The 57,671-nt window shown below is 38.5% G+C and carries 50 protein-coding genes, 3 pseudogenes and 1 riboswitch (2 of these 54 cut by a window edge); of the genes and pseudogenes, 15 read left to right on the top strand and 38 right to left on the bottom strand.

The features are described from left to right. Positions 1–83 carry the 3' end of a DUF5658 family protein gene (locus C9J31_RS08090; RefSeq protein ID WP_153062546.1) on the top strand. 298 nt of this gene lie to the left of the window's left edge, so only the last 83 of its 381 coding nucleotides appear in the window; its start codon lies off the left edge, out of view; it ends in the stop codon at positions 81–83. A gap of 95 nt (positions 84–178) precedes the next feature. On the opposite strand, the gene C9J31_RS08085 is transcribed toward C9J31_RS08090, so the two are convergent. The 11 genes from C9J31_RS08085 to C9J31_RS08035 all read right to left on the bottom strand — a co-directional run bounded on the left by C9J31_RS08085 (position 179) and on the right by C9J31_RS08035 (position 16,439). Next, on the bottom strand, positions 179–1,291 hold the full coding sequence (locus C9J31_RS08085) for a Ger(x)C family spore germination protein (RefSeq protein ID WP_107951444.1): 1,113 nt from the start codon (positions 1,289–1,291) through the stop codon (positions 179–181). After that, positions 1,288–2,370: a GerAB/ArcD/ProY family transporter gene (locus C9J31_RS08080; RefSeq protein WP_107925149.1), complete on the bottom strand. Its 1,083-nt coding sequence runs from the start codon at positions 2,368–2,370 to the stop codon at positions 1,288–1,290. The genes C9J31_RS08085 and C9J31_RS08080 overlap by 4 nt, the downstream gene beginning before the upstream one ends. Positions 2,371–2,400: 30 nt before the next feature. Further along, positions 2,401–3,795: a spore germination protein gene (locus C9J31_RS08075; RefSeq protein WP_107951445.1), complete on the bottom strand. Its 1,395-nt coding sequence runs from the start codon at positions 3,793–3,795 to the stop codon at positions 2,401–2,403. A 653-nt stretch (positions 3,796–4,448) separates the two neighbouring features. Beyond that, the gene (locus C9J31_RS08070; RefSeq protein WP_107951446.1) at positions 4,449–5,825 is read right to left on the bottom strand and encodes an amino acid permease; all 1,377 of its coding nucleotides are present in this window, start codon (positions 5,823–5,825) and stop codon (positions 4,449–4,451) included. 340 nt (positions 5,826–6,165) lie between these two features. Continuing rightward, positions 6,166–7,524 (bottom strand): magnesium transporter, encoded by a 1,359-nt coding sequence (mgtE, locus tag C9J31_RS08065; protein ID WP_107951464.1) that lies wholly within the window; start codon positions 7,522–7,524, stop codon positions 6,166–6,168. A 259-nt stretch (positions 7,525–7,783) separates the two neighbouring features. After that, positions 7,784–7,949: riboswitch (M-box (ykoK) riboswitch) on the bottom strand. Positions 7,950–8,171: 222 nt separating this feature from the next. Beyond that, positions 8,172–8,381, bottom strand: coding sequence for a hypothetical protein (locus C9J31_RS08060; RefSeq protein ID WP_107925145.1), 210 nt, complete (start codon positions 8,379–8,381; stop codon positions 8,172–8,174). Positions 8,382–8,451: 70 nt separating this feature from the next. Next, positions 8,452–9,972, bottom strand: coding sequence for an NCS1 family transporter (locus C9J31_RS08055; RefSeq protein ID WP_107925144.1), 1,521 nt, complete (start codon positions 9,970–9,972; stop codon positions 8,452–8,454). A 414-nt stretch (positions 9,973–10,386) separates the two neighbouring features. Further along, positions 10,387–11,649: an NAD-dependent dihydropyrimidine dehydrogenase subunit PreA gene (preA, locus tag C9J31_RS08050; protein WP_107951447.1), complete on the bottom strand. Its 1,263-nt coding sequence runs from the start codon at positions 11,647–11,649 to the stop codon at positions 10,387–10,389. A gap of 196 nt (positions 11,650–11,845) precedes the next feature. Further along, the gene (locus C9J31_RS08045; protein ID WP_107951448.1) at positions 11,846–13,198 is read right to left on the bottom strand and encodes an NAD(P)-dependent oxidoreductase; all 1,353 of its coding nucleotides are present in this window, start codon (positions 13,196–13,198) and stop codon (positions 11,846–11,848) included. 150 nt (positions 13,199–13,348) lie between these two features. Next, positions 13,349–14,752, bottom strand: coding sequence for a dihydropyrimidinase (hydA, locus tag C9J31_RS08040; RefSeq protein ID WP_107951449.1), 1,404 nt, complete (start codon positions 14,750–14,752; stop codon positions 13,349–13,351). A gap of 442 nt (positions 14,753–15,194) precedes the next feature. Then, complete coding sequence (locus tag C9J31_RS08035) at positions 15,195–16,439, bottom strand: Zn-dependent hydrolase (protein ID WP_107951450.1); 1,245 nt, start codon at positions 16,437–16,439, stop codon at positions 15,195–15,197. A 153-nt stretch (positions 16,440–16,592) separates the two neighbouring features. On the opposite strand from C9J31_RS08035, the gene C9J31_RS08030 reads away from it, so the two are divergent. The 3 genes from C9J31_RS08030 to C9J31_RS08020 all read left to right on the top strand — a co-directional run bounded on the left by C9J31_RS08030 (position 16,593) and on the right by C9J31_RS08020 (position 20,928). Further along, positions 16,593–17,762, top strand: coding sequence for a PucR family transcriptional regulator (locus C9J31_RS08030; protein WP_107951451.1), 1,170 nt, complete (start codon positions 16,593–16,595; stop codon positions 17,760–17,762). 245 nt (positions 17,763–18,007) lie between these two features. Continuing rightward, positions 18,008–19,369 (top strand): aspartate aminotransferase family protein, encoded by a 1,362-nt coding sequence (locus C9J31_RS08025; RefSeq protein ID WP_107951452.1) that lies wholly within the window; start codon positions 18,008–18,010, stop codon positions 19,367–19,369. 38 nt (positions 19,370–19,407) lie between these two features. Continuing rightward, on the top strand, positions 19,408–20,928 hold the full coding sequence (locus tag C9J31_RS08020) for a CoA-acylating methylmalonate-semialdehyde dehydrogenase (RefSeq protein WP_107951453.1): 1,521 nt from the start codon (positions 19,408–19,410) through the stop codon (positions 20,926–20,928). Between the two features lie 141 nt (positions 20,929–21,069). Here C9J31_RS08020 and C9J31_RS08015 read toward each other — a convergent pair whose 3' ends face one another. The 7 genes and pseudogenes from C9J31_RS08015 to C9J31_RS07985 all read right to left on the bottom strand — a co-directional run bounded on the left by C9J31_RS08015 (position 21,070) and on the right by C9J31_RS07985 (position 28,422). Continuing rightward, positions 21,070–21,402 carry a DUF378 domain-containing protein gene (locus C9J31_RS08015; protein WP_107951454.1) on the bottom strand — a complete coding sequence of 111 codons (333 nt, stop codon included), beginning with the start codon at positions 21,400–21,402 and terminating at the stop codon, positions 21,070–21,072. Positions 21,403–22,369: 967 nt separating this feature from the next. Beyond that, positions 22,370–22,531, bottom strand: a complete 162-nt coding sequence (locus tag C9J31_RS08010; protein ID WP_193767235.1) for a hypothetical protein — start codon at positions 22,529–22,531, stop codon at positions 22,370–22,372. A gap of 130 nt (positions 22,532–22,661) precedes the next feature. After that, positions 22,662–23,153, bottom strand: coding sequence for a methylated-DNA--[protein]-cysteine S-methyltransferase (locus C9J31_RS08005; RefSeq protein WP_107951455.1), 492 nt, complete (start codon positions 23,151–23,153; stop codon positions 22,662–22,664). Further along, positions 23,146–23,634: pseudogene (locus C9J31_RS08000) on the bottom strand (DNA-3-methyladenine glycosylase family protein); the annotation flags it as partial. The pseudogene C9J31_RS08000 and the gene C9J31_RS08005, both read right to left, overlap by 8 nt. A gap of 148 nt (positions 23,635–23,782) precedes the next feature. Next, the gene (locus tag C9J31_RS07995) at positions 23,783–24,445 is read right to left on the bottom strand and encodes a peptidylprolyl isomerase (protein ID WP_107951457.1); all 663 of its coding nucleotides are present in this window, start codon (positions 24,443–24,445) and stop codon (positions 23,783–23,785) included. A 156-nt stretch (positions 24,446–24,601) separates the two neighbouring features. After that, positions 24,602–27,373: an ATP-dependent DNA helicase DinG gene (dinG, locus tag C9J31_RS07990; protein ID WP_107951458.1), complete on the bottom strand. Its 2,772-nt coding sequence runs from the start codon at positions 27,371–27,373 to the stop codon at positions 24,602–24,604. Between the two features lie 563 nt (positions 27,374–27,936). Next, positions 27,937–28,422, bottom strand: coding sequence for a hypothetical protein (locus tag C9J31_RS07985; protein WP_107951459.1), 486 nt, complete (start codon positions 28,420–28,422; stop codon positions 27,937–27,939). Between the two features lie 275 nt (positions 28,423–28,697). On the opposite strand from C9J31_RS07985, the gene C9J31_RS07980 reads away from it, so the two are divergent. Further along, positions 28,698–29,972 carry a cation:dicarboxylate symporter family transporter gene (locus tag C9J31_RS07980; protein ID WP_107951460.1) on the top strand — a complete coding sequence of 425 codons (1,275 nt, stop codon included), beginning with the start codon at positions 28,698–28,700 and terminating at the stop codon, positions 29,970–29,972. Positions 29,973–30,163: 191 nt separating this feature from the next. Here the strand turns inward: C9J31_RS07980 and C9J31_RS07975 are convergent, their stop codons facing one another. Continuing rightward, entirely contained in the window at positions 30,164–31,696 is a 1,533-nt protein-coding gene (locus C9J31_RS07975) for a thiol-activated cytolysin family protein (protein WP_054768049.1), read from the bottom strand. A gap of 468 nt (positions 31,697–32,164) precedes the next feature. Here C9J31_RS07975 and C9J31_RS07970 point away from each other — a divergent pair, with 468 nt between their 5' ends. Together C9J31_RS07970 and C9J31_RS07965 are read left to right on the top strand one after the other, a co-directional pair. Continuing rightward, positions 32,165–32,611, top strand: a complete 447-nt coding sequence (locus tag C9J31_RS07970) for a helix-turn-helix domain-containing protein (protein WP_107925132.1) — start codon at positions 32,165–32,167, stop codon at positions 32,609–32,611. Positions 32,612–33,436: 825 nt separating this feature from the next. Then, the gene (locus tag C9J31_RS07965) at positions 33,437–34,066 is read left to right on the top strand and encodes a hypothetical protein (protein WP_244854891.1); all 630 of its coding nucleotides are present in this window, start codon (positions 33,437–33,439) and stop codon (positions 34,064–34,066) included. A 385-nt stretch (positions 34,067–34,451) separates the two neighbouring features. Here C9J31_RS07965 and C9J31_RS07960 read toward each other — a convergent pair whose 3' ends face one another. Next, the gene (locus tag C9J31_RS07960) at positions 34,452–34,676 is read right to left on the bottom strand and encodes a PepSY domain-containing protein (protein WP_167395976.1); all 225 of its coding nucleotides are present in this window, start codon (positions 34,674–34,676) and stop codon (positions 34,452–34,454) included. A gap of 431 nt (positions 34,677–35,107) precedes the next feature. On the opposite strand from C9J31_RS07960, the gene C9J31_RS07955 reads away from it, so the two are divergent. Continuing rightward, a protein-coding gene (locus C9J31_RS07955) for an IS3 family transposase (RefSeq protein ID WP_211634924.1) occupies positions 35,108–36,258 on the top strand; the annotation gives its coding sequence in 2 pieces (ribosomal slippage) (positions 35,108–35,381 and positions 35,381–36,258; 1,152 coding nt in all). A 152-nt stretch (positions 36,259–36,410) separates the two neighbouring features. On the opposite strand, the gene C9J31_RS07950 is transcribed toward C9J31_RS07955, so the two are convergent. After that, positions 36,411–36,986: a dihydrofolate reductase family protein gene (locus C9J31_RS07950; protein ID WP_107925130.1), complete on the bottom strand. Its 576-nt coding sequence runs from the start codon at positions 36,984–36,986 to the stop codon at positions 36,411–36,413. Between the two features lie 277 nt (positions 36,987–37,263). Here C9J31_RS07950 and C9J31_RS07945 point away from each other — a divergent pair, with 277 nt between their 5' ends. Beyond that, a complete protein-coding gene (locus C9J31_RS07945) occupies positions 37,264–37,527 on the top strand; it encodes a hypothetical protein (protein WP_107951166.1) in 264 nt (87 codons plus the stop codon). Here C9J31_RS07945 and C9J31_RS24125 read toward each other — a convergent pair. Together C9J31_RS24125 and C9J31_RS07940 are read right to left on the bottom strand one after the other, a co-directional pair. Continuing rightward, positions 37,517–37,715, bottom strand: a pseudogene (locus tag C9J31_RS24125) (GrpB family protein); the annotation flags it as partial. The gene C9J31_RS07945 and the pseudogene C9J31_RS24125 overlap by 11 nt on opposite strands. A 218-nt stretch (positions 37,716–37,933) precedes the next feature. Then, a complete protein-coding gene (locus C9J31_RS07940; protein WP_107951167.1) occupies positions 37,934–38,419 on the bottom strand; it encodes an Lrp/AsnC family transcriptional regulator in 486 nt (161 codons plus the stop codon). A gap of 233 nt (positions 38,420–38,652) precedes the next feature. Between C9J31_RS07940 and C9J31_RS07935 the strand changes: the two genes are divergently transcribed. Next, complete coding sequence (locus C9J31_RS07935) at positions 38,653–39,555, top strand: DMT family transporter (RefSeq protein ID WP_107951168.1); 903 nt, start codon at positions 38,653–38,655, stop codon at positions 39,553–39,555. A gap of 586 nt (positions 39,556–40,141) precedes the next feature. After that, positions 40,142–41,917 carry an oleate hydratase gene (locus C9J31_RS07930; protein WP_107951169.1) on the top strand — a complete coding sequence of 592 codons (1,776 nt, stop codon included), beginning with the start codon at positions 40,142–40,144 and terminating at the stop codon, positions 41,915–41,917. A 390-nt stretch (positions 41,918–42,307) separates the two neighbouring features. Here C9J31_RS07930 and panD read toward each other — a convergent pair whose 3' ends face one another. From panD to C9J31_RS23570, 5 genes and pseudogenes are all read right to left on the bottom strand, one after another. After that, complete coding sequence (gene panD / locus C9J31_RS07925) at positions 42,308–42,691, bottom strand: aspartate 1-decarboxylase (RefSeq protein ID WP_107925125.1); 384 nt, start codon at positions 42,689–42,691, stop codon at positions 42,308–42,310. A 1-nt stretch (position 42,692) separates the two neighbouring features. Beyond that, positions 42,693–43,547, bottom strand: a complete 855-nt coding sequence (gene panC, locus C9J31_RS07920) for a pantoate--beta-alanine ligase (RefSeq protein WP_107951170.1) — start codon at positions 43,545–43,547, stop codon at positions 42,693–42,695. After that, positions 43,548–44,384 (bottom strand): 3-methyl-2-oxobutanoate hydroxymethyltransferase, encoded by an 837-nt coding sequence (panB, locus tag C9J31_RS07915; RefSeq protein WP_107951171.1) that lies wholly within the window; start codon positions 44,382–44,384, stop codon positions 43,548–43,550. 838 nt (positions 44,385–45,222) lie between these two features. Beyond that, on the bottom strand, positions 45,223–45,981 hold the full coding sequence (locus C9J31_RS07910) for an ABC transporter ATP-binding protein (protein ID WP_107951172.1): 759 nt from the start codon (positions 45,979–45,981) through the stop codon (positions 45,223–45,225). A gap of 4 nt (positions 45,982–45,985) precedes the next feature. Then, positions 45,986–46,207 (bottom strand): annotated as a pseudogene (locus tag C9J31_RS23570) (hypothetical protein); the annotation flags it as partial. Between the two features lie 372 nt (positions 46,208–46,579). Here C9J31_RS23570 and C9J31_RS07905 point away from each other — a divergent pair. Genes C9J31_RS07905 through C9J31_RS07895 form a run of 3 tightly spaced genes read left to right on the top strand, consistent with a single transcriptional unit; the run spans position 46,580 to position 48,326 of the window. After that, positions 46,580–46,900: a PadR family transcriptional regulator gene (locus C9J31_RS07905; protein WP_054768040.1), complete on the top strand. Its 321-nt coding sequence runs from the start codon at positions 46,580–46,582 to the stop codon at positions 46,898–46,900. Further along, a complete protein-coding gene (locus C9J31_RS07900) occupies positions 46,893–47,492 on the top strand; it encodes a DUF1700 domain-containing protein (RefSeq protein ID WP_107951173.1) in 600 nt (199 codons plus the stop codon). The genes C9J31_RS07905 and C9J31_RS07900 overlap by 8 nt, the downstream gene beginning before the upstream one ends. Then, positions 47,493–48,326, top strand: a complete 834-nt coding sequence (locus tag C9J31_RS07895; RefSeq protein WP_107951174.1) for a DUF4097 family beta strand repeat-containing protein — start codon at positions 47,493–47,495, stop codon at positions 48,324–48,326. 179 nt (positions 48,327–48,505) lie between these two features. On the opposite strand, the gene C9J31_RS07890 is transcribed toward C9J31_RS07895, so the two are convergent. The 6 genes from C9J31_RS07890 to C9J31_RS07865 form a co-directional block, all read right to left on the bottom strand. Continuing rightward, positions 48,506–49,492: a biotin--[acetyl-CoA-carboxylase] ligase gene (locus tag C9J31_RS07890; RefSeq protein ID WP_107925120.1), complete on the bottom strand. Its 987-nt coding sequence runs from the start codon at positions 49,490–49,492 to the stop codon at positions 48,506–48,508. Between the two features lie 251 nt (positions 49,493–49,743). Continuing rightward, positions 49,744–50,937 (bottom strand): CCA tRNA nucleotidyltransferase, encoded by a 1,194-nt coding sequence (locus C9J31_RS07885; protein WP_107951175.1) that lies wholly within the window; start codon positions 50,935–50,937, stop codon positions 49,744–49,746. Continuing rightward, the gene (bshA, locus tag C9J31_RS07880; protein WP_107925118.1) at positions 50,924–52,069 is read right to left on the bottom strand and encodes an N-acetyl-alpha-D-glucosaminyl L-malate synthase BshA; all 1,146 of its coding nucleotides are present in this window, start codon (positions 52,067–52,069) and stop codon (positions 50,924–50,926) included. Before bshA ends, C9J31_RS07885 begins: the two co-directional genes overlap by 14 nt. A gap of 30 nt (positions 52,070–52,099) precedes the next feature. Further along, entirely contained in the window at positions 52,100–52,504 is a 405-nt protein-coding gene (gene mgsA / locus C9J31_RS07875; RefSeq protein WP_054768039.1) for a methylglyoxal synthase, read from the bottom strand. An 18-nt stretch (positions 52,505–52,522) separates the two neighbouring features. Next, on the bottom strand, positions 52,523–53,320 hold the full coding sequence (gene dapB, locus C9J31_RS07870; protein ID WP_107951176.1) for a 4-hydroxy-tetrahydrodipicolinate reductase: 798 nt from the start codon (positions 53,318–53,320) through the stop codon (positions 52,523–52,525). Then, positions 53,320–53,655 (bottom strand): nucleotide pyrophosphohydrolase, encoded by a 336-nt coding sequence (locus C9J31_RS07865; protein ID WP_054768037.1) that lies wholly within the window; start codon positions 53,653–53,655, stop codon positions 53,320–53,322. Before C9J31_RS07865 ends, dapB begins: the two co-directional genes overlap by 1 nt. Before the next feature lie 114 nt (positions 53,656–53,769). Here C9J31_RS07865 and C9J31_RS07860 point away from each other — a divergent pair, with 114 nt between their 5' ends. Continuing rightward, positions 53,770–54,639 (top strand): YitT family protein, encoded by an 870-nt coding sequence (locus tag C9J31_RS07860; RefSeq protein ID WP_107951177.1) that lies wholly within the window; start codon positions 53,770–53,772, stop codon positions 54,637–54,639. 131 nt (positions 54,640–54,770) lie between these two features. On the opposite strand, the gene C9J31_RS07855 is transcribed toward C9J31_RS07860, so the two are convergent. From C9J31_RS07855 to qcrB, 4 genes are all read right to left on the bottom strand, one after another. Next, the gene (locus C9J31_RS07855; RefSeq protein WP_107951215.1) at positions 54,771–55,445 is read right to left on the bottom strand and encodes a zinc metallopeptidase; all 675 of its coding nucleotides are present in this window, start codon (positions 55,443–55,445) and stop codon (positions 54,771–54,773) included. Between the two features lie 61 nt (positions 55,446–55,506). Then, entirely contained in the window at positions 55,507–56,103 is a 597-nt protein-coding gene (lhaT, locus tag C9J31_RS07850) for a lipoprotein heptaprenylglyceryl N-acetyltransferase LhaT (protein ID WP_107951178.1), read from the bottom strand. A gap of 247 nt (positions 56,104–56,350) precedes the next feature. Continuing rightward, positions 56,351–57,148, bottom strand: coding sequence for a menaquinol-cytochrome c reductase cytochrome b/c subunit (locus tag C9J31_RS07845; protein ID WP_107925116.1), 798 nt, complete (start codon positions 57,146–57,148; stop codon positions 56,351–56,353). A gap of 43 nt (positions 57,149–57,191) precedes the next feature. After that, positions 57,192–57,671: the 3' portion of a menaquinol-cytochrome c reductase cytochrome b subunit gene (gene qcrB / locus C9J31_RS07840; protein WP_010858822.1), read on the bottom strand. 195 nt of this gene lie beyond the right edge of the window; only the last 480 of its 675 coding nucleotides appear in the window; its start codon lies beyond the right edge, outside the window; the stop codon is at positions 57,192–57,194.

The following is a 57,671-nucleotide window of genomic DNA, read 5'->3' as shown; positions in this document are numbered from 1 at the left end:
TCTTCTCCATGTGTTTAACTGGGTTATTAATCATTTACTTAGGCGTATTCGGTCTCCATATATATTGGTTAACCTTGCTTTAACGATAAGACAATGTGAAAAGGACATGTAAAAGGCCTGCGTTCTTATCCCTATCGAACTCAGACCAAACAGTCGCCTGGACACTTTGTTAATTGCCTTATCGTAACGTTCCTGTACTAATAATGGACGTATTCACTTCCACATCTACCTCTAATTTGCTTATAATTTCTCTAGTCATTTCTTTCTTCCATTTTCCATGGTGATACATTCTGAAATATTCACTTAACCCACTAGGGTCCACTTTCATGTCATTCAGCTTAGCAAAAAACTTTTTAATGTCCTCTTCAAGCTCTTTATTTACATCATCCTCTAAAACCGCTAAGCTATCCGTGGTATTTAATTTATTTTCTCGTTCTCCTTTGTACTCGCTCAGCGTCCCTTTAATCTTTAGCTTAATCGTGAGCTTAGGCGTATCTATATTCTTATTGCTTTTAATTTTTACACTGTTTTCTATTAAGTCCATCATCAATCTTTCTTTGCCATGCCCTTGATTCATATTGATATCCAACGGAGCTAAGTTTTTTCTACCTTTAATGGCCTGAATCAACAACGCCTCTTCTGGCTTTATCGTATCAAACATATTATTTCCTTTGAACACAGCTACCCCTTTAATCTCAATTTTATCATTATTTTTATCAATAAACGGGAGAATTGCATCCAAGACCGGATTTGTAATTTCATACATAAAATCATGAATATTCGTATTTGGGTTAAACGCCGTGTTAATGCTTGGTTCCAACAAGTCATTTAAGTAAAAATTGATATTCGGTTTATCCGGATATTTATATCTTAACATCTCTTCTCCTCGTTCTTTCACGACCGCAATAAGCACCTTGTTACCGACCTCAGCATTTCTGTATAAGTGCTGAATGATTTTTAGAACATCCCCGTTTCGTGCTAGCTCCTCATTCACAAGAACCACGCGCAATTGGTTGAAAACAATTTTTTTATCTGACAGTTTTTCGATTTCAACAATCCCATTGGAAACAAGATCTGTCGCAACAGAGAAAATTTGTGTATTTTGCTCTGCTTGCGGAGAATACTGTGGAATTGCCACAGTTAATTGCGTTTTATCTTCATCAATATAGTCAAAAGCCATAATACCCACCATACCTACATCTTCCAATGGCACTTTTAGTTCTTTGTCGGCACAACCTGCCAAAAGAAAAAGGACAACAAAAGAAGTTAGGCAAAGAAATTTTCTACTCATGACTGCACCTGCTTCTTTTTTCGAAGTACATAAAGAATAACTAATAATAACGGCCAAATAATAAACATATAACCAACATAATTACTTGCGGTAAATAATTTATCTTGAAAATTACGTGATAACGGCATCTTCACAACAAAAAAAATGATAATAGCTAGTATATATAAATAAGCATTACTATTCTTTACTACGAGAGAATCTACACCCTTTTTCGCACACCATAGATAGGCAGCGACCGAGGATAATATTAAAAATACCCAGAGTGTGATACCGATAATATCGATTCTTTCAACAAATGAAAATTCGCCAGCTTTAAATAGGTTGAGTACTGAAAATTCTATATTTTTTAATTGCCATTCTGAGTAATACATCACACTAATAGCCGTGGTAATAAAACAAACAAAAATGCTAATCCAAATGCCGATTAATGTATGCTTATAGGCTTTTTTTTGCTGCACTATATATGGATAGTAAAACATGATTAATTCATATCCTAGAATCGATAAATACCCTTTCTTCATGGCTTCATAAAATTCCCCACCAGTAAAATTGAATAAAGGGAGAAAGTGGCTCATCTCCCCCTTTTGAAATGCCCAACTAGTGAAAAACATCATACCTATCGTAATAAAAAAGGTCATCATACAAAATCTAGCAATGGATTTAATGCCACCACTTACAATGTAAATAAGTAATAATAGAAAACAAATCACAGGTAAGGTAATAGTCTGCTCTGGCAGGGCTGTACTCTGAATAAGATGCATGTAATTACTAATAATTCCAGCACTAAAAACAAGAAATTGAAGGATGAAAAAAAAGTTGATGGTTTTTCCTAGCCATTTACCTAACAAAATTTCATTGATTCGATATAAATTTGCATCAGGATATTTCGAACCAATCCAAATCATTGGCCAAAGTGTCACACTTGCGATAACGCCAAATAGAAGTGGCATAAACGTCTGATTATAACCTAAAGAACTAAGTTTTTGAGGGAGTGATAGAATACCTGTACCAATCATTATACTTTGTGTTAAAAAAACAACATGATATGCATTTAAAAGCTTTTTATTGTTTGTACTCAACGTTAACCACCTCTATTTCCATAAAACCATCTATTTTTTTTGTGCTCTTGAAATCCCCTTCTTTGCCATTAAATATTTAGTTGGAAATCTGATGACACCGTCCAATAAATCTGTCGCTTTCCGAGGAATAAATGGTGTCATATAAGGCGTACCTAAAGATTTTAAATTTTGTAAATGGTTGATTAACCATGCGAATGCTAACATTTGCCCGAACAATCCAAAAAAACCAGCAGATAAGATAAAAATATAGCGCACAAACCGACTCGTATTACTCATTAAAAAAATGGGTGGCAGGAAAGAAAGTAATGCTGAAGTTGCTACTAACACAATGAGTATATTACTCAAAAGTCCTGCTTCTACAGCCGCTGTTCCTATTACAATACCACCTACGATACCAATCGTTTGCCCGACTTTTGCAGGCATTCGAGAACCGGCTTCCCGCAATACTTCAATGATGAGCTCGATAAACAGCACTTCGATGATTGGTGGAAACGGCACTTTACTTCTTGACTCTTGAAGATTTAATAACAATTCATATGGCAAAATTTCCGGATGAAATGTTAAGGCAGATATATACATTGGTGTAATCATTATCGTCAGGAAAAATCCAAAAAATCGAAGCATCCGAAGCAAAGAGGCAGTGGACCAACGGTTATAATAATCTTCAATTGATATGAACATTTCAAAAAACGATGTTGGGCAAACAACAGCCGCTTGACTATTGTCCATAAATAGGGCAATTCGTCCGTCAATAAGATACTGACTGACACTATCTGGTCTTACACTCATATAATACTGAGGAAATGGCGATAATGGATTATCTTCAATCAATTGCTTCAACTCAGATATATCTGTAAAATAAGGATAATCTATGTTATCTATACGCTCTCGAAGGTTTTCCAGATTTTCCTTATTGACAATATTATCCATATACATGATGGAAATTTTAATATTTGTCTCTGTACCTACTGTGCGAATTTCGGTCTTCAACAATGGATTTTGGATACGCCTTTTCACTAAAGAAATATTGGTCTCTAATGATTCTGTAAAAGCGTCCTGTGGGCCAATAACCGTAGACTCTGTTTCAGTATTTGTTATCGAGCGTGTGGGAGCACTATATGTGTCAATTGTTCGTAGTTGATTTAATTGATGAAAGAATAACAGCGTGTGACCAGCATTCAATTTTTGTAAAACAATCTCTATATTCTTAATATCCACGGATTCAGCTACACGAAGAATTTGACGAATATGATTAGCGAGTGGTATGAATATCATCGATTGTATTGTCATTTTCTCTACCAGAGAAGATATATATATAACGGTAACATTGCCTTCTTCTGTGTAAACTTTTTTTATGACGACATCATCTATTCCATGAATTTCTTTTTTTAGCAATTCAATGACTTGTTGTGTTGTCTCACTCATTTCATTTCAACCCCTTTATAGCGTCTAGCTGCCAGGTATTTACTACATTTTCAATCCATAGACATTTCATATTTTTTATGTAGTTTGTCCTTTTCTTAATCGATTATGTAATCAACATTTTCTGTAAAAATGCAAACAACCAAAGTATTGATTTTACATCAAAACAAAAAAGAGGTATCTCCTAAATTTGCAGTAGATACACTGTTCCATCCACAGGCACAGCACCAACTAATTTTTCGAGCGGCCCCACAAAAATGGAATTTCCGCACGAGCTGTTTCTACAGGAATGTTGCGCCATCCACGCCAATCAATACTGACCCACCTATGCTGCTAACATACTTGAGATAATCATAAACATGATGTCCTACAATTAAACAATGCACGTAAACAGCTTGAAGTGCATTCAAAAACTCAAAAGGTATTCGGGTTGTGATCACTCCGAATACCTTTTGAATTTTTATCAGCAATACATCTAAGCAGAAGGCCCCGCAGTAGTGTAGCAACGAGGACACTGAAACCATGCATGCGACAAGCGTCCACCATAATGTCATTCAACGAGTTTAAATAAAGAAAAAGACCGTCGACAAACTCAATTTTTTGAGTTTGTCGACAGTCTGAAATGATGACTCTCATACATCATAGTAATATCGCGTTTAGTTGTTATCATCCATTTCTACTGGACGTCTCTTTCCAATACCAAAAGCATAGAAGCTAATTGTAACAAGCACAAGGAAAACAATTCCCACGATTAACGATACACGTGTATCCTCATTAAACCACATACCGATCAGTACCATTATTAAAAAAGCAATAGTTATATAGTTTGTAACTGGAGCAAATGGCATTTTAAACGGATGTTTTGCCAGTTGTCCATCTTTTACTTTTCTAAATCGAATTTGACTGATTAAAATAATAAACCAAGGAACCATCCCAGGAAGTACACTTGCACTATATACATAGACAAATAAATTTTCAGGAGCAATATAACTCAGTACAACGCCAATGACTAATCCAACAAGCACACCCGCTGTCCCGAATATCGGAACACCATTCGTAGAAAGCTTTGCAAAGAATTTTGGTGCTTGGCCATTCATCGCTAGTGTATAAAGCATACGTCCTGCGCTATAAATACCACTATTACAACCTGACATTGCCGCCGTGATGACAACGAAGTTAATAATCCCTGCTGCTGCAGTAATCCCTACCTTTGCAAAAGTTGCCACAAATGGGCTACCAATTGTTCCTAATTCATCCCACGGGTAAACCGTAATAATGACAAAAATCGCACCGATATAGAATATTAAAATACGCCAAATAATGCTTTGAATCGCATTGGTAATTGTTTTTTGCGGGTTTTTTGCTTCTCCCGCAGTTATCCCGATAAGCTCAACCCCTTGGTAAGCTGCTACAACCAATGATAACGCAAAGAAGAAGCCAGTCCAGCCACCAGTAAAGAAGCCGCCATGTTCCCAAAGATTTGATAACCCAATCGCAATGCCTCCATTACCAATACCAAAGAAAATCAGGCCAAAGCCTGCGATAATCATCAGAATTATCGTGACAATTTTAATCATTGCAAACCAGAATTCAAATTCACCAAACGATTTAACCGAGATAAAATTCGCTAAACCTAGAATCACCATCGCGATAAAACCTGGAATCCACGCTGGTAAATCTGGATACCAATACTGCATGTATGTTCCTACGGCAATGATTTCGGACATCCCAACGATAATCCACTGAAACCAGTTACTCCACGCCGTTAAATAGCCTGCTAATGGATGGATATATTTATAACCGAATGTTGCAAATGAGCCTGTGCTTGGTTCCATATAAAGCATCTCACCCATTGCACGCATGATGAAAAATATAAAAATCCCTGATATAGCATAAGCAAGTAGCACAGACGGTCCTGTCCACTGAATGGCACTGGCAGAACCCATAAATAGCCCTACACCAATCGTACCGCCAAGAGCAATCATTTGAATATGACGCGCCTCTAAGCCTCTTGTTAATTCTTTATTTGCCACTTGAATGAGCCTCTTTCCTTCATGTTGTTTCACATTTAAATTACTTTACTAATAATAATAAATTCTTTCTAAAAACACAATTGTATTTTTAGGAAAAACAGCATTTAAGTAATATTTAACCGGTAAAAAAGTATGAGAGCACTCGCTAAAATATTATTTCTAAATATTTTTAATATGTAGAATATTATCATTTATAATTAAAAAGAATCCATTTTGACAGATCAAAGTGGATTCTTTTTCAGCACATTCGGTTAGGATTTTAATATTATTTGATGATTTTCATGTTGTTCCACAAACGTGCCCGATTGTGGAACAGTTTAATCTACAGGAACTTAAATCTCTACATCAATTTTGAAATAAACATTGTTGCAATTCCAAAGTAAATAAGTAAGGATAGGATATCATTTAGTGTTGTAATTAAGGGACCAGACGCCACTGCCGGATCGATTTTAAATTTATATAAGATTAAAGGAATAATAGTCCCAGCCAAAGTCCCGATAATCAGAGTCACAACTAATGAACTTCCAACAACTAAACCTAGAACCGCATTCCCTTGCCAAATATAGGCTATAATCGAGATTAATATGCCACAGGTAATACCTATAATCAACCCTACTTGCAGTTCTCTAATAATAAGTTTAATAACTACGCCTTTATTAGTATCAGTAGTAATTAGACCTCTTACCACAACAGCTAATGATTGAGTACCTGTATTTCCAGTCATCCCAGCAATCATAGGCATAAAGAAGGCCAGTGCGACGACTTTGGATAATGTTTCTTCAAAACCACTAATAATGGTTCCCGAAACTAATCCGATAAATAACAGTAAAATTAGCCAAGGCAGTCGGCGATATGCAGCCACATGTGCCTTCGTGTCAAAATCAATGGCTTTACCAGATGCCGAAAGTTTCTCAATATCTTCGTTTGCTTCCTTGATAACGACGTCAATAATATCATCGACTGTTACAATTCCTACCAATTCATTATTTTTTTCAACAACAGGAACTGATAAAAAATCATAACGCTCTATTACACGAGCTACTTCTTCTTGATCCGTTTCAGCAGAAACGGAGATTACTCTGCTATACATAATATCCTGAATCTTTTCAAGTTCATCACTTATTATTAAATCTCGATAGGATACAACACCTACTAATTTTTTATCATCATCAATTACATATAAATAGTTTATCGTTTCTGAGAATTCTGCAAATATTTTAAGTTTATCAACTGATTCTCGAATAGTATAGTGTTGAGGAATCCACACAAAACGGTTTGTCATGATTCTTCCTGCCGTTTCAGGAGGATAGTTCATAATATTTTTAACAATTTTCGATTCTTCTTGCTTCATGCCTGAAAGCAGTTCTTCAATTTTATCAGGTGATAGGTTTTCTAACAATGAAGCTAAATCATCATTATCCATTAAATCCATTACCTGACCTGATTCTTCGATCCCTAATTTATTCAGAACTATTAATTGATGTACTTTTTCAAGCTCTTGAATGAGTTCAGCGATTTGTTCAGGAGTAAGAAACAATAAGAAACGTGTATGATATTTTTCTGGTACCCCCTCAAAAATCCGTGCAATATCATACGGTTGGAGTTCCTTCAATATTGCTTGGAATTCTTGTTGTTTTCCTTCTTTTAATGCCTTAATAATCTGAATTGTTATTTGGTTTTCTGGCATGTTTTTAATCATTTTAACAACCTCTCCTTCATTGAGGAACAAAAAATATTCCCCCAACGATAAAACAATCGTTAAGAAAGATAAATTAAAATTCCTCATGGATATTCTGTGTATTTAATTCATTTTTATAATACTTCGAGTCTGGTTCTGAATAGTCATAGTTATCCATTTTCCTCACCTCACATAAAAATAAAACACCTTCATAACGAATGAAGGTGTTTAGACGGTACTATAAACGTACATGATTGCACAACAAAAAAATTGTAGCAAATCTGCTCCTCCATTCGTAGAGCTTTAGCACTGTGTGGCATAGGACAAAGCCAGCTACATTAAAAACCACCTTATGTCGATGGTTTCTGTTGACCCATTGGCGTCTTTCGACATTTCTGGGCAGTAGCATATCTCCTACACAGGAGCCTCACCTAACGAGGATATTTAATTACAAGTTCACTCTAAAAGAATATCTTTTAGAAGTCAATGGTTTTTTTAAAACTTTATATGGATACCCTAGATTTTTTTCTTAAAGTTACCTGCTAATGAATGGCATTTTGATTAACATTTTTTTATAAACCATCAGGCTTTATGATGGTCAAAACCCTATTCCATTATCTAAAAAGAGTCATGGAATAGATTTTTTATCGCTACATATAAAATTTGCCTTATTGCAATAATGTTTGTTCTTGAAGTTTTGCTGCGAAATACTTACGTGCATCTGCTGTGAGGATCTGTAAATGTACAACTTCATCCTGTCGTCCAAACTCTACAAACATCCCACTTAAGTTTTCATAGACATATTGAATCTTATAGCCACTGTCCAAAAAATGATCCACTTTATTTATTTCATCCATACTTTGTAAGTAATCTGACATGCAATCACCTCGCTTTGTTCAACATTACTGGCCTTAATTCGCTACCGTGGAATATCCACTTGCTTTTATTTTATTCAGCACCTTTTATTTCAAGTACTGGATCAATTGACTCTACTGCATCCCCTTCATCTGTGTTGACAGGTGGCATGGGTACTGGTTCTTGACCGAAGATTTCATCCAAATTATGACCAGCAGTAATTCCTAAATACTTGGCATCACTTGGATCATCTAGTTCTGCTTGTGGGTACTTTTTGAACCACCAATATTTCGCTAATAGATAATAAAGAATGGCCCCAACGAAGAAACCGATTAATGATGAATAAGTTGGAAACATATTTGCGATGGACCCACCGATAATCCAAGCAATTAGCCCCGCTAAGTTGAAGCCTTTCATATACTTAAATTGGCCATCTAACTCGTAAAGATCTTTTACATTTACGCGTCGTTTACGAATTAAGTAATAATCAGCAAATAAAATGCCTACAATGGCTGTTAAAATACCACCTATAATTAATAGGGCATTGACCAAAACATCAAATAGGCTCCACGGCTGTGCTAGTATTCCAATAATCCCTGCAATGACAACCCCTACCCAAAACGGAACTTTAGGCCCGCCAATATTCGAAAAAATCGTGGCTGCCGGAATAACATTGGCAGAGGTATTTGTAGACCATTGTGCTAATACAATCATTAGCAGAAGAATACCTAAGACAATCCCACTAGCACTTTGTTGTAATGCGTTTATAGGATCCGCTGATGACACTGCCATATAACATACCGCACCAATTACAATCATAAAAGTATTGGTAATAGGCATCACAATCAACGAACCAATTAACTGTGTTTTATTGCGTTTGAACCAATTACGTTCATTTTTTGGTGCTTTAAAAAAACGTGATAGTGTAGGCATATCGGCTGCTAATGTTGCCCAGAAGCCCATATTTGCCATGATAACAACCATAAACGCAGTAAAGGCTGCCATACCCGTTGTTGGTGCTTCCACCCAAGTCCAGACATCTTTGCCTTGGGAAGTCGCATTATCTGCCAGCGTAATATACATCCAGCACGAAATTAAAATAATAATCGGTGCTGCTAAATCTGCAAATCGCTCAATCGATTTAATGCCGAGCGATGTATTGAATAACTGTAACGCCGCAAAGACAAGGAAACATATAAACCAATTGTCATAGCCAAAAAGCAAATTCAAAATACCATTAATCGCCATTGCACCAAAATATGTGTTGATACCAAACCAACATGCTGCTGTCACGCCACGAACAAGTGACGGTATATGCGTGCCAAATGTACCGAATGGCGCGCGCATATATACGGGAAATGATAAGCCATGTTCGATACCAATATCACCAATTAACGTCATAAATACGCCAATTAAACACGAACCTATTAATGTCGCTAAAATAACCATTGGCATTGGTAAACTCATAATAGCCGATCCACCAATCGCAAAGGCCGCTAAGACTATCGCCATCCCTACCCAAATTACCGCAAAACCAAATGCGCCAATATTTCTTTGTTGATGTGTCACTGGAAGTAAATCTGGGGATTTCAAATAATGCCCGTCATTCTCCATACATTTCGCTCCTTTTTAATCAATTACGTCTCGGCGTAATTGAGTCCGAATTTTGATTGAGCTAGAGTCTACATGCGGGCCGATTTTGCAGTCGGTCATTTTTTATAGCCACAGAAACATGGCGTTTTTCGATGTAGAATCTAGTTAGCCGCTAAGGCATGGCTACGCCGAAGTTACGCTAACATCCTCAATTGATTTCCTTCAAAATCCGTGACATCCGCCGGAGGCATGTTCTTTATTCAGGCGTCGGCTGATTATCCACTGCCTTGTAACTGTTACAAAAAGAGGACGCTTCTACCGAATAAAGATATTTTTCGTGACAGCTACATGCGGTATTTCTTTCTTTTAGCTAATGTTAAGCCATTGGCAAAATGAAAGTGGCCTTTCAGTACATACCTAAACAACGGGATTTCTTTATCGAGAGAGACTACCGATAAGCGACTGGCGTTCATTCCAAGTCATTGGCGCAATAGCAGATTTTCTTTCCACCATTGTAATGGCGCCATCTACAGGGCACACAATGGAGCATAAATTACAGCCAACACAATCCTCTTCACGCACCTTTAGCATCGGACGACCACTCTCTGAATACAAGTCAATACATTGATGCGACGTATCTTCACAAGCGATATGGCACTTATTACAGTTAATGCATACATCATTATTAATTTCAGCAACGATTTTGTAATTTAAGTCTAAGTTGCCCCAGTCAGAATAACGCAGGACAGAGCGACCCACTAGATCCATCGCCGCGGCAATCCCTTTATCATCTAAATAATTATTGAGACCATCAATCATGTCCTCTACAATACTAAATCCGTGGTGCATCGCCGCTGTACACACTTGAACTCCAGTTGCACCCATCAGCATAAACTCTGCAGCATCTTGCCAGTTGGAAATACCCCCGATGCCAGATATAGGCACATCGATTAATGGATTTCTAGCACATTCGGCCACCATGTTGAGCGCAATCGGTTTAACAGCAGGGCCGCAATAACCGCCATGTGCTCCCTTTCCGGCAACATGAGGCACTGTGTTCCACGTATCTAAATCAACGCCGGCTAAGCTATTAATTGTATTAATCATACTGATAGCATCGGCTCCGCCTCTAGTCGCCGCTTCAGCTGTGACCGTAATATCTGTGATATTCGGTGTTAGCTTTACAATGACTGGCGTACGTGCAACCTCTTTCACCCAATGCGTTTGCTTTTCAACCAATTCAGGGACTTGACCAGAGGCAGAGCCCATTCCTCGTTCTGCCATCCCATGTGGACAACCAAAGTTAAGCTCAAGACCATCAACCCCCACATCTTCTACTCGTTTTACGATTTCATGCCACTTTTCTTGCTTTGGCTCTACCATTAATGACGCAATAATCGCATGATTAGGAAACCTTTTTTTCGTGTCATAAATTTCTTTTAAATTAACTTCTAACGGCCGATCTGTAATCAGTTCAATATTATTAAAACCCGCTACTCTTTGTCCGTTATAGCTAACTGCGGCAAAACGTGATGAAACATTCAAAATCGGTTCACCCAATGTCTTCCATACAGCGCCGCCCCATCCCGCTTCAAATGCACGTTGCACTTGATAGCCTGAATTCGTTGGCGGTGCTGAAGCGAGCCAAAATGGGTTTGGTGATTTTATGCCCGCTAAGTCAATGCGCAAATCTGCCATGTCGCTTCCCCCCTATCAAAATCGCCCCAGCGAATTTGGCATCCAGACTTTGGATCGAGTGAACACGCTACACTCTTGACCAAAATCCGCCGGACACTATCACTACATTCAGCGAACATTCTACATCCGCTGTGCAAAACTCGAAACGATTGTTCTCTTATCACGTATAGAAGTGTAAACCTTCTGCTACATGCAGTTATGCAATCTCGCTAGGTTTTCGCAAACGCTCATGTATCCTGTAGGCTGCATCTTTTCCTTGCTGAACAGCTGTAACAACCATCGCCTCGCCTTGTCCATTTCCGAAGACGACATCTCCACATGCAAACACTTTGCTATGGGATGTTTGCATTGTCGTTTCATCAATATCGACTACACCATTGGTATGCTTTAACTTAAAGGCTTCAATCAATGATACAAAGCGGGTCTGACCAATAGCTTTAATGACCGCATCCACTTCAATTATAAAATTGGAACCTTCAATTTCTTCTGGTCTTTGACGACCATCAGCACCTGCCTCACCTAATTTCATCTTGATGCATTCAATCGCTACTACTTCACCAGCATCATTACCAATAATTTTTTTGGGTGCTGTCAGCCACTTAAACTCCACACCATCCTGTTTGGCAAATTCAAATTCGAAGTGGTAAGCTGTCATTTCATTTCGTGTTCTTCTGTAAAGAATTTTCACATTATCCGCACCTAAACGAACAGCACATGTCGCGCCATCAATTGCCGTATTTCCCGCGCCAATGACCGCTACTCGTTTGCCTACAAAATCGGTTGAAAGCGGGCCGATTTTTGTTTGCCTTACAAACTCAATGGCATCATGGACACCCACTAAATCTTCACCTTCAATACCAACTTTCGGCACAGCGCCCATACCAATCGCCAAAATAACACTGTCATATTGTTGTAAAATTTCATCCGCCGAGATATCTACACCTACTGTTGTATTCGTTTTAATGTCCACGCCAAGCTTAACAATTTGCTCGACTTCCCAATCTACAACCTCGTTTGGCAGGCGGAACGACACGATGCCATAATTCCCTAAACCACCCGCTTTCGACTCGGCTTCATAAACTGTGACATCATAACCAAATCGGCTAAGCTCGCGCGCAGCAGTTAACCCAGCAGGCCCCGCGCCAATAATGGCTACCTTTTGTCCATTGCTTTGTCCTTTTGTAAATAGCTCAACATTCGACTCCATCGCCCAGTCGGTTGCATAGCGCTGTAAGTGGCCGATTTTTATTGGTTTTGTCGAGGAATTTAACACACATGCCCCTTCACATAACTCTTCTGTCGGACATACTCGCGCACAGCTTGCACCAATCGGATTTGCCTCAAGAATCGTTGTGGCCGAACCTTTCATATTGCCTGAAGCAATTTTCTTAATGAAATTTGGGATTTGAATGCTAGTCGGGCAAGCTGTAATACATGGTGCATCGTAGCAATATAAGCAGCGGTTTGCCTCTTCTATCGCTTCATTTTTTGTCATCCTGCTTGTCAATTCAACAAAATTTCGGTCAAGCTGTGAAGTCATTGAAACCATTTCCACATCCCCCTCATGTGTTCACTTTTCCTAACACGATTGTTTGTGCTCTCCAGACAGAAACAATCGGACATCCACGAATAAAAGATGAATGATGCCTCGGTATAATTGCGTCACGCTTTTGGTACAATTAATATTTGCTGAAAGAAGTTAAATTTTTATCGTTTCTGCAGTAGCCGGTTTTAAACCCCGTTTTAAATATTGGCCACTACCTAATACCCCTACGAATTCTTTATCCTTAATGACATACTCCCCGCGTACAAGTACACTGATAGGTTCTCCAGTAACTTCCCAGCCTTCATACGGGTTATAGTCCACATTCATATGATGTGTCTTAGCTGAAATTTCACGTTTTACCTGTGGATCAAAAATAACAATATCGGCGTCAGAATCGATGGCAATCGTGCCTTTTTGTGGGTATAAGCCGAAAATTTTTGCAGCACTTGTAGAAACCATATCGACAAATTCATTGATTGAAATTTTTCCAGTCGTCACGCCTTCTGAATATAAAATGCTGAATCGATCTTCGATAAACGGACCGCCATTTGGAATTTTAGAGAAATCATTTAAGCCCAATTGTTTCTTGCCATTGAAACTAAATGAACACTGATCCGAACCAATTGTTTGTAATTGTTTTGCTTTTAGTGCGTTCCATAAATGCTCTTGGTGGTATTTCGGACGAAGTGGTGGTGACCAAACATATTTTGCCCCTTCAAAACCTGGCTGTGCTAACGCAGATTGATCTAGTGTTAAATAAGGCGGACATGTTTCGCCATACACGTCATATCCTTTTTCACGTGCTGCAATAATTTCATCTACTGCCTCTTTACAAGTAACATGCACTACGTACAGCTTGGCACCTGCGATATGAGCTAGTTCAATTGCCCGTTTCGTCGCTTCGCCTTCCAATTCCACTGGGCGGGTAAGTGCATGATAGATTGGCTCTGTATGACCTGCTCGTTTCGCTTCTTCGACAAGTTCATCGATGACAGAGCCATTTTCACAGTGCACCATCACGACAGCACCTACATCTTTAGCGATTTTAAATGCTTTAAATAGCGTACGATCAGTCGCTTGGAATTCTTTTGCATAGGCCATGAACACCTTCACAGACGTAATGCCTTGCTGTTCTAGTAATACCGGTAATTCTGCTTCTGTCTCAGGTGTTAAATCCCCAATCATTAAATGGAAACCATAGTCGATTGCCGATTTGCCCTTTGCTTTTGCATGCCACTTTTCTACAGCTGTCGAAAGCTTTTCTTCACCGGCAGTTAAACAAAAATCCAAAATAGTTGTGGTGCCGCCGAATGCGGCGGCAATCGTACCAGACTTCCAATCATCATCCGTCACTGTATTGTTAAATGGCATATCTAAATGTGTATGGGGATCAATACCTCCAGGCATTACATACTTGCCAGTAGCATCCACTATCTCTGCATCTAAAACCGTTAAATCTTTACCAATTTGCACAATTTTCCCGTTCTCAATGAAAATATCTGCCTCATATACATCTGTAGCAGTTGCAATTAGTCCACCTTTAATAATTTTTTTCATACTCCCCCACACCCTTCATCTCAAATTAATAGCTATATGAATCCATTTTATAAGTCCCTTCATGTCAATAAACGCGAATATTATTAAAGAAAATCAAGTAATTATTCCTCTCACACAGTTATAGTGCGCTACAGCTGGAGGCTTTCTGTGGGCAAGCACCGAGCTACTTTCTTAAATTACGTTCGGTCCAGCGTCTCGGTTTGCTTGCTTTCCCGCTCGAGTCGCAGTCTTACACGCCTATCAAGAATGTTCGTGTTTCTTTAAATGCCAACGTGAAAAAGCGTCGCATTGTCATGAAACCTTTACTGCTAGAAGTGTGAATTGCGTTGATTGCACGGCTACTTCCACCGATAATCGGAAAGCACTGATAGAGCATCTATCAACGCTCATGGCCCGTTGGTGTTGCGCTATCATGAATGGGCTTTCCATAACTAACGGCATATTAATGTAATGTGTAAGTCTCATCCATGCTGAACTTTGTTTGCAGTGTCAAAACTGTCTCCAATAAGACATCAGCACCCTTCGCACAGTCCTCAAATGGCGTCTCTTCTTCTTCACAATGGCTTTTCCCATTAATACTCGGTACGAAAATCATTGCTGAAGGAATGATACTAGCCATATACTGGGCATCATGGCCAGCCCCACTAAACATTCGCTGAGAACTATAGCCGAAGCCCTGACATGATTTTTCCACTTCAGCGCAAATCAATGCATCAAAAAACACAGTATCTCTCCCCCATCGTTTAGCTGGCTGAACATGGCAACCTTGTTGTTCGCTCGGGAGACCCTTTAGTACTTGTTCTACTTTCTGCATCACCTCTGGACTCTGATGACGTGAATCTATCGTAAACGTTACTTTATTCGGTATAACGGTATGAATATTAGGTGATACATGCATTCGCCCAAACGTGTACACCAGTGTTTCATCGATTTTACCAAGCTGTTCATGTAAATAGGTAATGATTGTGGATGCTACAATCATGGGATCTTTACGCATCGACATCGGTGTTGTCCCAGCATGATTTGATTCTCCAGTAATTGTTATTTCATAACAAACCATGCCTAAAACGCCTTCCACCACACCAATCTCCAGTTGCTGTGCAGCTAATACGGGCCCTTGCTCAATATGCAGTTCTATATAAGCAAGTGCTTCATGCAAACGGTTTTCTTTTTCCCCCTCATAACCACTTTCTTGCAGTGCCTGTTTAAACGTCATGCCGTTTTTATCGACAGACTGTAGCATTGTGTCCTTGTCAAATTTGCTAGCAATCACACCTGAACTCATCATCGCTGGGTCAAATCTTGCGCCTTCTTCATTCGTAAAATTAACAATCATTAATGGCACATCTAGTTCTATATCATTTTCCTTCAACGTTCTAATTGCTTCTAATGCTGTTAAAACACCTAAAACACCATCAAATTTTCCGCCTTTTTCAACCGAATCTAAATGGGATCCCATAACAATTGGCGGAACATCCTTTTTCCCTGGTAGAATGGCATAGATATTTGCCATATCATCTATCGTAATTTCCATACCCAATTCCTCGCAACACTTACAAAAATAGTCTCTCGCTAAAAGGTCCTCGTTTGAAAGAGACAAACGCGTAACGCCCCCATTTGGCGTTGCTCCAAATTGACTAAATTGTTCAATTGACTCTTGCAATCGTCTACTATTACATTTATACATATGCAAGTCCTCTCTTTCACATTAGTAATTGAAGGTTCATTTATGTAAATTCTAAGATAGAAAAAAACGGTGAGCTATAGCTATAAACCTAAAAAAATATGTGCATCTGCACATTATATATGGTAAGTTATGTTCATATTAAGGGGGGGTAATATGGGGACGATTCGCAAAATTGTGGAGGGAGTTCAATTCCCTATGCTAACATTAGTAGCTGGTCATAGTGGTTTGTATCGTAGAGTTACAGGTATTAACGTAGTAGAGAGCATTGATTTAATCATGTTTTGCCGACCAAATGAATTAGTCGTAACGACAGGTATCAACCTATCACAACAGGACGACGCCTTGGAACAACTTGTTAAACTCGCCTTCGCTAAAAAAGTAGCGGGCTTTATTGTGAACACAGGTCCTTATATTCCGGACATTCCTGCATCGGTTATTACTTTTGCTAACGAGCATGATTTCCCACTTTTTCAAATGCCATGGAATTGTCGTGTAGCCGATCTATTAAAAACAACCTTTCAATTTATCGCCACGCATCAGCAAGAGCATTCTGTTGAAGAAAAAATTCTTTATAACTTACTTTTTCACTACAAACAGCACTCAAATGCTATGAAAGAAAATCTACTCCAACTCGGATTTCTACAAGGTCGAGAGCTAGCCATCATTACTTGTACAACCGTTGGCGGACAATCTAGCATTGACCGATATGAGGTCATGATACAGTTCGCATTTCAACATAGATATAAGCGTTTCTTGAAACTGAAGTATAAAAATCACCTCATTTTTTTAATCGATCGAGCACAAATCAATACACCAATTATCCCCTTCTCAAAAATTGTTGAAGAAATATACGACAAAATTTCACAGAAAAATGGTGATTTAGATATCATCATTGGCAAAGGAAATTATTATAAAGAACTTGAAAATGTTCGTAAAAGCTATGAAGAATCTTTAACGGTTATCCAATTAGCACAGCTGCACAACAATCGCTTCTTATACAAATATAAAGAAATTGGCGCCTATAAAATTATTATGGCTGTACAAAATCAGACGTTAATCAAATCATTTAGCCAAGATATACTTGGGCAACTTTACCAATACGATGATCTACACAATACAGATTATGTACCGTTTCTACGCATTTTCCTTGAGGAAAATGGCAGCACGAGTAAAATTAGTGAACGACAATTTATTCATCGCAACACAGTTCTTTATAAAATTAAAAAAATTGAAACGCTGTTAGATATGGATTTAAGTAATCCATTTACAAAAACAAATCTCTATATTGCCTTTTTAATAGAAGATGTTTTAGCGCATAAATAACTGAAACTTGTCGATATGTGCATTTGCACAATTTAATATATCAGAATCTTCGGTCAATAGATATCTCTTCTAAAGCTCCTCCTGTATTCATATAAAGTACCAATGGAGTTGTCTTTAGAAGTAATATTTGAGATACCTCTATCTATACCAAAAGTAAAGCAGCCTACTCAGGACAATCTAGTACTCAACAGTCGTAATAGATTGCTTGCCTAAGTTGCTTCAGTTAAAAGGAGAGATGATCGACAATGACGAATTTAACAAGTCAAAATTGGCAAGTAAAAGATGAACAGTATGTTTGGCACTCGATGAAACCCTACAATCCCAATGCAACTATGATTGTCCAAAAATCAAAGGGTGCTTGGATTACGGACACAACAGGCAAGCGATACCTAGACGCGATGTCTGGATTATGGTGTGTCAATGTTGGCTATGGACGAGAGGAAATCGCCAAGGTTGCTTACGAGCAATTACTTGAGAATACCTATACACCATTATCTGTCGGTCACATCCCTGCCGTCCAATTAAGCGAAAAAATTAGCGAGCTTTTAGGGGATGATTATGTCGTATTTTTTTCCAATAGTGGCTCCGAAGCAAATGAGGCTGCATTTAAGATTGCCCGTCAATATCACCAACAACAAGGCAATGTAAATCGCACAAAATTTATATCTCGCTATCGTGCCTATCATGGTAGCTCAATGGGCGCATTAGCCGCAACGGGACAAGCACAGCGTAAATACAAATACGAACCATTGGCACCTGGGTTCATCCATGTCACACCGCCGGATACCTATCGTGCCAATGAAGATCATATTGAAGATCCTGTGGCTCTGCCATCTGTACAGGCCATCGATCATGTAATGACCTGGGAAATGTCCGATACCATTGCAGCGGTTATTATGGAACCAATTATTACTGGTGGCGGTGTGATTATGCCACATGAAAATTACTTACAAGGAGTTAAAACTGTATGTGAAAAACATGGGGCTCTTCTAATCGTTGATGAAGTAATTTGTGGCTTTGGTCGTACAGGCAAAGCATTTGGTTTCCAAAACTATGGCATACAGCCCGATATTGTCACAATGGCAAAAGGTTTAACGAGTGCCTATATGCCACTCTCTGCAACAGCTGTGCGCCGAGAAATTTACGAGGCATTTGCGGGTAGCGAAGAATATGATTTCTTCCGCCACGTCAACACATTTGGTGGTTCGCCAGCAGCCTGTGCGGTTGCCTTAAAAAATATCGAAATTATGGAGCGGGAAAATTTATTTGCTCGCTCTGAAGAGCTCGGTACTGTGCTACTCTCTGAATTGCAAGAGCACTTAAAAAATCACCCAAATGTTGGTGATATTCGTGGAAAAGGTCTACTTATTGGCGTAGAGCTTGTAAGCGACAAAAACACTAAGGCCCCACTCGACATAGCTGAGGTTAATAAAGTGATTGGCTTATGTAAAGACCAAGGATTACTTATCGGAAAAAATGGCGTTACCGTAGCCGGTTTTAATAATATTTTGACACTGTCGCCACCGCTGATCATCAAATTGGATGAGAAAGATTTCATTATAGAAAAATTCACAAATGCCTTAAAAGCCCTTCAACAACAGTCCTAATATTTTTGAAAATAGTAGAAATAAGGAGGAATAAATTTATGGTAACGAATACAGAAGTAAAAGAATTGGGTCATTTTATTAATGGCAAGGTCGTTCCAGGAAAGAGTGGCAAATTCTCAGATGTCTTTAATCCAAGTGCAGGCTCCGTCATTGCCCGTGTACCACTTGCTACAAAACAAGAGGTACAGCTTGCCATCGAAACGGCGAAAAAAGCATTTCCAGCTTGGCGTGCACTGTCTGTTGGCAAACGAGCTGAAATTGTCTTGAAATTCCGTCAACTACTTACCGAACGTATGGATGAATTGATTGAACTGATATGTACAGAAAGTGGTAAAACCAAGGAGGATGCTAAGGGCGAAATCACACGAGGCTTAGAATCTGTGGACTTGGCAATCAATGCCCCACATCTATTAAAAGGAGAATATTCGGTAAACGTTGGCGGCCATATCAATGCTTACTCTACGAAAGTACCACTTGGCGTTGTAGCAGCGATTTCGCCATTCAACTTCCCTGTTATGGTGCCACTTGCTATTACAAGTATGGCGGTTGCGGTCGGAAATGCTGTTATTTTAAAACCATCTGAACGCGTTCCTTGTTCCGCTCTATTTTTATCAGAACTTTGGCAAGAAGCTGGTTTACCAGATGGCATTTGGACTGTGATTAATGGCGATAAAGACACAGTCAATGAGCTGTTAACAAACCCTTCCATTGAAGCGATTTCGTTTGTCGGCTCAACACCAGTGGCAGACCATATCTATGCAACTGGTTCAAAGTACGGCAAACGGGTCACGGCATTAGGTGGTGGTAAAAACAATATGATTGTGATGCCTGACGCTGATTTAGAACAAGCAGCAAACGCATTTTTAGGCGCAGCCTATGGAGCAGCTTCTCAACGTTGTATGGCTATTTCAACGGTTATACCGGTTGGCGAAGACACAGCGAACCAGCTTGTGAAAATATTAGCCACTAAAATCGCCAAATTAAAAGTCGGACCCTACACAGATGCCGAGGTTGATTTTGGACCAGTTATCACACAACAATCTAAGGACGCCATTATTGGTTTTATCGACCGTAGCCTAGACGAAGGGGCTACATTAGTTTGCGATGGTCGACATCCAGAGATCGCGGAAAATTCAAAAGGTTTCTATTTAGGGCCTACCTTATTAGACAACGTGAAACCAGGTATGGAAATTTACGAACAAGAGGTCTTTGGTCCAGCTCGCAATGTGGTGCGTGTAGAAACATTAGAAGAAGCCATTCAATTAATCAACGAACATGAATTAGGAAATGGTGTCACGATTTTCACGAATAACGGTGCTGCAGCACGTAAATTCACAACCGAAATCGAGGTCGGGATGGTCGGTGTAAATGTGCCGATTCCGATTCCAGTCGGTTATCATAACTTTGGTGGTTGGAAGCGTTCAAAATTTGGCGAAGGCCATATGTTTGGTCCTGACCAAGTCCGCTTCTTCACGAAAACCAAAACAATCTCAGAGAAATGGTTTGAAGAACATAGTACCTCCACATCCTCATTTGCTTTTCCAAGTAATCAAGACTAAGCACACAATACACTAACAAGCATTAAAGCCGTCTCAGTTACGCGAGACGGCTACTTTTGTATAAAGTAAAACGGATGAACTTAGAGCACTGTCGAAATGGCGGATAGAGCCGCCGAAGATTGGGGCTTCTATTTAGCTCAATTATTTCTTCTTAGAAGCACCATTTTTTTTCTCCGTTTTTGGCACATCCGTGAAATCCGCTTCTTCTCCAGCTTCCATGCTGTAATTTGGATTACTGTAATTACGCGTATTTGTATCTGTAATCACGTCATCCTCTTCATCTAATCGTTTCATAAGAATCGGTATAGAGATCAGTCCGGCTATCCCAACAAGAGCATAAATCCATCTCGACAATACCGCAGTTTGCCCACCAAATAAATAAGCGACTAAATCAAATCTGAAAAATCCGATAAGTCCCCAGTTTATCGCACCTATAATTACTAAAACTAAGGCAATCCTATATAAAACGCCCATCGTGTAACACCTCCTTCATCTTTTTAAATACGTCGCTCATGAAAAGCCACGCCGCCCTTACTCGCAACAAAGTAAGATTAAAACACGTCAGTTCAAGTAAGTCATTTTCAACGCTTGTCATCCTTACAGCTCATAAAGACCTGAATTATTGACAAACATCACAAAAGAACACTTGTTATGACGCATTCGTATTTTTTGCAGTAACCGTTTTTTTATACGAGTCCAATCGGCGATAAAATATGAACGGCACATGCATACGGAGCAAGGAAATATGCCAAAAAGACTGACCATCATGACGGTATTAAAAAGTAAGCGCCAAAAATACACAACTATTCCCAGTGTGTATTATTTGGCGCTAATGTAGAAATATCGAATTAACAACAATAACTGTATTTTAACGGTCTTTTTTAAAGAGTATCAAACGTCTGAAAGATTTTTTCCAGGACATTACTAGCCGTAATATCTGCTAAGACTAGTTTTTTACTTTTTACGGATTTTATGCCCCAATAATCTTTGTCGGCTATCGCTTTGTTTCACTGTCGCCGTTAATCATGTTCGTCTATTGTAATATTCATGACGTCCTTATTACGGATTGGATAATAAAATCTCCAGTGATGAGTTGGAGAGCACCCTTCCGACCAGGCTTCTATGTCCTCATAATCAAATTTCGATAAATGAATACACGGTAAATGCTGACATTGTTCTAACGATAAATCCTTATTATATAATTCGATTTCCATCACTTAGATTGGACTGTTATACCAACCATTATCAAAGGACTCATGTTCCTGGTGTTGAAATAAATTGATATACCAACCTGAATAAGCATTATCTGATTTATAACGTAAAAACTTGTTAACGACACTTACATAGTTTGTTTTTTCTGCTGCAATTATTCGACAATATTCATTAATTTATGGATGTTTTCATATGTACGGTGGACGACATGGAACGCATTATTATATTACTATTTAAATTCATAATACGCCTCCTTAATTGGGATACTATATTGAAAACTAAAATCTGTTTTACTTTGTTGTGTGAACACAAAAGGCTGGCATACATCAATTTCTTGCGCATCAGAAATCATCATATTCTTAAAGTCATCAAATCCTTTTTTTACAAGCAATTGAATCATATCCTGCACAATAATTTGTTAGTATGCCATAAATCTCTGCCTGCATTCGGTAATCCTCCATCTTTCTTAGTCCGTACCTTTTAACGCAAATTAGTGCCTTTATGTGGAGGATATTTGCCCATCATTTTAGTTCATGGCTAAAGTTAGCTTTTTCATGTTGAAGCAGCCACTCTTTTCGCCACAAACCACCTTCATAGCCGGTTAATGTACCATTTGAACCGATAATTCGATGACAAGGGATGACGATACTTAATTGATTTTTACCGTTGGCACTTCCTACGGCTCTGACTGCTTTGTCTTTTCCAATGGCTATTGCAATCTGTTTATAAGTCCCTGTTTCAGCGTAAGCAATAGTTGTTAACGCATGCCAAACCGCTTTTTGAAAGTCGGTGCCCTCAAAATTATAAGGAATAGCAAATGAAAAGCGCTCACCCTGAAAATATTCATGAAGCTGCTCCATACAATCCACTAGCACTTGGGGAGTATCAACTTGCTTAACATGCACAATTTTGTCTTGTGCTGAAAACATAATGGAACGAATGCCTTCAGCTGAACCAACTATTTCTACTATTCCAATCGGGGATTCGTAATCTAATTTGTATCGTTTAGTCATATAAGGACCTCCATAAATAAAAGGTAGCATATGCTTGCCAACCCTTCCACTGTGTTGCAATTTGTGTAATTTCCGCTATTGTTGGTTTATGCTCAAGGCCTAATTGAATTTTTACCGCATTATGTAGACCCACATCCGCCATCGGTAAAGCAGTTGGACACCGCAAGGATTTCATCATGACATAATCTGCGGTCCATGCACCAACACCTCTAATAGACATTAATGCTTTTTTGATGTCTTGATCGTTTTCTTTCTGAAGTAATTTTTCTGTTGTTAAGGCACCACCAGCCATGAGTTTTGCAATATCAATGATGTATTCACACTTTCTTACAGTAAATTGTAAGTCCCTTAATGTAGCGACCGAAATGGTCGCTACTTTTTCACATGAAGGAAACAGCCAATACGTCTCGCCTTCAAAAGTTAAACTCTCACCAAAATGTTCCACCAATCTCTTTTTTAATGTATAGGCAAATGTTAAGTTTTACCAGCTGAGGGATTGCCAATTCAAGCTATGATTTTATACCACATTTCATCAAAAGTAAGATTGAAGTTTTTTGCAGCACTATTACTTACAATTTTATCAAATGATACTACGTTAAATACACCAAGTTTCGGATCGTCATACGACCCTATTTTTGTACTACTGGAGCTGGGTAGTCAAAACCCTTCGTATCCACTTCGACCTTTTTCATTTGCTGATCTTCTAACGGCTTATTTGCACTATCTCGGTCAGCAGCAACAATAGCATCAACTGTTTCCATTCCCTCGATTACTTTCCCAAAAGAAGCATATTTACCGTCAAGTTGTGGTGATTCTTCTACCATTATAAAAAATTGAGAACCTGCAGTATTCAGATCCTCCATCCGCGCCATTGAAATCACACCGCGTTCGTGTTTTAGATTATTTTCAAAACCATTTGAAGAAAATTCACCTTCAATGGTATAGCCTGGTCCACCTGTCCCATTGCCTGAAGGATCTCCACCTTGAATCATAAAACCAGGGATAACTCGATGGAAAATCAGACCATCATAGTACCCTTCTTCAACTAAAGAAATAAAATTAGCAACCGAATTGGGAGCTGTAGAAGGCTCTAATTCAATGACAATTTTTTCATCATTGCTCATGGTAATCGTCACAATCGGATTTTCTTTCACAGCTGATGAATAATCTGTTTTTTCGCCTGATTCCTTCGCTGTGTTCTCTTTTTCTGCCGATGTTCCACAACCCGTTAATACAAAAGCGACTGCCATCAGACTAAAGACAAAACTAAATAGTTTATTTCGCATGGACATATTCTTGTCAACTCCTCTATATAATCAGTTACAAATATTTACCTAAAAGACAAATGTGCATTCTATGAAAATATAACACTACATTATATGTGTACTCATGTTGAACACGAAAGTTTGGCAAAAATCCCCTAGGTGTTAATTTAGGGGGATTTTCATTTATTTTTGCCAATTGCTTAATTCCTTCAGCAACTCTGGTAACTGCAATTTCTTGACATCAATTGGTGGCAAGGCCTTAATAAATTCCTTACCGTATGACTTTGTGCTAATGCGGCGATCCAAGACAATAAATGCTCCTTTATCTTGAGACGAACGAATCAAGCGACCAAAGCCTTGCTTAAAGCGCATGATGGCTTCTGGTAATGATAGTTCATTGAAAGAGTTGTGCCCTTGTGCTACGAGATGTTTTGCTCGTGCTTTAAAGACGGGTTCTTCTGGTGACGAGAATGGTAGGCGCACGACAATAACAGAGGCAAGTGCGTCGCCTGGTACGTCTACACCTTCCCAGAAGCTATTTGTCCCAAATAGCACGGCATGACTAAATTTTTGGAATGATTTTAGGATACGCATACGACTCCCACCCGTGACTCCTTGTGCAAAGAGCATATAGTCGTCGAGTAGTTCACTGTCTTGGATGAGCTCAACCGTTTTTCGCAGCATGTCCTGCGCTGTAAATAGCACGAAACAGCGCCCTTCTGTCATACGCACCGTGCGTGTGATGGCATGTGCCACCGCTTCAATATATTCATCCTGTGTAACATGTTGAATATCAGGCATATCTGTCACAATATAGGCCTTGGCACCCGCATAATACGCTGATGGTGCCTGTAGCTGTACCACTTGCACACTATCGGAAATGCCTAGCTGACGTGTAACAAAGCGTTCATTCCCTGGCACAGTTAACGTACCTGAGGTCCACACGATACTTGCTTGTCGTCGAAGTGGTGCAAGTACTTTTTCAATAATAGGTGTCACATTAATGGGCTTTTTATAGACGCATAGACTGCCTGGTACACTGCGTAAATCAAACTCAAGCCATACAGAATTATCCTCCTGTGGAGACAGGAAAATTTCTTCCCATTCAACGATTTTCAGCTTCATTTCGCGAATCCAATAATGCCACTCTGATAGAATGAAAATTTCATTGTTGTCGAGCTGTTCGATATCGTTGTCAAAAGCTTGACCCGCTTCCGTTGCTAGATCTAGCCACTGCTGTAGAAGCTTGCTCACGTGCAAAAGCGGCTCTTTCGCTAAAGCGACATCCTCTAAAAACAATGTACACTTGCTGCCTATTTGCTTGCCCTTTACTTGTTGCTGCATTCTTTGTACCGCACGAGAAATGGTTTCATCAAAGACGCGCTGTAGGCGGATAAATTGTTTATCGAGTTGCTGTAAGTTCTGCATAGGCACACGTTGTTTCTTCTTGGCAGCTTGACTAAACTGCTGAAAGAGCGCTGTGTCCTCCATTGTGCCAATTTGTCCAAACACGTATTTCCACTGTGTATAGGATAAAACTGTTTCATCTTGTTGCATAGCAGATTGAATAAATTGATGGGCCTCATCGATAATCCAGCCATCAATTTGTGTAAAAATAGGCGTTTGACGCACTAAATCACTGAGTACCATTGAATGATTGGTCACAATACAATCCGCTGTCTCACTATTTTTTAACGCCTGTTCATAGAAATCGAAGCCCTTTGATGGTTTTTCATCAGGCATTTTCCGAATTTTTTCTAAAAATAGCTGTCCTCCACCTGAAACATTGAGCTCACTTAATACACCGGTTTCAGTTTTCGTAAGCCACACAAGTAGCTGTAAAATGGTAAAAGTATCATCATAGGATTCGTCCGCATAAGCCATGTACTGCTCAAAGCGTGTGAGGTCGATATAATGTTGCATGCCTTTGAGTACAGCAATATTCACCTTTGTGCCGAGGATTCTTTCGATTTTCGGTAGCTCCTCTTCAACAAGTTGTTCCTGTAAGTGTGCTGTATACGTACTGATGGCAATTTTTTTATCATGTGTACGGGCATATAAAATGGCAGGTAACAAATATCCGACCGTTTTGCCGATGCCTGTCGATGCCTCAATGACACATTCTTCTTTATCGTTAAGTGCCTGCCAAATTGTGTCCATCATCGTAAATTGTGCTGGGCGTTGCTCAAAATTCGGCATAGTCTTCGCCATAATGTTTTCTTTGTCCGTTGCTGTTTGTGGGTAAGATGGTAGCTCCAACTTGTTGGTATGTGTTTTTCGTCCATCACAAATAGCAAAATTGCGGTAATAGGATACATTATCATGATTTGCGAGGTGTTGGCGTTTAATTTGCAGTGCCTCAAAGAACAACTGTGCTAAATTTGATTTTAAGCGGAACGAACGCTTATGCATTTGTTCGAGTGTTAGTTGAGGTAGGCTGAGGAGCTCGTTCCAACATTGTTTGAAAAGTTCAGCTGTCGCACGAGCATCATCGTCCGCCCGATGTGCATTGGCTAACTCGATATTTAAATCTGCTGCTAAATCACCGAGCTTAAAGCTTAATGACATAGGGAAGACAATTTTTGCTAGTTCAACCGTATCCATCTTCTTGCCATGCCATTTTGGTAAACCCGCTCGTTTAAATTCTGCTTGTAAAAAGGATAAGTCAAAATCCGTATTATGCGCGACAAACACACAATCGGTAATTAGTTCATATATGTAGTCCGCATGCGCTTCAAACGGCAAGGCATCCTTTACATCCTCATCCGTAATTTGCGTTAAATCTTGAATAAAGGACGGAATGGCTTTTCCTGGATGAATAAACTTCGTATACGTACGCTCAATTTTCCAATCCTTCATAATCACAATGGCAATTTGAATCATTCGGTCACCATTTGCTGGCGAATGACCAGTTGTCTCCAAATCTACAATTGCATACTTTTGACTTTCCATCATACATCTCAACTCACAGTTCACATTTGATAGATGAATTTTATCATAAAACCATGTATCGGGTCATGCTTCTGTCGTTTTCATTTGCTTCGGCTGAGTGGATAGAGCGTTTAGTCAGAAAAGTTGGGCGGTTTTCATACAAAACTGGGCTACTTTAATTCTTCCTGTTGAGCTGTTTAATCCTTTTATTCACTTCTCCCCCTGTGAAATTAATGGTTTCAATTTGTTTTATTGATAGAATGAAGCGCTTGAAGCATTTTCTATACAGAAAAGGACAGGGTTGTCGCAAAAGTTTTTCGTTCCTTCCAAACGGAATTGGAAAACAGTAATGTATTGCAATGTATATAACGAAGCATCTAGCCCATCGTTTACAAACGGGATAGTCAAAATTATAAAAAAATGAAAGATGGAAAGACAATTCAATTTCTCACCATCTCTTTAAATTTGTGAATTATTTCTATGATGGTGATTTCAAACTCGAAAATTACTGAACGAAAAAGACAGCAAAACGCTGTCTTTGTAAGAAGATACTATTCACGATGTTTTCGATACGAATATTGATCTAGTTATTGAAGTAACTCAACCTTTATCTTTAATTTTATATCTATAGGAGGCTCTTCCTCTTCTACAACAGCATATATGACATAATTTCCTTTGGGTAATCCGTCAAATACTTGTTCAAAACTTTCTTTCCTTTTTAAGACACCATTTGCTACATATGTTTCTGTATCTACATTTCGAATTTTGTATAAAAAGCTTTCAGTACCAGTATTTAATAAGGATATTTTAAAGGGCACACGACCCGCATAAGTAAAATAAGATATATTTTCACCTATAGGTGATATTATCTCTGCATCAATCTCAAGAGGATGAAAGCCTTCCAGTGTTTCTTCGTTTTCCTCCTTATGAGTAGTATCTAAGACAACAGGTTCATTTTTTATAACTTCTGACGCTACTTTTGTAGATGGTTCTTCTGTTTTTGATGAAAATGCATTACACCCTGATAGGAGTACAATCAAAGTACATATACAAGCTAATTTATAAATTTTCATATTTCCCCCTACTTAAATTAGTAAATATTTGTAATTATACCACGAAGCATAAATAGTTCTAAATTATAAATAGAAGAAGAACAGGCGCCCTTTGTCATTTCCTCCTACTTTGTGGTTCAGCAAAGTTATCTATTAAGAAATTTAGATCAAAATATTATATTCAGATATTTCTCAAAAATAAATTAATTTTCATCGGATTTTGTCGGATTTCGTAAGTCCTTCGTATTATAAATGGCAGACATGTCTGATAAATTTAATATTCGGAGGTACGAGGTTTGAAAAAGAAATTTAAAATCAGTTTAGCCACTCAAATCTTAGTTGGTTTGATTTTAGGTATTATCGTTGGCGGCATCTTTTATGGAAACCCCAAAATTGAAACATATTTACAACCACTAGGGGATATTTTTCTTCATCTAATTAAGATGATTGTGGTACCGATTATTATTTCGACATTAATCGTAGGTGTTGCTGGAACTGGCGACATGAAACAGCTAGGACGATTAGGCGGAAAATCAATTATTTACTTTGAAATTATTACAACGGTCGCAATTGTGGTCGGTTTACTTTCGGCGAATCTTTTCCAGCCAGGTGCTGGTGTGAATATGAACGAGCTTTCTCAAGGCGATATTTCGAAATACGTTTCGACAACAGAGGCAGTACAACATGAAGGTCCGTTCGAGATTATTGTAGGTATTGTACCAACAAATATTATCCAATCTATGGCTGAAGGCGATATGCTTGCGATCATCTTTTTCTCTGTTATTTTTGGTTTAGGGGTTGCTGCCATTGGTGAACGAGGTAAACCAGTGTTAGACTTCTTCCAAGGGGTCGCTGATGCTATGTTCTGGGTAACGAACCTTGTTATGAAATTCGCGCCACTAGGGGTATTTGGTTTAATCGGTGTAACCGTTTCCAAATATGGATTCGCTTCATTAATACCGCTTGCGAAACTCGCTATTCTTGTATATGCAACCATGCTATTCTTTATCTTTGTCATTCTAGCGCTTGTGGCAAAATTCGCAGGAGTCAGCATCTTCTTCTTAATTAAAGTATTAAAAGATGAGCTGATTTTAGCGTTCTCAACAGCAAGTTCTGAGGCTGTATTACCTCGGATTATGTTAAAAATGGAGAAATTAGGTGCTCCAAAGGATATCGTATCCTTTGTTATTCCAACTGGTTACTCCTTTAACTTAGATGGTTCCACACTGTACCAAGCGATTGCTGCCTTATTTATTGCTCAAATGTACGGCATTCACCTAAGCATTGGTGAACAAATTACGTTAATGCTTGTATTAATGGTTACATCTAAAGGGATTGCAGGTGTCCCAGGCGTATCATTCGTTGTCCTTTTAGCAACGTTAGGTACTGTCGGCATTCCACTTGAAGGCTTAGCATTTATTGCGGGTATTGACCGTATTCTTGATATGGGACGTACAGTCGTTAACGTAATTGGTAACTCTCTTGCGTCATTAGTAATGGCGAAATGGGAAGGCCGTTTCGATACAGATAAAATGAAAAATTACTTTAAAGATAATGAAAACTTAGCATAAAAATCAGCACATTATAGGGCATCGCACTGCCTAAAAATGAGACAAATAAAAACACCTTACGTTGAAATTGAATACCAGATCAGCGTAAGGTGTTTATTCTATGTTTTATTCATTTCTAACTCAAAGAATGAAGTACTTTTTGTATAGCTCAAGTTTGGATGGACGTTACAAGTACCGCTCATGACGAATACCTAATTAATCGTACCTGTTGGGTATAATGTTGTTCCCCCAATTGAAACTTTTATTTCATTAGATAATGGAACATTGTATTCATCAATAATTGTTCTCCACCAATCCCATGCAAGACCTGTACATTCTCTTGCATAAATTCTTATATTTTTCGAATTAGGCGGAAGTGGTATTACTGTAGAGAAATGAGCTGTTTTGTCTTTCCAGTTTCCTTCCCAAGTTTTATGGGTTAGTACTTCTACCCCGTTTTCATCATATGAAAATTCATCCCAGGCTACTTCAAATTGCGCAACATATGCGCCATAATGATCAAGGATGATGCTACCTTTCGAATATTCTGTAGTTGTCGTCTCGATATAATCTGTACTGTTATGAACAGCAGCAATTGAATTATCCTTTAAGAAAACACTACTATATGAAATTGGGTATGCTGGATTTTTAAGACTAAATTCTGCATTATCTTTAATTATTTTTCTAATATCATTAAAGTCTTTTGAGACAACCTGATTATGTGCTTGTGAATCTCCGCCTAATACTACAGCAGTAAAGGAACTTTCTTCAAAAATATCTTTGTACTGTGCACTAGACTCTACATTGGTATTGACATCATTTAGTAAGGCTTTAAAAGCTGCTTGTACATCCTTACTCTTAGAGCTTGTTTCTAATTTCACATAAATGGTTCTGCCATAAGCTACATTTGACACCATAACTGGAGGAGCTTCATTACTTACCCCTTTACGGGTTAACTCTTCAAAAAGAACACTATCATCAAAAAGGTCTGATGGATTGTTCGGTAGTTCTGCACTTACGGTATAAAATATTTGTTTATATGCCGCAACCATCACTTTTTTCTCTCCATTTTCAATCGCATTAAAATCAATTCCCAGTGAATTGTCAAGAACTTTGGCGTTAACATTCAGAGTGCTTGCTATTTGAGATTTACTATAAACCATAGATTCTGAATATTGTAGTCTTGCAGGTAAAGTATGGCTTGTTGAATATTTTTCACTCCAAGTAGATATTAACTCATCTACTGCCCCAGACACATTACCATATGTTGGATTATCCACAGTCAGAGTATTTTCTCTTTTCATGCCAGGTAAATCTATGCTAATATTTAGCGGTTTTCTTTTAGCCACCAATAAACTAGGTTGATTGTCTGCAAAAGCTTTGTTTGCCAGTTGTAATGCTCCTGGATAGGCACGATTCGCAATAGAATCGATAATAGAAATATCCACCGGTGAAGTTGTAAGTGATCTTTTGTTACGTTCAACCACTATAAATTTATTATTTGAGTTTATTCCTTCTTTTGGAACAAAACTATCAATTTTATCACCATTCACTGCTAAAACTTCGCTACTATTGTAGTTCAAGTTTGCTATACCAGTATCAATGTCATTAGATTTGCTTGTTTCACTAGGCAAATTAGTATCAAGTGGTTCAGCAAAGGAAATAATCGGATAAGTTATAATGCATAAACTAACAGATAAACATACTAGAAATTTTATTACTTTAAAATAATTTGGATTCCTCAAAAAAACCACTCCTTTTTTAGGAAATTATACCATAGAAATATCCGGTTTAAATATAGCAGTTTAGTTGCATATTTGATTCGCTATAGAGCAATTCATTAGTAAATATGACACATTAGACCATACTCCCCTACCAACACTTACAGTGTACTTTTGTTGAACTATTGTGCCCCGATTAGTTGAATTACAAGAAAAACGGTGTCCTAGCAGCCCTTTTCTTAAATGAAAAAACATTTATAAGGAAATAATGAACAAGGAACCCCATAAAAGACACTGACTAAACTGCTACTTTAACAATTTACAGAAATTCTGTTAAATCCTATTTTTTGTACAAATAAACAGGTAAATGAAGGGCTACAAACAAAAATAAATGCTGTTTCCAAGGGGAAACTAATAGTTTACACCCTCGCAACTATACGGTTCTTTATTTTTTTAGTGCAAATAAATATACTGTGGATAGGAGTTGATCAAATGTATTTTTCTTCAAAAATAAAGGAAGAACGTCAAAAGCATAATATGTCACAACAACAGCTTGGAGAAAAACTTAATATTAGTAGACAATCTATTTCCAAATGGGAACGTGGAGAAAGTTATCCTAGTATTGAATTGTTAATTAAGTTAAGTGACATATTTGATATTACTCTTGATGAATTAGTAAATGAGGATAATTCTTTGAAAGAGAAACTCATAAAAGATAGCCAAAAATTAGTCTATCCAAGGTGGAAATTGTTTTTTGATATTCTTCTAATAATTGGATTTTTAATCATACTAGCTAAGATATTCATTGTAATAGGTAATAAGTTATTTGATTTAAATATTGTGTTCTTACAAGATTCACTGTTATTTCAAATTGGACCGTTTTTTATGACTATCATTGGAGCAATTGGTAGCGAATCTCTAGCCAAAAAATACAAATAATCATTTTGGATTTAGAGTTATACACTAATTATATCGGAAAGTCCCTTCAAACTATCTGAAGGGACTTTTTTCAGTATATATCTTCTTAACAAAACTGCGTCATTAGCACAAGAAGCGACTTGTCTTATTGAACAATCGCGTCCGATAACAAAGGAGTCTAAAACAATAACTTGTATTTAAACTAACGAGTTAGTTTAAATACAAGTTTTCACAAACCTCATTGACCGATGTCTTGTTATTCAATAAGCATTGTCATTTTTCTACTATCGTTCCATCCAAAAATCTAGAGTGGCTTTTTGATTTAACTTCCAAACTTTTCAATCTGACGATGTATCGTTTTTACTTTAAGAATAGCCTGCCGCTCGTAGTGCTATATGCCCTTTTTGTATAAAATTTTGTAATTTTTCACTAACTCCATCTACATAACTGCTATCGGGGACATTTTGAATGGATTGTTTGAAGGCATATTCATTATTTATGAGTAAGAAAGCAAAGTGAAATAACGACACTTTATATTATTTCTCTCATATAATCTCTCAATGGTTCTTGTAATTCGCTTTCGCTACAAAAGAAATCTTCAGACTTAAAGAACCAAGAGTTTTATTGTATTCAGGCAAAAGTCTATCTATCCTTTCCATTTAAAATTATTATTCACTAGCTTTCTTTTAATCTAGGTATTCATTTATTTTTCAACATTTCTAGAAATAAATTATTTTTACTCTTTTATAGGGTCAAATTACCACGTCCCCTTCATTTAAATTCATAGATTAGAAGTGTAAGGCTTAGCGCTAGCATTACAAAAAAACTTACAAAAAGGGAGATTAAATGATGCAAGACAATAGATACGTAAAACATATGAATTGGAATTATAACAAAAAGATGGATAAAGATGAAAAATTCAAATGTTGGTGTGAATGTGAAAAACACGAAGAGAAACATGATAAATGTAAGTGTGACCACAAGAAACACGAAGAGAAACATGATAAATGCAAGTGTGACCACAAGAAACACGAAGAGAAAAAATGCCATCATCGCAAACATGAAAAAGTATTTATTGATGTAGATGTAGAAGTAGAAGTAGATGTTGACGTGGAAGTTAAAAAACGTTGTAAGAAAAAAGAGAAAGATTATGGCCACAAAGACGATTACTACTATGAAGACGATTCTTACTATGAAGATGAAAAGTACTCTTATAAAGAAGAGAAATCTGACAAACACCGCTGCAAAGGTTGCGCTTGTGACTTCTTAAAACGCTTAGAACCAGGTACTTTAGTAGACGTTTTCCTATCAGGTGGAGGCAGTTTCTTAAATCTTACTTTCATCAACTTGGATCCAAAAAGTTGTTGTGCATACTTCCTTGATCTAGATTGTACAGGTGGAAGTGCTGCTGCAGCTGCAGCTACACCAGTTGTCATTGATTGCCAAAAAATTGACGCTATTAGACGCGCTGAATAATTCAAGCAGCCATTATAAAGGAATAAATATTGCATTAATTTATTACTAATAAACCTATATAATTTGCCAGGCTAACACTTCTATGTAGCCTGGCAATTTTATTATAAATTTGAATCGCCGTGAACTAATGGTATTCTATATTAACTTAAAAACAGGAATTTCAAACCAAATTATTAGAGGTACTGCAAGTGCAGGAATTAATATTGTTTAAAATAAATATCCCTTTCCTCTAACCAATTATAGAAAATTATAGGCACATAAATAAGAAAATGAAGAAGCCCCCCATCACAGGACTGAACCCCGAATAGTAGACACTTTAAAAAGTGACGCTATTCGGGGTTCAGTTCATTAATTGAATCCTGGGCTTTTTGTTAATAAAGATGATTTAATCAAAATCATTTTCTTCTTCAATTTTTCGAATTACACCTGTCTTTGCGTTTACTTCTACTTCATAAATCTTATTTTGAGAAGTCATAATGAATATTTCATACACTAATGTACCATTTTCCATATCCATGCCATAATGTATGATTTGACCAGGTACTCTTTGCACGGCAATCTGCATTGCTTGTTGTGGAGTAATTCTTTGACTATATGAAGGCATTACCATAAATATATCCTCCTCTTTTTGCATACATGCTCTTATATTATGCAAGACCGAAGATAACTGTTATCACTAATATTTACCACGTCTTTGCTGAATTGTACCCATTATCGTAAAGAAGCTAGTGTTGGTTGAAGTGTCATTAAAACTACCAAGTTAAATTATTTAAGAATGTAAGAATATCTTTGTTCACTTCGTTAATGTCAATGCCTATTGTCATTAAGGCGGCGACTCCTGGGGGATTAGCGTGACGCCTGAGACTACAGGCTCAGGCCACGCCCACGCAAAGCGTCCGCCATAGTGGACATCAACGTTCACAGCGAAAAAGTGCTAGATCGACAACGGAACTGACCCCAAAAGTATAGACAAATAAAAAAAGCATCTTCGATTGAATTCGGGTTTAGATACCTAAACTTCAATTAGGAGGTGTTTTTTCTATGGGAACAAGAGTGAGTTATCCATACGAAGTAAAAATGAAGGCTATTGAGATGCGATTGGCTGGTATACCAACGAAGCAGGTTTTAATTGAATTAAATATAAGGCATAAAACACAAGTGGAAACATGGATGCGTTGGTATAGAAACGGAGAAATACACCGATTTGAACAACCTGTAGGTAAACAATATACCTTTGGTAAAGGTCCTGAATATGAGAATGAACAAACAAAATTAGTAATGGAGAACCGTTATTTAAAGCAACAAATTGAGGTTTTAAAAAAGTACGCAGAGTTGGAGAGGAAGTGGTTGGAGAAGTAGCTGTACAGTTAGTAGAGACGCTAAAAGAAACGTTGTGCGTGAAGGATATATGTGCACATTTAGGAATTGCACGATCTACCTACTATCGTTGGAAACAGGCATCTGCGGATGCAAGGTCTCGTCAGGCGATTGAACGACATATTGGAGAACTCTGTCGTGCGCATAAATTCCGATATGGTTATCGGAAAATTACTGCACTCTTACGCCAAGAAATACGCGTGAATCATAAAGTCGTGCAACGTATCATGCAAAAATATGGTTGGCAGTGTCGAGTAAAAGTAAAAAAACGGAAACAAACTGGACAACCCTACTATATCGCAGATAATTTATTGAACCGTAATTTTGAGGCAACTGCACCTTTACAAAAGCTCGTTACCGATATTACTTACTTGCCATTTGGTCAGAAACAATTGTATCTTTCAAGTATTCAAGATTTATATAATGGCGAGATTATCGCCTACTCGATTGGTGATTGCCAAGATACTGATTTTGTGTTGAATACCTTATCCCAACTAGGTACTTTACCCGATGGGTGTACACTACACAGTGACCAAGGTTCGGTGTACACGTCTTATCGATATCAACAGGCCGTAAAAGGGAAAGGCATTATCATGAGCATGTCCCGTAAAGGTACGCCCGCTGACAATGCCCCAATTGAATCATTTCATTCTGCATTAAAGTCTGAAACATTTTACTTAGACAATTTAAGGCGTACTACGACGGCAATCGTAGAACAAACTGTCAAAGACTATGTAAAGTATTATAACTATATCCGAATACAAGCGAAACTAAACAACCAGTCGCCGGTACAATATCGACAACTGGTTGGGTAAATGCTTTTTTGATCTCTGTCTTATATACAGGGGTCAGTCCCAACAGTCAATCTAACACTTTTTCTCTTTTGTCCCAGACTCTTTCTTATTGTCATAACTCTATCCATTTATAGAATAATTGTCAGCTACTATCGAGTATTCCCTTCTGACATTCATAACAATGTATCATCATAATGATAAATGAGTTGCACAACACCAGAAGAGAACGTTCTTGTATTAACCATTTTTAAATTCAACCTCTGATTTATATCCATAAACATCGGTTTTCCTTCCCCTAAAATAACAGGGTGGATAGATAATCTAAACTCATCAATAAGCCCTAAATTTATAAAAGTTGTAATGAGACTTGCTCCGCCATATAGCCAGATGTCTTTCCCGGGCTTATTCTTCAATTTATTTACTTCTTCAAGGATATTTTCATTTATAAATATTGCTTGATTATTAGTCTCTAAATGCGTTCTGGAAAACACGTATTTTTCCTTACTATGAACCAATTCCCAAATTTCTTTTTCGGAATCAGAGTCGTTAGTTTTTGGAATATAATTTCCCCATAAATCATAGCTTTTTCTACCATATAAAATCGTATCAATTTGATTCAAGAAACTAGCAAACCCCATATCAGGGTCCATAATGCACCAATCAACTTCACCGTTTTTCCCTTCAATAAAACCATCTAAAGTAACTGCTAAATCTAAAATTATTCTTCTCTGTTTTACGTTATTTGTCATAACTCTTTCTCCTTTTATTTATTCAGATATTGTTTCTTCTGCCCCGTTGAATAAGGATTAAAAACCGATAGAATATATGTTCTTATTCATTGTAACAATAATTTTTCTATCGTTCAACTAGCCCCTTCCTATGTAGCGTGTGGAAAGTAATTAAGGTCAGATAAATATCACTCAAAATTGATAAGGTGCGGAATACGGCTACCTTACAATGACTTTATTAAAGAACCTTAATTTCAACGTATAGGCAAAAATCACGAAAAGGAGAAAGGAAATTTTTATGAAGAAAAATTTATTTAATCCTCTAACGTTAGTATTAGTGTGTGTATTACTCGCTCTAGCTACATGGATTTATACAATTATGGATGTTGGCTCACCTGACGAGTTGAGTAAAGAAAACTGGCCAAAGACAGAGGAAAAAGTAAATCAAGCAACTATTGAACACTTTAAAATAGAAAAAGATATTGATGTTGTGATTGAAAAAGTTAGTTTTTCCGGGGAGTATGCGAAGGCGGACTTGATAGTCATTAGGGGTAACTTCTAAGTTCTTTACTATCTTTGTGACATACATAAAGATGGTGTTCTACCCATTGTGTACCTTTTCCATCCCACGGGGTAGATACATCCTTTCTGCCAAATGCTTCTCTACCTTCAAAACTCCATACTTCTTGATGAAAATACCCTATCTGTTCAAGTCCCTTTTACCTTAGGAAAAACATCATAACTTTTTATTCAACGGTTTTCATCACTTCGTGGTGAAGAAAAAATACCATTCACTGTCCCGTTAGTTTAGTACATGACTTCACAATCTTCATCGTGATACTAGCATAAATATCCGATAAAGCGCCTCCTTCACTGTTTTCTTCGAGAGTTATTAAAAATAGTGTCTCAAATTCTTTCTTGGGACACTTTTTTACATAGTACGTTTCTGACAGTGCTGGCTAATTCTTTCACTGTGCATCTTCTGATATCGGTAAGACTGTAGAATATTTTACTTCTCTTAAAGATAAGTTCGTTTGAATTCGGGAAATGCCTAACCTATTTAATTTTCTTATGAAGCTATCTAATTCCTGTCGATCTCTAATAACTACCTTTAACAGATAATCATACTCGCCTGTTAAACAATGACATTCTAATATTTCTGACATAGTTGTTAAGGAACTTTCCAAAGCTTCTAATTCTTTTTCTTGATGAATATTTGTACTCATGAAAACATAACAAAGTAAATCGAATCCCAATTTCTCCTGATTTAAAATGGCAACTTGTCTGTCAATAAATCCTTCACTTTCTAATCGTTTTATTCTCGTATGTGTCGCCGGTGGAGACAAATTCACTCGTCCCGCTATTTTTGCATTACTTATCTGAACTTCTCTCTGCAAAATATCTAGTATTTGAAGATCAACACTATCTAATAATCTTCTTTCAAAATCCCTCATGCTATTCGCTCCTTTTTTAATTCGAAAATTCAGCCGTATTTGCCAATTATAATTAATTAAATTCCGTAAAACTCCATTATTCTTTTTATTATTTCATTTTTTATTCACTACACAAAATATTATACTGTCTAAAAAGCAAAAATGTTATGATTATTTTAGATAACATAAAAACTCAATTGTACATAGAGCATCTTTTTTATTGTTAATACGGGAATCAAAGGAGAGATATTGTTTTGAAGAATATCTATGTTTTCTTAATGCTTTTAGTCAGTTTGCTTTGGGGGGGCAATTTTGTTGTTACAAAATCCCTTGTCGATCATGCCTCGCCCTTAACATTGACGAGCTTACGATGGATCATTGCCGTTGCTCTACTACTTCCAATTGTATGGTGGAAAGAAAAAAGATTGCTTCCCCCTCGGGATGCCATTCTCCCTTTATTTTTAATGGGTATTACGGGTGTGGTTTTCTTCAATATCTTTCAATTATTAGCGTTGGAAAGAACAACATCGACGAATGTTGGCCTTATTTCAACATTAAATACAATTTCAATTTCCGTTTTTTCATTTGTATTTCTAAGAGAAAAGATTAGTATTCTTCAAGCGCTTTCAATGCTACTTTCGTTATTTGGTGTTCTTCTCGTACTTTCAAAGGGGAATATCAACTTGTTATTGTCGTTTCACGTTAATTTGGGTGATTTATGGATGATGACAGCTGTATGTGTATGGGGAATTTATTCGGTTTGTAGTAAATTGGCAATGAAAACTACCTCACCACTAATGTCTACTTTGTATGCAGGCATATTTGGACTTCTTATACTATTGCCGTTTAATCTTAGGGATTTTACTTTGAATAATGTTAATCATTCTTTTATTCTATCTCTTTTATATACAGGAATCATCTCCACAGTAGTTTGTATGGTACTTTGGAACATTGGTATTCAAAAATTAGGGACTACAACATCCGGCATTTTCCTTAACTTCAATCCGATTTTCACTGCACTTCTAGCATTTTTATTTATAGGAGAGAGCATCACGTGGACGCAAGGAATTGGAGGATTGGTTGTTATTTTAGGATGTTATTTATTTGCACATTTTAAAACAACTGCAAGTCCACTTAAAAACTCTTTTTCAAACTAAGAGGATAGAAAAAAGTCACTCACATTTGTAGTGAACCCCAATAGTGAGATTTTTTGGTCTAACTTTGGTGTGCAGTTCAAATCAGTGGCTTTTTAACTGTAGTTATAAGGTTTTCAACTATTATTGATATACTAAGTTGTTAATAGCGGTTTACAAAAAACATTCCATCAACCTCTTGCTAATTTTCATTTTCCTAGTTTCTCCTGCACTTTTCGTAGCGCCCATTATAACATCGAATTGGCCTTCTTAAAGAAAACTGCCCTCTTTATCAAGAAATATAGGATTTTGTTATACATCTTTATTCAAATGTAAATTTTGATATTGCTATGACTTGTACTTAATGCAAGTGCTTTAGTTTGGTACAGATCAAGTGCTACAAGGGCAATCTTATTTTCAAATATTGCATAATTCATATCGAGAAATAATTTATAAAAATGCAATGCATTGTTATGTCAAATTAGAGGGGTAGGTATATTACCTGTTCAACTTCAAAATTGAATAATTTGTTAATTATTCTCTCATTTTACCATTATCCTGTAAATTAATGTTATACTATACTGGAATAATAATTTATGGAGGCGGTATTATGTATTACAGTAATGGTAATTATGAAGCTTTCGCACGTCCTAAAAAACCTGAGGGTGTTGATGAGAAATCAGCGTATCTTATTGGTTCAGGACTAGCCTCACTTTCAGCTGCATGTTTTTTAATTCGTGATGGCCAAATGAAAGGAGAGAATATTCATATTCTCGAAGAGTTAGATATCTCAGGAGGTAGTCTTGACGGTATTCTAAATCCGACAAGGGGTTTTATTATTCGTGGTGGTCGAGAAATGGAAGATCATTTTGAATGCTTATGGGATTTATTTCGTTCAATCCCATCTTTAGAACTTGAAAATGCTTCTGTTTTAGATGAATTTTATTGGTTAAATAAAGAAGATCCTAATTATTCTAAATGTAGATTGATTGAAAAAAGAGGTCAGAGACTTGAGGATGATGGGAAATTTACATTATCTGATAAATCATCTGAAGAAATGATTAAATTATTTTTTACGCCTGAAGAGAAATTAGAGGATAAAAAAATTACAGATGTTTTTTCTGATGAATTTTTTGAATCGAATTTTTGGTTATATTGGTCCACGATGTTTGCTTTTGAAAAATGGCATTCTGCAATGGAAATGCGTCGTTACATTGTGCGTTTTATTCATCATATAGGTGGATTACCTGATTTATCTGCTTTGAAATTTACAAAGTATAACCAATATGAATCTTTAGTTCTTCCTATGATTAACTATTTAGAAAAACATAATGTTGATTTTCAGTACAATACTGTTGTAGAGAATGTTTTAGTTGATAGAGTTGGAGACAAAAAAGTAGCTCAAACTTTGGTGCTGAGACAAAATGGTGAGAAAAAAAATATAGAGCTAACAGAAAATGAACTGGTATTTGTGACAAATGGTAGTATCACAGAGAGTACAACTTATGGTGACAATCATACACCAGCCCCTATAAGTTCTGATTTGGGCGGTAGTTGGTCCCTTTGGAAAAATATAGCTTCACAAGATGCTGAATTTGGTAGACCAGAAAAATTCTGTGATAATCTCCCTAAAGAAAGTTGGTTTGTTTCAGCAACACTTACTACATTGGATGCTCGAGTTGCTCCGTATATTGAAAAAATCAGCAAAAGAGATCCATATGCTGGGAAGGTAGTTACTGGTGGTATCGTATCTGCTAAAGATTCCAATTGGATGCTAAGCTATACGTTGAACCGACAACCTCATTTTAAAAATCAGCCAAAAGATCAATTAGTCGTTTGGATTTATGGTTTACTTTCTAATAAACCAGGTAATTTTATTAAAAAAAGTATCACTGAATGTAGTGGAATTGAGATAGCACAAGAATGGTTGTACCATATGGGCGTACCTGTAGATGAAATACCGGATTTAGCACAGAATTCATGTAATACAATTCCATGTTATATGCCTTTTATAACATCTTACTTCATGCCTAGAGCATTGGGTGATCGTCCTTTAGTTGTCCCTAATGGTTCTGTTAACTTAGCCTTCATTGGGAATTTTAGTGAAACAGCAAGAGATACCGTATTCACAACTGAATATTCAGTAAGAACTGCGATGGAAGCTGTTTATCAATTATTAAATATTGATCGAGGCGTGCCAGAAGTATTTGCTTCTGCATTTGATATTCGTACTTTATTAGCTTCAACTTCTCGCTTACTGGACGGTAAAAAATTAACTGATATAGATGCTCCATTTATCTTAAAACAAATCGGGAAGTTAGGCATTCATAAAACAAAAGAAACAATAATCTATGATTTACTGAAAGAAAGTGAATTGATCGAATAAACGAACAATCAAGTATTGTGAAAAATTGAGCTCTTCACCATAACTTGTGGTTGTCTTCTGCTCTGCCAGTGTGCTTTCCTGTGGGCGCCCGATGAGCCGCTTGGGGCAATAGGATGTTGGTCACGAAGGCGTTATCACAGGACGTGATGCTTTTAGCCTTCGTTCCTCTATGTTGCTCGCTCCAGGGTCTCATCTCGGACGCTTAATCCCCTAGGAGTCACACTGGCGGCGCTCCAGCCAAGTTATATTACATTTTAAAATGTCAACCACATCTTTTGGTGATGAGTCAAAAATTGATCATTTCTCATAAAAGTTAAATAAAAAACGGCTTGATGATGACTACAATAATCACAAGCCGTTTTTATTTATTAATTTTTATAAAGAAATTAATTACAACACCGTAGCTTCTGGCTCATAGGCAATCATTTCTTTAATGGTATTGCCTTCGCCCATAATGGCTACTGTTGGCTTATGGTCCTTCGCCTCAGCATTGTCTACATAGACATAAGAAATGATAATCACAATGTCGCCCCGTTGTACAAGTCGTGCTGCTGCCCCATTTACGCAAATCACACCCGATCCACGTTGGCCCGCAATAATATACGTTTCAAAGCGTGCGCCATTGTTGTTATTCACGACATGGACTTTTTCGTTTGCGAGCATACCGACTGCATCTAAAATATCTGCATCGATTGTAATGGAGCCTACATAATTCAAATCCGCTTCCGTCACAGTGGCACGGTGGATTTTGCTATTCATCATCATTCGTAACATATTATAATCCTTCTTTCATATTGAAAATACAGTTATCGATTAAACGGGTGTTACCGATGTACACCGCCGCCGCCAACAGTACTTGTTCGGTGTCGGCTGTCACTGGTGTTAAGTCGGGATACGCTAATAATTCAATATAGTCGATTTGGCCATGCGTTCGTGCAGTAAGGTGACAGTTTGCTTTTGCTAGGGCACTACTCGCATCTCTGTTTGCTACAAAGCTGTCACGTGCCAGCTGTAATGCTTCATTAATTGCGGGAGCTTCTTGACGGTCTTGCTCGCTTAAATAAACGTTACGAGAAGATTTTGCTAAACCGTCCTCTTCGCGCACAATCGGCACGACACGCATCTCTAGCGGGAAGTTATAGTCCCGCACCATTGTAGCGATAATTGCCACTTGCTGGGCATCCTTTTGTCCAAAATAAGCACGGGTCGGTTGTGCCAAATGGAATAACTTTGCGACGACCTGTAGCACACCGTCAAAATGGCCTGGGCGACTAGCCCCGCAAAGAATTGTTGCCTGCTCACCTGCACAGATGCGAATACCGCCGTCATGTGGATACATTTCTTCTACACTTGGCGCAAATACAATGTCTACCCCTACAGTCGCTGCCAAAGCAGTATCACGTGGTAAATCACGCGGATAGCTTTCAAAGTCTTCATTTGGACCAAACTGAGTCGGATTCACGAAAATACTCATAACTACCAAGTCATTTTCTGCTCGTGCTGTTTGGGCTAATGTTAAATGGCCTTCATGTAAATAGCCCATCGTTGGCACTAGACCAATTGTTTTTTGTGCTTGTTTGGCTGCTTGAATTTCTGTTGTAAGCGCTGTGATAGTTGTGACGACTTTCATTTACTTAACGCCTCCATATAGCTGATCCAGTGCCTCTTCTTTCATCGTAAAGAAATGCCTCGCTGCTGGGAATGTCCCTGCCTTCACTGCGTCTACATAGCCAGTAATTCCTCGACTTGCCTCACTGCCCATGTCAGCAAAACGTTCTACAAATTTCGGCACATGATGTGAGCCATAGCCCAGCATGTCATGGAACACTAATACTTGCCCATCTGCCTCTACACCAGCACCAATTCCGATTGTTGGAATAATTAGACTGGCAGAGACCATTTCTGTCACCTGATGCGGAATACACTCTAATACAACCGCACAGGCACCAGCCGCTTCACATTTTTTTGCATCCTCTAACAGTTTCGCTGCTTGTTCAGCTGTTTTTCCTTGCACCTTATAGCCACCTATTACCCCCGCTGACTGTGGTAACAAGCCTAAATGAGCAACCACTGGAATTCCGGCAGCTGTCAGTTTCGCAATAACAGCCAGCACATCGTCAGCGCCTTCAACCTTTAGTGCATCTGCGCCCGTTTCCTGCATCATGGACACAGCGGTTTTCAAGGCATCATTGCTATCCCCATGATACGAGCCAAACGGCATATCAACGACCACAAACGTATCCTTTGCCCCGCGACGTACAGCTTTTGCATGGTGTACCATATCTGCCACTGTAACTGGCATCGTAGATTCATAGCCAAGCACAACCATTCCTAGTGAATCACCCACTAGAATCATATCGACGCCGGCTTGCTCCGCAAATGTTGCAGCTGGGAAATCATATGCCGTTAGCATAACGATTTTTTCACCTGCCGCCTTCATTTTCAAAAAATCTGATGTTGTTTTCATCATGTAGTCCTCCTTTTTTAAGGGAAGAAAACAGAAAAACCCTTCTGTTCCTAAAAATGGGCAGAAGGGTAGTGTGTTCGTCCTAAATTAATTACGCCTAAACGTAATTACTATGTTGAACGCATCGTTTTCTTCCGTCCCTGTCTATAAAAAGATCAAGGCAGATATTTGTTGTAGTTTGGTTTTACGTGTTGGAAGGTGCCGTTCACAAAAGGATACTGCCCTTCAGGACATACTATAACAGATAAACCATGTTATCTTCAAATATAATTTTCTAGCAATTATTCCTTCTCATCGATTCGCTAAAGAAAATCAAAAATATTTACATTTGAAACGAGTGTTAATATTGAGCTTTTAAATCATTGAAAACAAGCTGGGACAAAAGAGAAAAAGTGTTAGATTGACTGATGTCGATCTAACACTTTTTTGCTGTGAACGTTGATGTCCGCTATGGTGAACGCTTTCCGGGGGCGTGGCCTGAGCCTGTAGTCTCAGGCGTCACGCTAATCCCCCAGGAGTCGCCACCTTCGCTACCATCAACTAGTGCTCTCTTCTAAATTTTATTGATGCCAAAAGGAAGAACGTCTAAATTTTTCTTCATTTTAGATAGCGAAAATTTAATAATACCTTTACTTCTCTTTCCTAAAATTTAAAGTTTTGTCCCAGCCTCTTTCGATGTTGTGCAGGGCAAGGCGATCTATTCAACCCACAGAGAATTGTCGGATCTTGACATCTTACATGTGATAGACCCGTCATCTCGTAGGAAAGCACCAGGGATACTCCTACCTTTGAGAACTGAATTTAGCATACATAAAAATTGTCACTATGAAAAAACCAATTATATTCCTATTTCCAGCATTTTCACGGTGATTTTCCCAATCCTATCATCCATGTGCGTACCGTCAAACTTCGGAAGCTTCAGCTCGCTTACGATTCTTCCGTCACGCATAAACAGTATACGTTCCGTCCTTGCTGCAACCACTGCGTCGTGAGTTACAAGCATAACTGCAGTACCGTCCGCGTTGATTTCGGAAAATATGTCCATAATGTCCTGTGCAGATTTTGAGTTGAGCGAACCAGTTGGCTCGTCGCCGAAGAGTATTTTTGGGCTATTCATAAGTGCTCGGCATATTCCCGCACGCTGAAGCTGACCTCCCGAAACTTGTGTAATGTCACGTTTTTCAAGCTCTGCAATGCCAACCCTTTTCATAAACGCTCTTGCCTTCTCCGAAATTTTTGTGGCGTTTTTGCTATTGCCGCGCATTGACGGAAGAATAATGTTATCAAGGATGTTCAGATTTTTCAGCATAGTCGGCTGCTGAAACACAAACCCCATTTCTGTTCTTCGTAGATCTGAAAGTTCATTGTCCCCAATCGCCGATAAATCCTTGCCGTCAAACACGACCTTTCCGCTATTAACCCCATCCATTCCGCTTAGTGCAAACATCAGCGTCGATTTTCCCGACCCAGAGGGTCCCATAACTGCAACGAACTCACTTTCAGTTATTTCAACAGACATTCGGTCGAGAACATTGCGCTGTTCATCGCCCTCGCCGAAAGTTTTTACTATATCATCAGCAATAATAATCTTCTTCATATGCCTACTCCTTTATATTTTCGGAAATTTTTATTTGTCCTGCGCTCGCTGTGCCGATCATTGTTGCGATAAGTACCGGGCACATCATCATAAGCGGACTAAACAGATACGCCGAAAACGGATTGACTGCAAACTTAAACGTCGACGCTCCAAACTTGGAAATAACCGCCCCCGCAAGTATCTCTCCGAGCGTGTTTGCTAGAAGTGTGCCAAAAACAATTCCGATTGTTCCTGCGTTCCTCTGCTTCTTTTCTCATGTTTGCCCCTCCTTATAGACCGACTGTCTGTCGATAAAATTAAAGCATTTTACTTTCACTTGTAAATAATTGTATTTAAAATTTCTGATATGGAAAAATCACATAAATAAATCATCCATAATTCCCTAGTAAAAACATGCTCAATTCGCAGGCTTTAGCTTTGCGATACATCAATTAAGAACTAGAATCTGATACTTAGTAAAGGTTTGGCGCTGCTTAGAAATAGCGAGAATAATTTTTCACATAAATTGACAAACCATGTTATACGTCATATACTATCCACATACTATACATCATATAATATAAAATCTTGTATAGGTAATTGAATGTGAGGTGGAAAGATGACATTTCAGCTTGGTTCAGCTTTACTTGATGCCTGTGTATTAGCGATTGTGGACAAAGAGGATGCGTACGGTTACTCATTAACACAGCAAGTTCAATCTGTGATGGATATATCCGAATCAACACTGTACCCCGTATTACGACGCTTGCAAAAAGCGGACTATTTAACAACCTATGACCAGCCCTACCAAGGCAGAAATAGGCGCTATTATCAAATTACCGAGCAAGGTCGCATACGATTAATGGGATTGTTACAGGAATGGCAAATGTATAAACATAATATTGACTGTGTACTTTTAGGAGGGGAATTAAATGGATAGAGCAAGCTATTTGAAAAAGCTACGAGGCAAATTACATCGCCTTCCTGCGCAAGAGTTAGATGCTGCGCTTGCCTATTATGAAGAATATTTTGATGAAGCAGGAGAGGAAAACGAACAGCAAGTCATACAACAGCTCGGCTCCCCTTCCAAAGTTGCATCACAAATAATGGCTGATTTTGCTTTAAAGGATTTTGATACAACGCCAGCTTCTACTAAAAAGAATATGACAACTATTTGGCTCATTATTCTCGCAATATTATCAGCGCCACTTTCATTACCAATTCTTGCTACTGCAGTAGCACTTATTATTTCATTGGGCGCAGTCGTATTCAGTTTTGTAATCGCCATTGTAGCAACGATATTAGGTATCTTTTTGGGTGGCCTTGTGGCGCTTATCTCCGGTTTCTTTGTACTTACTGAACATTGGCCCACTGCGTTACTCTTTATCGGTGTAGGATTAATCGTTACAGGATTAGGTGTCCTGCTCTTCCCTATCATCATTCGCATTGTCAAAAAAATTGGCCTTGTCTGCGTTGAGGTATTGGCAGGCTTATTCCATAAAATCACCAAAAAGCGCAAGGGGGGCTTGTAAATGATTTCTCGTCATAAACTTTTTGCTGTATCCATGATTACTTTAGGCCTTTTGCTAGCCGTTATCGGCTATGCCTCAGGTGGTAAATGGTCGATTTTTAAAGATGACACCGGTTTGCATGTGCCTACTAAACAGTCACTTGTCAATAATTCTTATACACTTGAAGCATTCACGAACATTGATGTTATCAATGACTATGGAGATGTCGAAATCCTTTCTGGCGATAGTTATGCTTTAGAAGTCCATGCGTTTGAAGATGCCGATGTTACCTATAGTGTTAAAAACGGTACGCTGACTGTTGAAACTGAAAGTAATAAAAAAAATCGAATTTCCTTTGGCTTTAGTATGAATACAACACCATCCATTAAAATTTATGTTCCTGAAAAAGTGGCGTTGAATAAAGTAGTGCTCGACAGTAATTTTGGAGATACAACGCTTCGTGGCTTGCAATATCAGCAACTCAATGTAATCAGTAATTACGGAGATATTCTGTTCAAAGATATGGATGGCATGAACACAGAAATTACCCAGTCTTTTGGTGATATGACGCTAGCACAATTTACAAGTAACGGATTCGTTGTTGAAAGCGAGCATGGTGATATTAACATTGACGGTACTTTAAACGGTCAAACAACGATAACATCTAGCTTTGGTGATACAACAATAAACTTACAAAACAAAAAAAACGACTTAGGCTATGAATTAAACACAGCCTTTGGAGATGTTACGGTCAATCATCAGTCACAAGACAGTAAAGTTACACAGCGATATGAAGGTGATCATCAGCTAAGTGTCTCGCTTTCCCACGGGGACCTAGAATTAACACTACAATAAAAACCGCCGGTAGAACCTGCATTATCGCTAATAAATCCTGCTAAATCGCTGATTGAACTTGCATTATCGCCGATAAAACTGCCTTTATTGTCAGTCGATTCTGCAATGTCGCTGTTAGCCAGACATGTTAATCATCAAAAACAAAAGCTGCGGGGCGTAAGTCGCCCTCGCAGCTTTTACTATGATAAAATTTTTATATCTCCAGAATAAATTGTTCGAACTGTGCCATCGTTTAGTGTTAGCTCTAACACACCATCTTCAGTAATGCCACTAGCAACACCCTCAAAGCGTTCCCGGATAGTCGTCACTTCGATGCGTTGCCCAATGGTGCACGACAATTCTTCCCATAGCCTTTTAATGCTAGCAAAACCTTCGTGGACAAACAAATCTGTGAATTGCTCTAAGTACTGTAGAATTGTAGCAACAAGTGCAGCGCGGTTAATTTCTTCGCCCGCTTCCAATCGTAACGATGTCGCAATGTCTGAAATGTCTGCAGAGAAATCCGTTTCTACTTGATTGGCATTAATACCGACTCCCACGAGTAATGCTTGAACAAGGTCCGCTTCTGCTTGCATCTCCGTTAAAATACCGGTACATTTTTTACCATTAATGAGTAAATCATTCGGCCATTTAATAGCGGGCTCTACGTTTTTATACAATGTTTTAATGGCCATTGTGACGGCAACCGCCACCACAAGTGTAAATGAGGATGCTTGCTGTGGTGAAACATCGGGTCGCACAATAATAGTCATCCAAATGCCTGTACCATGTGCAGATTCCCATGGTCTTGCCATACGGCCACGCCCGGCTGTTTGCTCTTCTCCGATAACAATTGTGCCATCCGGAGCGCCTTCCTGTGCAAGCTTATGAGCAATAGTCTGCGTAGAATCGACCACATCAAAATGGTGAATTTCTCGACCAAAGCGCTTTGTATTTAGAAAAAGTTCAATTTGTGTAGGGCTTAAACTATTTGGCACACCCGTTAACACATAGCCCTTTTTCTTTACCGTTTCAAATATGTAACCTTCCTCTTGCAATGTCTGCATATGCTTCCAAATAGCTGTACGTGATACACCTAGTGTATCCGCTAACTCTTGACCCGAAACGGCCTCACCGTTCGCAGCTAATAATCTTTTTAAAATTTCATCTTTCATGGACATACTCATGCGCAAATCAATCCTTTAGTATAATGTACGAATCGTTTAGTTGCTGTGAAAACATCGCTTTATTAGTATTTATCATACTGTAAATTGCGACAATTGACCACATAACGTCTTCAAAAATCACTTTCAAGCACAATAACTAGCTATAAGCGATGCATAATCAGACTATGCAGTTTCGGCTTTACTCCATAAAAAAAGCAAGTGACCATTGCCATGCTGCTACTAACGCATGTTAATTGGATCACCTGCTACAATTAGTTATTAGGGTTTTCCCCTTTATGGATATATGTCTGTTCAATCCAATGTTTTATCTGCTGTCGCTCATTTTGGAGCTCACCGCTGACAACCGCTTCAAGCATGGACTGCAAAGCCTCTTTTACCCATGGGCCACGTTTTTGTCCAGACCATTTTAACAAATCCATGCCATTTACCACAATCTCTTGTCGTTGTCGGATAGGCAACTTTGCCTGCGCCTCCTGAATACTTTCTTGTGGCATAGGAACGTCAAGCTGCCTAAACTCAGCAAAGTAACGGGCTGCCTCAAGCTCTTCTTCCCTAAACGTAAAATAGTCCAGATTGGTCCAACCGCTTTCGAACGCATGAAAAGCCGCTAAAGCCGACTTTACAAACGCCATTTCTTTATTTGATAAACGATAGCTACGCAACACGTCTGGCCATTTTTCACCTTGCGAAAGGGCAAAATACGCCCAACCAAATAGCTTATTTTGAACACAAAAGCCACGCCAATTTTCTGCGTGAAAGTCTCCAGTTAAAAATACAGCCAAATCACTTTCCTGAAGCTTCTTTATACCATTATAAACATCTTTTCCAACCCAAAGTTTATCGAGTTCGGCCTTGAGACGTTCTTTGGCTATAAAAGCAATATCAGCCGCCTTGGCCTGCATCGCCTGTAAAGTCGTTTCTTCAATTGAAAAGCCAAGCTGTGCAGAAAAACGCACAGCCCGTAGCATTCGTAGAGCATCTTCTGCAAAGCGCACCTGCGCCTCACCTACTGCCCGGATTACACGCGCTTCAATATCCTGTTGCCCACCGTAATAATCGACCAGAGATCCATCACGACGCATGGCAATGGCATTCATCGTAAAGTCTCGGCGCTGTAAATCTTCTTTCAGAGAACGTACAAAATGCACGGCCTCAGGTCTGCGATGATCAGTATATTCACCATCGGTTCGATATGTCGTTACTTCAACAGGAGCAGCTGGCACGATGACAAGCACTGTACCATGCTGAATACCAATATCCACTGTTCGTTTAAAAACAGCCTTCACTTCTTCTGGCAAGGCATTTGTCGCTACGTCAACATCATGTACAGGTCGATCCAGTAATGCATCTCGTACTGCACCCCCAACGACAACTGCTTCAAACCCAGCCTCCTCTAATTGTTCAATGACAAAGAAGGCTGCCTGCCATTCTTTATTGTTTTGCATGATTTTTTTCCGCAACCTTCTCGTACAATTTTTCATACTGCTCGACAATCTTGGATGAGTGGAATTTTTCATTAACAGCACGCATAGCCGCTTCACGGAAATTTTGTAATTGTTGTTCATCATTCAATAAATTGACGGCATACTCTGCTACGGCATCTGTATCGCCTTGTTCCACTAAATAACCATCCACACCATGATCAATGACTTCTGGAATTCCACCAACGGCTGAACCGATACATGGCACACCACAAGCCATTGCTTCTAGTAGTACCAGACCAAACGACTCTTGCTGTGAAAGTAATAGTTTAAGGTCACTAATAGAATACAATTCAGCTAAGTTTTCTTGCTTGCCTAAAAACAGGACGTCTTTGACATACGGACTTCCCTTCACTTGATCCATAACACGATGCTTTTCTGGGCCATCCCCTACTAATAATAGCTTTGCTTTCATGTTCGCGCGGATTTTCATAAAGGCATCCACAACATGCGGGAGGTTTTTAATTTTGCGGAAGTTAGAAACGTGAATAATGACTTTTTCATCAGCCTGAATACCAAACTGTGCTTTTAAATTTCCTGGGTCAAGTGGACGATATTCACGCTCATCAACGAAGTTATAAATTGTGTCAATTGGCTTCACAGTATCAATGAGATCATAAGTTTGTTCTTTTAATGCCTCTGATACTGCTGTTACTACATCTGACTTATCAATACCGTATCGGATCGCCTGAGAAAGTGTTGAATCCTGGCCAAGCACCGAAATATCTGTGCCGTGCAATGTTGTCACGATACCAATATTTTGCCCACTCATTTCACGCGCTAGCACCGCACAAACTGCATGTGGTATTGCATAATGCACATGTAGCACATCTAGCCCTTCATCTTTAATTACGTCTGCCATTTTACTCGCTAAGGCAATGTCATAGGGTGAATACTGAAAAACGGAATAATTGTTCACTTCTACTTCATGGAAAAAGACGGTTGGATAAATTTTATTCAATCGAAATGGTACGCTCGAGGTGATGAAATGAATTTCGTGTCCTCTCTCTGCAAGCATTTTTCCTAATTCTGTTGCGATAACACCAGAGCCTCCAACTGTTGGATAACAGGTAATGCCAATTTTAAGCTTTCTCATTCGATTATCATCCTTTCTGAATCACGTCTTTTAGTCTCGTCTTTCTTGAATCAGTCTCCAATCCACAAAACCCTCTTGCAGGCCTTTTAGTAATATTTCCGCAGTACCCATATTTGTTGCCAGTGGCACTTGGTAAACATCACAAAGACGAATAAGTGCAGAAACATCTGGCTCATGTGGTTGTGCTGTTAATGGATCACGGAAGAAAATAACCATGTCCATATCATTATTGGCAATCATTGCGCCAATTTGTTGGTCCCCACCAAGTGGACCTGAGCGAAAACGTGCGATCTCTAAACCTGTGGCTTCAATGACACGTTGCCCTGTAGTACCTGTAGCATATAGCGTGTGCTCCAGTAAAATATCTTTGTAAGCAATAGCAAACTGTACTAAATTATCTTTCTTACGATCGTGTGCGATTAGTGCGATTTTCATAATTTTTCCATCCAATCTTTAGATGATGTTTTCTAAACCATAAACAAGCTGATCCATTTTCATGACCTCTTCTACACAAAATGCGACGCCTGACATGAAGGAATTGCGATTTAGTGAGTCATGACGAATTGTTAGTAGTTGACCGTCACCACCAAATAATACCTGCTGATGTGCCACTAAGCCTGGTAAACGAACAGAGTGGATACGCATGCCATCAAAATCAGCGCCTCTTGCACCTTCAAGTGTTTCTTTCTCCTCTGGATGACCTTGCGCTTTTTGACTTCGCACCTCTTGAATCATTTGGGCCGTTTTAACAGCAGTACCAGACGGGGCATCTAGTTTTTGATCATGATGCATTTCAATAATTTCTACATCAGGTAAGTATTTTGCCGCTTCCTTGGCAAATTTCATCATCAGGATGGCACCAATCGCAAAGTTAGGTGCAATAATACAGCCTAACTCCTTTTCTTTGGCAAGTGCTGATAATTCCTCTAGTTGCGCATCTGTAAAGCCTGTTGTTCCGATAACAGGACGTACACTTAAATTCAATGCCTCTTTTGTATGTTGATATACTGCATGTGGATTCGTTAAGTCCACTAGTACATCTGGAGCAGTCACTTCTACAAGTTCATGCATATCTGTAAATATTGGTGCTGTATAACTCGCTGGGAACATATCTAATTCTGCTAATGTTGCGCCTACTTCTTTATAATCTAGTACAGCTACTAATTCCATTTTGTCATGTTTCATGACTGTATGTACAGCTTCAGCTCCCATTTTTCCTCTTGGTCCTGCAATTGCTACACGAATCGACATTATTCTTCATCCTTTCTTGTCCAGCGACCCTTATCTCTCGTTTCAAATTTATGTATGACACGTAGAAGCGCTTCATCCAAATTAATGCCCTGTGCATTGGCAAAGCATACTAAAACAAAGAAAAAGTCGCCTAATTCTTCCTCTATGCTATTCACCTCTTCGGTGCTCTTTTTCTTCTTTTGTCCATAAACATCCTGTACTTCACGTGACAATTCACCAAGCTCTTCCGTTAAACGTGCCAGTAATTCAAATGGTGGGAAATAGCCTTCTTTAAACTGTCCAATATAATCATCCACACGTTTTTGTAAAGCTTGCATTGTAACTTGCTCTGTCATCGATAATCACACTCCTACCTCCATCGTATAAAATTTACACCATTGTTGTCAAAAACAATAAAATGACAGATAATAGAATCCACTACTTCATTTGTTTGAACGCCAGGAGGTCTTATGCTTAAACAGATCAAAATACGCAATATCATCGCAATAATGCTCGGAGCTGCAATTTTTAGCTTTGGCTTTGTACACTTTAATATGCAAAATCAGCTAGGTGAAGGAGGTTTTAGTGGGATTACCCTTGTGCTTTATTTTACAGTAGGTTGGGATCCTGCATTACTGAATTTACTGTTGAATATTCCCATGTTTATTCTCGGCTGGCGACTACTCGGAAAAAAAGCATTTATTTATACCATGATCGGAACAATTTCTGTATCTATGTTCCTGAAAATTTTTCAAAAATACCAATACACCATTCACTTAGAGGATGATTTATTCCTTGTTGCTCTTTTTGCTGGGGTCTTTGTCGGACTCGGTCTCGGTATCGTATTCCGCTTTGGCGGTACAACTGGTGGTGTAGATATTTTAGCACGACTCGCCCATAAATATTTTGGTTGGAGCATGGGTAAAACAATGTTTATGTTCGATGCTATCGTGATTTTACTGTCATGGCTAACATTTTTAGATGCACGCTCTATGATGTATACACTAGTTGCCGTATTTGTCGGTGCACGCGTCATCGATTTTGTACAGGACGGGGCATATGCAGCGCGCGGCGCATTAATAATTTCTGAAAAGTCTAGTGCTATAGCAGATTTGATTGCACTTCGTATGGAACGTGGCGTCACGGTCTTAGAAGGTCATGGTCACTTTACAAAGCAGCCAAAAGAAGTGCTGTATTGTGTTGTCGGGCGCAATGAGGTTGTACGCTTGAAATCTATTATTCACGAATTGGATCCTCACGCCTTTGTATCTATTTCGGAAGTGCGAGATGTAACTGGCGAAGGCTTTACACTGGACGACCAAAAACAACCCATCCACTAATCACAATATCCACTATCCGCTTAACCATCAGCGGGTATTTTTTCATAGCCCGGAGGATTATTTAGTTGCACCTATTTGTGAAAGAAAAAAACTCGCTATAGTGGCAATATCCACTATAGCAAGCTTTTTAATTAGTCATCGCTTCGCATACCAGTAAAGATTAAAATCAAACGTAATAATTCTAATACAGCTACTGCTGCTGCGGCAACATATGTTAATGCTGCGGCACTTAACACTTTACGTGCTGGGCGTTCTTCTTCGTTTGTAATAATTCCTAGTGAATTCATTTGCACAAGTGCCCGCTTCGACGCATCGAACTCAACTGGCAATGTCACTAATTGGAATACTACCCCAGCTGCTAATAATACAATCCCTAAAAGCAACATATTCGAACTACTTGCAAAAATACCAATCATCACAAAAATCCAAGAAGCATTTGAAGAAATGTTTGCTACTGGTACAAGCTTACTACGCAATGTAAGCATTGAATATGCTTCTTTATGTTGGATAGCGTGGCCTACCTCGTGGGCAGCAACTGCCGCTCCCGCAACACTCGCTTCATAAAAGTTACTTTCCGATAACGCAACTGTTTTTGTTGCCGGATTATAGTGATCAGATAATACACCTTGTGTTGGCACAACGCGCACATCATATAAGCCGTTCGCATCTAAAATCGCACGCGCTACCTCTGCACCCGTTTGTCCCTTCATTGTACGTTCCTTTGCGAACTTTTTATACGTACCTTTTACTTTCATCTGTGCGTACAGTGGCAGTATTAGTATAATCGCAAAATAAACAATATACATAGTTGTTGACAATTTTTTTAACCCCTTTCTAACTCGATACTATAATTCTATAGACATTTACCTAATTCGGCAAATATTTGCGCCACCTCATTGAGAAAAAGGCAAGAAAAATACAAGCGATGGATAACCAAAATGTAAAATAGCCAATATAGTTTGTATAGTCTGCTAAATCTCGATACATCGGCATTTGTCCAAAAACATAGTCAATCACATCATTATGCAAAGTCCATACAGCGGCTACAGCGATATGCCAATATGTAAATACATACTTGCCAATGTAAAGCACGGCCTGTACGGCCATCGCAAAATGTGAACCGACAAGCATCCAGCCCTGCCAGCCAATAGAGCCTGTTTCAACCAATGTCCAAATGTTCATAACATCTGCCCATAAACCGTATTTCACCAATGTTACAAGCGCTAATACTTCCATGAGTGGCCAACTTTTGCCTACAATCCACGCAGCTAAGACAAAGCAAAAAAACAAACTGGCAGTCGGACTGTCCGGTACAAAAATACAAAAAATAGGCTCCGTGATGGCAAGTTGCCAGCCATACCAATAATAGCCGTAAATTGTTCCTAATAGATTAATGACTAGTAATAATATTAAAAATGATTTATGCGTAAGGAGATACCAGATGTTTGCACGTGTAATTTGCATAAATAAAACTCCTTTACTGTCCGTCTTTAACTAAGATGTCTTTTTTCCTTATAATTATGTATTCATTGGAGTGAGTTACTTGCGCTATGTCTCTTTGTTGACAAAAAGGTAATAAATACGTTTTTCGACACCTTCTCCTAAATCACGTCAAATTCAAACAGTTCTTCACTTGCAATCATGATTACAGTTAAAACCTGCGAAAAAGCTAGAAAAAAAGAGCCAGTTTCCTGACTCTTTCAAACTAATGTTATTCTGCAGGTTTTAAGCTTGCAATAAATTCAGCTAATTGTTTAGCCTCTTCATCAGTACCTGCAAATTGACCAGCAGGCATTGCGCCACGACCATTATGGATAATATCTTCTACTTCTTCAGCAGTTAATTGGTTACCAGCTAACGCTGGCGCAGCTGGACCTCCTTTTAAGTCAGCAGCATGACAAGCAATACAAGATTTAGCCTGTTCACCAGTATCACCATTCCAGATTGCAAAACCTGGCAGTGATTCATCAATAACAACTTCAACTTCTTCTTTAATTTCACCTTGTTTTTTAGAAGCTTCCCAGTCATGGTTCACTACTGATTCCCAAGTTAAATAGAACATTGAAGCTAGTGTTAATAACATAAACGCTGTTGGTAATGGACGTTTAGATGGACGACGTTCTGGAGTCGTATCTAAAAACGGCATTAATAAAAGCGCCATGAACGCAATACCCGGCATAACAATTGCTCCGATTACATTGTATGGACCAGAAGCATATGTGTATTTTAATAATTGGTACACGAATAAGAAGTACCAGTCCGGTAATGGAATATAAGCTGTATTTGTCGGGTCAGCCTGTCCCTCAAGTGGAGACGGGTGAGCGACAGTTAACAATAAATAACCAATTAAGAAAACAGCACCGACCATCCACTCTTTAAGCAAGAAGTTTGGCCAGAAAGCTTCTGTTTTACCTGGGTATTCGGAATAATCTTTTGGAACGTTCGGCATTCTGTGATTCGCTTTAATACGAGAATCGCCGACAAATTTCATTCCTTTTCCGCGATGCATAGTGTCCCCTCCTTTAAAAAGTCATCGAACCGTCAAGTGTAAATCACAACGGTCCAGAAATTCCTTGACGACGAATCATGATAAAGTGTGCTGCAAGTAACCCAAACAATACTGCAGGTAAGAAGAATACATGAATCGCAAAGAATCGTGTTAACGTTTGTGCACCGATAATCGTTGCGTCACCCGCTAATAATACTTTAATCATTTGACCGATAAACGGTACAGATGCGGCAATTTCGATACCTACTTTAGTAGCGAATAATGCTTTCATATCCCATGGTAATAAGTAGCCTGTGAAACCAAGACCAATCATTACACCAAAAATACCTACACCAACCATCCAGTTTAACTCACGAGGTTTCTTATATGAACCTGTGAAGAATACACGAAGTGTGTGTAAGAACATCATTACGATAACTAATGAAGCTCCCCAGTGGTGCATACCGCGTACGATTTCACCGAATGCTACTTCGTTTTGTAGATAGTAAACTGATTTCCAAGCATTTTCGATATCTGGTACATA

The organism is Lysinibacillus parviboronicapiens (assembly GCF_003049605.2).
Classification (GTDB): Bacteria; Bacillota; Bacilli; order Bacillales_A; family Planococcaceae; genus Lysinibacillus; species Lysinibacillus parviboronicapiens.
The sequence above is the reverse complement of the archived record's forward strand: the minus strand, read 5'-3'. Positions and strand labels throughout refer to the sequence as shown.

Bases quoted from the DNA above. Each gene is read 5' to 3' on its own strand.
- C9J31_RS08085 (WP_107951444.1), bottom strand. From the start codon at position 1,291: ATGAGTAGAAAATTTCTTTGCCTAACTTCTTTTGTTGTCCTTTTTCTT.
- C9J31_RS08075 (WP_107951445.1), bottom strand. From the start codon at position 3,795: ATGAGTGAGACAACACAACAAGTCATTGAATTGCTAAAAAAAGAAATT.
- mgtE (WP_107951464.1), bottom strand. From the start codon at position 7,524: ATGATTAAAAACATGCCAGAAAACCAAATAACAATTCAGATTATTAAG.
- C9J31_RS08060 (WP_107925145.1), bottom strand. From the start codon at position 8,381: ATGTCAGATTACTTACAAAGTATGGATGAAATAAATAAAGTGGATCAT.
- C9J31_RS08055 (WP_107925144.1), bottom strand. From the start codon at position 9,972: ATGGAGAATGACGGGCATTATTTGAAATCCCCAGATTTACTTCCAGTG.
- preA (WP_107951447.1), bottom strand. From the start codon at position 11,649: ATGGCAGATTTGCGCATTGACTTAGCGGGCATAAAATCACCAAACCCA.
- C9J31_RS08045 (WP_107951448.1), bottom strand. From the start codon at position 13,198: ATGGTTTCAATGACTTCACAGCTTGACCGAAATTTTGTTGAATTGACA.
- hydA (WP_107951449.1), bottom strand. From the start codon at position 14,752: ATGAAAAAAATTATTAAAGGTGGACTAATTGCAACTGCTACAGATGTA.
- C9J31_RS08035 (WP_107951450.1), bottom strand. From the start codon at position 16,439: ATGTATAAATGTAATAGTAGACGATTGCAAGAGTCAATTGAACAATTT.
- C9J31_RS08030 (WP_107951451.1), top strand. From the start codon at position 16,593: ATGGGGACGATTCGCAAAATTGTGGAGGGAGTTCAATTCCCTATGCTA.
- C9J31_RS08025 (WP_107951452.1), top strand. From the start codon at position 18,008: ATGACGAATTTAACAAGTCAAAATTGGCAAGTAAAAGATGAACAGTAT.
- C9J31_RS08020 (WP_107951453.1), top strand. From the start codon at position 19,408: ATGGTAACGAATACAGAAGTAAAAGAATTGGGTCATTTTATTAATGGC.
- C9J31_RS08015 (WP_107951454.1), bottom strand. From the start codon at position 21,402: ATGGGCGTTTTATATAGGATTGCCTTAGTTTTAGTAATTATAGGTGCG.
- C9J31_RS08005 (WP_107951455.1), bottom strand. From the start codon at position 23,153: ATGACTAAACGATACAAATTAGATTACGAATCCCCGATTGGAATAGTA.
- C9J31_RS07995 (WP_107951457.1), bottom strand. From the start codon at position 24,445: ATGTCCATGCGAAATAAACTATTTAGTTTTGTCTTTAGTCTGATGGCA.
- dinG (WP_107951458.1), bottom strand. From the start codon at position 27,373: ATGATGGAAAGTCAAAAGTATGCAATTGTAGATTTGGAGACAACTGGT.
- C9J31_RS07985 (WP_107951459.1), bottom strand. From the start codon at position 28,422: ATGAAAATTTATAAATTAGCTTGTATATGTACTTTGATTGTACTCCTA.
- C9J31_RS07970 (WP_107925132.1), top strand. From the start codon at position 32,165: ATGTATTTTTCTTCAAAAATAAAGGAAGAACGTCAAAAGCATAATATG.
- C9J31_RS07965 (WP_244854891.1), top strand. From the start codon at position 33,437: ATGATGCAAGACAATAGATACGTAAAACATATGAATTGGAATTATAAC.
- C9J31_RS07960 (WP_167395976.1), bottom strand. From the start codon at position 34,676: ATGGTAATGCCTTCATATAGTCAAAGAATTACTCCACAACAAGCAATG.
- C9J31_RS07950 (WP_107925130.1), bottom strand. From the start codon at position 36,986: ATGACAAATAACGTAAAACAGAGAAGAATAATTTTAGATTTAGCAGTT.
- C9J31_RS07945 (WP_107951166.1), top strand. From the start codon at position 37,264: ATGAAGAAAAATTTATTTAATCCTCTAACGTTAGTATTAGTGTGTGTA.
- C9J31_RS07940 (WP_107951167.1), bottom strand. From the start codon at position 38,419: ATGAGGGATTTTGAAAGAAGATTATTAGATAGTGTTGATCTTCAAATA.
- C9J31_RS07930 (WP_107951169.1), top strand. From the start codon at position 40,142: ATGTATTACAGTAATGGTAATTATGAAGCTTTCGCACGTCCTAAAAAA.
- panD (WP_107925125.1), bottom strand. From the start codon at position 42,691: ATGTTACGAATGATGATGAATAGCAAAATCCACCGTGCCACTGTGACG.
- panC (WP_107951170.1), bottom strand. From the start codon at position 43,547: ATGAAAGTCGTCACAACTATCACAGCGCTTACAACAGAAATTCAAGCA.
- panB (WP_107951171.1), bottom strand. From the start codon at position 44,384: ATGAAAACAACATCAGATTTTTTGAAAATGAAGGCGGCAGGTGAAAAA.
- C9J31_RS07910 (WP_107951172.1), bottom strand. From the start codon at position 45,981: ATGAAGAAGATTATTATTGCTGATGATATAGTAAAAACTTTCGGCGAG.
- C9J31_RS07905 (WP_054768040.1), top strand. From the start codon at position 46,580: ATGACATTTCAGCTTGGTTCAGCTTTACTTGATGCCTGTGTATTAGCG.
- C9J31_RS07900 (WP_107951173.1), top strand. From the start codon at position 46,893: ATGGATAGAGCAAGCTATTTGAAAAAGCTACGAGGCAAATTACATCGC.
- C9J31_RS07895 (WP_107951174.1), top strand. From the start codon at position 47,493: ATGATTTCTCGTCATAAACTTTTTGCTGTATCCATGATTACTTTAGGC.
- C9J31_RS07890 (WP_107925120.1), bottom strand. From the start codon at position 49,492: ATGAGTATGTCCATGAAAGATGAAATTTTAAAAAGATTATTAGCTGCG.
- C9J31_RS07885 (WP_107951175.1), bottom strand. From the start codon at position 50,937: ATGCAAAACAATAAAGAATGGCAGGCAGCCTTCTTTGTCATTGAACAA.
- bshA (WP_107925118.1), bottom strand. From the start codon at position 52,069: ATGAGAAAGCTTAAAATTGGCATTACCTGTTATCCAACAGTTGGAGGC.
- mgsA (WP_054768039.1), bottom strand. From the start codon at position 52,504: ATGAAAATCGCACTAATCGCACACGATCGTAAGAAAGATAATTTAGTA.
- dapB (WP_107951176.1), bottom strand. From the start codon at position 53,320: ATGTCGATTCGTGTAGCAATTGCAGGACCAAGAGGAAAAATGGGAGCT.
- C9J31_RS07865 (WP_054768037.1), bottom strand. From the start codon at position 53,655: ATGACAGAGCAAGTTACAATGCAAGCTTTACAAAAACGTGTGGATGAT.
- C9J31_RS07860 (WP_107951177.1), top strand. From the start codon at position 53,770: ATGCTTAAACAGATCAAAATACGCAATATCATCGCAATAATGCTCGGA.
- C9J31_RS07855 (WP_107951215.1), bottom strand. From the start codon at position 55,445: ATGTATATTGTTTATTTTGCGATTATACTAATACTGCCACTGTACGCA.
- lhaT (WP_107951178.1), bottom strand. From the start codon at position 56,103: ATGCAAATTACACGTGCAAACATCTGGTATCTCCTTACGCATAAATCA.
- C9J31_RS07845 (WP_107925116.1), bottom strand. From the start codon at position 57,148: ATGCATCGCGGAAAAGGAATGAAATTTGTCGGCGATTCTCGTATTAAA.